Origin of the sequence: Ensifer sp. Root31, from assembly GCF_001424825.1 — a bacterium.
In the GTDB taxonomy this organism is placed as follows: Bacteria; Pseudomonadota; Alphaproteobacteria; order Rhizobiales; family Rhizobiaceae; genus Ensifer; species Ensifer canadensis.
Genome location: NZ_LMCO01000015.1, coordinates 253 through 57,923 on the forward strand (window position 1 = coordinate 253; position 57,671 = coordinate 57,923).

Annotated in this window: 38 protein-coding genes and 2 pseudogenes (1 of these 40 running past the window's edge); 17 read left to right on the forward strand and 23 right to left on the reverse strand. The window is 62.6% G+C overall.

The annotated features are described in order from the left end of the window. Window positions 1–31: 31 nt before the first annotated feature. Together ASD00_RS40085 and ASD00_RS40090 are read left to right on the forward strand one after the other, a co-directional pair. Window positions 32–300 (forward strand): annotated as a pseudogene (locus tag ASD00_RS40085) (electron transfer flavoprotein subunit alpha/FixB family protein); the annotation flags it as partial. Window position 301: 1 nt separating this feature from the next. Continuing rightward, window positions 302–713: pseudogene (locus ASD00_RS40090) on the forward strand (FAD-binding protein); the annotation flags it as partial. Between the two features lie 34 nt (window positions 714–747). Here ASD00_RS40090 and ASD00_RS15890 read toward each other — a convergent pair. From ASD00_RS15890 to ASD00_RS15900, 3 genes are all read right to left on the reverse strand, one after another. After that, window positions 748–2,058, reverse strand: coding sequence for an MFS transporter (locus ASD00_RS15890; protein WP_025428321.1), 1,311 nt, complete (start codon window positions 2,056–2,058; stop codon window positions 748–750). Beyond that, window positions 2,055–2,732, reverse strand: coding sequence for an FCD domain-containing protein (locus tag ASD00_RS15895; protein ID WP_057207526.1), 678 nt, complete (start codon window positions 2,730–2,732; stop codon window positions 2,055–2,057). Before ASD00_RS15895 ends, ASD00_RS15890 begins: the two co-directional genes overlap by 4 nt. A gap of 235 nt (window positions 2,733–2,967) precedes the next feature. Then, a complete protein-coding gene (locus ASD00_RS15900) occupies window positions 2,968–3,591 on the reverse strand; it encodes an XRE family transcriptional regulator (RefSeq protein ID WP_025428323.1) in 624 nt (207 codons plus the stop codon). Window positions 3,592–3,707: 116 nt separating this feature from the next. Between ASD00_RS15900 and ASD00_RS15905 the strand changes: the two genes are divergently transcribed. From ASD00_RS15905 to ASD00_RS15915, 3 genes are all read left to right on the forward strand, one after another. Then, window positions 3,708–4,871, forward strand: a complete 1,164-nt coding sequence (locus ASD00_RS15905) for an FAD-binding oxidoreductase (RefSeq protein WP_234907948.1) — start codon at window positions 3,708–3,710, stop codon at window positions 4,869–4,871. Window positions 4,872–4,961: 90 nt separating this feature from the next. Continuing rightward, window positions 4,962–6,560 carry an ABC transporter substrate-binding protein gene (locus ASD00_RS15910; RefSeq protein ID WP_057207527.1) on the forward strand — a complete coding sequence of 533 codons (1,599 nt, stop codon included), beginning with the start codon at window positions 4,962–4,964 and terminating at the stop codon, window positions 6,558–6,560. Between the two features lie 5 nt (window positions 6,561–6,565). Further along, window positions 6,566–7,699 carry a serine hydrolase domain-containing protein gene (locus ASD00_RS15915; RefSeq protein ID WP_225906401.1) on the forward strand — a complete coding sequence of 378 codons (1,134 nt, stop codon included), beginning with the start codon at window positions 6,566–6,568 and terminating at the stop codon, window positions 7,697–7,699. Between the two features lie 71 nt (window positions 7,700–7,770). On the opposite strand, the gene ade is transcribed toward ASD00_RS15915, so the two are convergent. The 3 genes from ade to ASD00_RS15930 all read right to left on the reverse strand — a co-directional run bounded on the left by ade (window position 7,771) and on the right by ASD00_RS15930 (window position 12,899). Further along, on the reverse strand, window positions 7,771–9,561 hold the full coding sequence (ade, locus tag ASD00_RS15920; RefSeq protein WP_057207528.1) for an adenine deaminase: 1,791 nt from the start codon (window positions 9,559–9,561) through the stop codon (window positions 7,771–7,773). Window positions 9,562–9,633: 72 nt separating this feature from the next. Beyond that, window positions 9,634–11,037: an NCS2 family permease gene (locus tag ASD00_RS15925; RefSeq protein ID WP_082523592.1), complete on the reverse strand. Its 1,404-nt coding sequence runs from the start codon at window positions 11,035–11,037 to the stop codon at window positions 9,634–9,636. A gap of 59 nt (window positions 11,038–11,096) precedes the next feature. Next, window positions 11,097–12,899: an adenine deaminase gene (locus tag ASD00_RS15930; protein ID WP_057207529.1), complete on the reverse strand. Its 1,803-nt coding sequence runs from the start codon at window positions 12,897–12,899 to the stop codon at window positions 11,097–11,099. Window positions 12,900–13,007: 108 nt separating this feature from the next. Between ASD00_RS15930 and ASD00_RS15935 the strand changes: the two genes are divergently transcribed. Next, window positions 13,008–13,970, forward strand: coding sequence for a LysR family transcriptional regulator (locus tag ASD00_RS15935; protein WP_025428330.1), 963 nt, complete (start codon window positions 13,008–13,010; stop codon window positions 13,968–13,970). Window positions 13,971–14,013: 43 nt separating this feature from the next. On the opposite strand, the gene ASD00_RS15940 is transcribed toward ASD00_RS15935, so the two are convergent. From ASD00_RS15940 to ASD00_RS15950, 3 genes are all read right to left on the reverse strand, one after another. After that, complete coding sequence (locus tag ASD00_RS15940) at window positions 14,014–14,340, reverse strand: DUF1801 domain-containing protein (RefSeq protein WP_200951470.1); 327 nt, start codon at window positions 14,338–14,340, stop codon at window positions 14,014–14,016. A gap of 69 nt (window positions 14,341–14,409) precedes the next feature. Next, window positions 14,410–15,765, reverse strand: a complete 1,356-nt coding sequence (locus ASD00_RS15945) for an ATP-binding protein (protein ID WP_057207530.1) — start codon at window positions 15,763–15,765, stop codon at window positions 14,410–14,412. Then, a complete protein-coding gene (locus ASD00_RS15950) occupies window positions 15,765–16,427 on the reverse strand; it encodes a response regulator transcription factor (protein ID WP_057207531.1) in 663 nt (220 codons plus the stop codon). Before ASD00_RS15950 ends, ASD00_RS15945 begins: the two co-directional genes overlap by 1 nt. A 108-nt stretch (window positions 16,428–16,535) precedes the next feature. Between ASD00_RS15950 and ASD00_RS15955 the strand changes: the two genes are divergently transcribed. Then, on the forward strand, window positions 16,536–17,297 hold the full coding sequence (locus ASD00_RS15955; RefSeq protein ID WP_038577748.1) for a L,D-transpeptidase: 762 nt from the start codon (window positions 16,536–16,538) through the stop codon (window positions 17,295–17,297). Window positions 17,298–17,394: 97 nt separating this feature from the next. Here the strand turns inward: ASD00_RS15955 and ASD00_RS15960 are convergent, their stop codons facing one another. After that, a complete protein-coding gene (locus tag ASD00_RS15960; protein WP_057207532.1) occupies window positions 17,395–18,363 on the reverse strand; it encodes a DUF808 domain-containing protein in 969 nt (322 codons plus the stop codon). Window positions 18,364–18,582: 219 nt separating this feature from the next. Here ASD00_RS15960 and ASD00_RS15965 point away from each other — a divergent pair, with 219 nt between their 5' ends. From ASD00_RS15965 to ASD00_RS15980, 4 genes are all read left to right on the forward strand, one after another. Then, complete coding sequence (locus ASD00_RS15965) at window positions 18,583–19,191, forward strand: TetR family transcriptional regulator (RefSeq protein WP_025428336.1); 609 nt, start codon at window positions 18,583–18,585, stop codon at window positions 19,189–19,191. Window positions 19,192–19,300: 109 nt separating this feature from the next. Continuing rightward, complete coding sequence (locus ASD00_RS15970; RefSeq protein ID WP_057207533.1) at window positions 19,301–20,410, forward strand: efflux RND transporter periplasmic adaptor subunit; 1,110 nt, start codon at window positions 19,301–19,303, stop codon at window positions 20,408–20,410. Window positions 20,411–20,436: 26 nt separating this feature from the next. Next, window positions 20,437–23,589, forward strand: a complete 3,153-nt coding sequence (locus tag ASD00_RS15975; protein ID WP_057207574.1) for an efflux RND transporter permease subunit — start codon at window positions 20,437–20,439, stop codon at window positions 23,587–23,589. A gap of 222 nt (window positions 23,590–23,811) precedes the next feature. Beyond that, entirely contained in the window at window positions 23,812–24,363 is a 552-nt protein-coding gene (locus ASD00_RS15980; RefSeq protein ID WP_234908000.1) for a DUF922 domain-containing protein, read from the forward strand. A 227-nt stretch (window positions 24,364–24,590) separates the two neighbouring features. Here the strand turns inward: ASD00_RS15980 and ASD00_RS15985 are convergent, their stop codons facing one another. The 4 genes from ASD00_RS15985 to ASD00_RS16000 form a co-directional block, all read right to left on the reverse strand. Then, window positions 24,591–25,253, reverse strand: a complete 663-nt coding sequence (locus tag ASD00_RS15985) for a response regulator transcription factor (protein ID WP_025428340.1) — start codon at window positions 25,251–25,253, stop codon at window positions 24,591–24,593. A gap of 273 nt (window positions 25,254–25,526) precedes the next feature. Then, the gene (locus ASD00_RS15990) at window positions 25,527–26,153 is read right to left on the reverse strand and encodes a Crp/Fnr family transcriptional regulator (protein ID WP_051509272.1); all 627 of its coding nucleotides are present in this window, start codon (window positions 26,151–26,153) and stop codon (window positions 25,527–25,529) included. 312 nt (window positions 26,154–26,465) lie between these two features. Next, entirely contained in the window at window positions 26,466–27,749 is a 1,284-nt protein-coding gene (locus tag ASD00_RS15995; RefSeq protein ID WP_057207534.1) for a polysaccharide pyruvyl transferase family protein, read from the reverse strand. Further along, window positions 27,746–29,194 (reverse strand): hypothetical protein, encoded by a 1,449-nt coding sequence (locus ASD00_RS16000; RefSeq protein ID WP_244496063.1) that lies wholly within the window; start codon window positions 29,192–29,194, stop codon window positions 27,746–27,748. The genes ASD00_RS15995 and ASD00_RS16000 overlap by 4 nt, the downstream gene beginning before the upstream one ends. A gap of 138 nt (window positions 29,195–29,332) precedes the next feature. Here ASD00_RS16000 and ASD00_RS16005 point away from each other — a divergent pair, with 138 nt between their 5' ends. The 5 genes from ASD00_RS16005 to ASD00_RS16025 all read left to right on the forward strand — a co-directional run bounded on the left by ASD00_RS16005 (window position 29,333) and on the right by ASD00_RS16025 (window position 44,976). Further along, a complete protein-coding gene (locus ASD00_RS16005) occupies window positions 29,333–30,190 on the forward strand; it encodes a glycoside hydrolase family 16 protein (protein ID WP_234907998.1) in 858 nt (285 codons plus the stop codon). A 349-nt stretch (window positions 30,191–30,539) separates the two neighbouring features. Next, entirely contained in the window at window positions 30,540–32,489 is a 1,950-nt protein-coding gene (locus ASD00_RS16010; protein ID WP_057207536.1) for a non-ribosomal peptide synthetase, read from the forward strand. After that, window positions 32,486–40,564 (forward strand): hybrid non-ribosomal peptide synthetase/type I polyketide synthase, encoded by an 8,079-nt coding sequence (locus tag ASD00_RS16015; protein ID WP_057207537.1) that lies wholly within the window; start codon window positions 32,486–32,488, stop codon window positions 40,562–40,564. The genes ASD00_RS16010 and ASD00_RS16015 overlap by 4 nt, the downstream gene beginning before the upstream one ends. Further along, window positions 40,561–43,365, forward strand: a complete 2,805-nt coding sequence (locus ASD00_RS16020; RefSeq protein ID WP_057207538.1) for a condensation domain-containing protein — start codon at window positions 40,561–40,563, stop codon at window positions 43,363–43,365. The genes ASD00_RS16015 and ASD00_RS16020 overlap by 4 nt, the downstream gene beginning before the upstream one ends. Window positions 43,366–43,389: 24 nt before the next feature. After that, window positions 43,390–44,976 (forward strand): hypothetical protein, encoded by a 1,587-nt coding sequence (locus tag ASD00_RS16025; RefSeq protein ID WP_057207539.1) that lies wholly within the window; start codon window positions 43,390–43,392, stop codon window positions 44,974–44,976. Here ASD00_RS16025 and ASD00_RS16030 read toward each other — a convergent pair. Together ASD00_RS16030 and ASD00_RS16035 are read right to left on the reverse strand one after the other, a co-directional pair. Then, on the reverse strand, window positions 44,897–45,697 hold the full coding sequence (locus tag ASD00_RS16030; RefSeq protein WP_025428349.1) for a 4'-phosphopantetheinyl transferase superfamily protein: 801 nt from the start codon (window positions 45,695–45,697) through the stop codon (window positions 44,897–44,899). The genes ASD00_RS16025 and ASD00_RS16030 overlap by 80 nt on opposite strands. After that, the gene (locus ASD00_RS16035) at window positions 45,687–46,868 is read right to left on the reverse strand and encodes an aminotransferase class I/II-fold pyridoxal phosphate-dependent enzyme (RefSeq protein WP_025428350.1); all 1,182 of its coding nucleotides are present in this window, start codon (window positions 46,866–46,868) and stop codon (window positions 45,687–45,689) included. The genes ASD00_RS16030 and ASD00_RS16035 overlap by 11 nt, the downstream gene beginning before the upstream one ends. Before the next feature lie 273 nt (window positions 46,869–47,141). On the opposite strand from ASD00_RS16035, the gene ASD00_RS16040 reads away from it, so the two are divergent. Continuing rightward, a complete protein-coding gene (locus tag ASD00_RS16040) occupies window positions 47,142–48,866 on the forward strand; it encodes a GMC family oxidoreductase (RefSeq protein WP_057207540.1) in 1,725 nt (574 codons plus the stop codon). Window positions 48,867–48,898: 32 nt separating this feature from the next. On the opposite strand, the gene ASD00_RS16045 is transcribed toward ASD00_RS16040, so the two are convergent. From ASD00_RS16045 to ASD00_RS16075, 7 genes are all read right to left on the reverse strand, one after another. Then, a complete protein-coding gene (locus tag ASD00_RS16045) occupies window positions 48,899–49,720 on the reverse strand; it encodes a methyltransferase, TIGR04325 family (protein ID WP_244496064.1) in 822 nt (273 codons plus the stop codon). Window positions 49,721–49,766: 46 nt separating this feature from the next. After that, window positions 49,767–51,287 carry an oligosaccharide flippase family protein gene (locus ASD00_RS16050; RefSeq protein ID WP_057207541.1) on the reverse strand — a complete coding sequence of 507 codons (1,521 nt, stop codon included), beginning with the start codon at window positions 51,285–51,287 and terminating at the stop codon, window positions 49,767–49,769. A gap of 439 nt (window positions 51,288–51,726) precedes the next feature. Further along, window positions 51,727–52,404 carry a sugar transferase gene (locus ASD00_RS16055; RefSeq protein ID WP_057207542.1) on the reverse strand — a complete coding sequence of 226 codons (678 nt, stop codon included), beginning with the start codon at window positions 52,402–52,404 and terminating at the stop codon, window positions 51,727–51,729. A gap of 229 nt (window positions 52,405–52,633) precedes the next feature. Then, entirely contained in the window at window positions 52,634–53,941 is a 1,308-nt protein-coding gene (locus ASD00_RS16060; protein WP_063963277.1) for a glycosyltransferase family 4 protein, read from the reverse strand. Between the two features lie 4 nt (window positions 53,942–53,945). Next, window positions 53,946–54,884 carry a glycosyltransferase family 2 protein gene (locus tag ASD00_RS16065; protein WP_225906406.1) on the reverse strand — a complete coding sequence of 313 codons (939 nt, stop codon included), beginning with the start codon at window positions 54,882–54,884 and terminating at the stop codon, window positions 53,946–53,948. Further along, window positions 54,863–57,133: an exopolysaccharide transport family protein gene (locus ASD00_RS16070; protein ID WP_025428357.1), complete on the reverse strand. Its 2,271-nt coding sequence runs from the start codon at window positions 57,131–57,133 to the stop codon at window positions 54,863–54,865. The genes ASD00_RS16065 and ASD00_RS16070 overlap by 22 nt, the downstream gene beginning before the upstream one ends. A gap of 47 nt (window positions 57,134–57,180) precedes the next feature. Continuing rightward, window positions 57,181–57,671 carry the 3' end of a polysaccharide biosynthesis/export family protein gene (locus tag ASD00_RS16075; protein WP_082523595.1) on the reverse strand. The gene runs 835 nt beyond the window's last position, so 491 of the gene's 1,326 nt are visible here — the last part of the coding sequence; its start codon lies beyond the right edge, outside the window — the gene reads right to left on this strand; the stop codon is at window positions 57,181–57,183.

The window sequence follows — 57,671 nt, forward strand, 5'->3', positions numbered from 1 at the left end:
CGATGTCGCCCAGGTTTCGGAAATCACCGAGGTGGTTTCCGCCGATACCTTCAAGCGTCCGATCTATGCCGGCAACGCCATCCAGACGGTGCAGACGACGGAAGCGAAAAAGGTGATCACCGTGCGCACCGCCTCGTTCGCCTCGGCCGCCGAGGGTGGTTCAGCTTCGGTCGAGACGATCGCGGCTGCGGCCAATCCCGGTCTGTCGAGCTTCGTTGCCGACGCGCTGTCGTCGTCGGATCGTCCGGAGCTGACCTCGGCCAAGATCATCATCTCGGGCGGCCGTGCACTCGGCTCGTCNCCTGTCGAGCTTCGTTGCCGACGCGCTGTCGTCGTCGGATCGTCCGGAGCTGACCTCGGCCAAGATCATCATCTCGGGCGGCCGTGCACTCGGCTCGTCGGAAAAATTCAAGGAAGTGATCCTGCCGGTTGCCGACAAGCTCGGCGCTGCCGTCGGTGCATCGCGCGCGGCAGTCGACGCCGGTTATGCCCCGAACGACTGGCAGGTCGGCCAGACCGGCAAGGTGGTTGCCCCAGATCTCTACATTGCCTGCGGCATCTCCGGTGCGATCCAGCATCTGGCCGGCATGAAGGACTCGAAGGTCATCGTCGCCATCAACAAGGACGAGGAGGCGCCGATCTTCCAGGTTGCCGACTACGGCCTCGTCGCCGACCTGTTCGAAGCCCTGCCGGAGATGGAACGGGCATCCTGATGAGACTTCAGAGACGACGGCTGAACGTTGACGTTCAGCCGTCGATCCTGATCGTGCGTGCGCCGACATGCAGCGCCCGACCGGCGCCAAAACCCATGATCGCCGCGCCGAGGCCGAGCGTCACGAACAGGATCGCGGCTGCGTCGAAGCTGCCGGTCCAGTCGCGGATCAGGCCGACGAGCAACGGGCCGATGGCGGCGAGCACATAGCCGACGCCTTGTGCCATGCCCGAGAGATGGGCGGCGACATGGGAATCGGGCGAGCGCAAGACGATGAGCGTCATCGCCACAGCGATCAGCCCGCCCTGGCCGAAGCCCTGGAGAATGGCCCAGAAGATCACCGTCGACGGCGGCGCGAACAGAATGCCGAGGAGCGCGATCACTGCGGCTGCGATCAGCGCGACATTGATGCCACGCTGGTCCTTGCGCCTGATGGCAAAGGAGGGAACCAGCAGGCAGGTGACGACCTGGGTCATGATCGAGACCGAAACGATGACGCCTGCCGTTGCCGGGTCGAAGCCGCGCTCCCTGAGAATGGGGGCGAGCCAGCCGAAGATGCAGTAGGCCAGAGCCGACTGCAGCCCCATGAACAGCGTTACCTGCCAGGCCAGCCGGTCGCGCCAAAGGCCGACGACACGAAAGCCGGTGTGTCTGACCTGCGCCTTGCTGCCAAGCGCCTGCGGCATCCAGATCAACAGCACGATGAAGGCGGGAAGCGCCCAGATGGCGAGTGCACCGGACCACGAGCCGGTAACACCGTGTTCGAGCGGCAGGGTCAGGCCGGCGGCACCGGCCGCGCCGGCGCAGAGCGCCATTGTATAAAGCCCGGTCATGATCGCCGCCTTGTCGGCAAAGTCGCGCTTGACGAGGCCCGGGAGCAGCACGTTGCCGATGGCGATCGCGGCCCCGGCGGCGAATGTCGACAGGAAGAGCACCGGTACGGGGCCGAAACCGCGCAGCACTGTCCCGAGCGCGAGCAGAGCCAAGGCGCCAAGCAGGGTGCGTTCGGCACCGAAGCGCTGTGCCAGCTTTGGTGCCAGCGGCGCAAACAGGCCGAGGCAGAGCACCGGCAGCGTCGTCAGCAGGCTGGCGCCGGCAGTCGTTAAGCCGGTATCGCGCATCACCTCCGGCAGCAACACCGAGAGGCTGGAAAACAGCGGTCGCAGGTTGAAGGCGATCAGCACGAGGCTGGCGCCGAGGACGAAACGCGCCGCTCCCCGCGGCAACACCGGCGGCTGAGGCTCGGGTACGCTGTCGGCTTCGGCGTCGATGAGCTGGTCTTCGAGACCGTTGATGGCTGCGACCTGATGGGCCGAGGAATTGGGATCACGGAAAGTCTGGTTCATTGCGAAAGAAGCCTGTCGAGTTCGCGAAGCACCGGCGCCATGAAGGCGCGAACGGCGGACGCGGCGCGGTCCGGATCGCCGGTGGCGATCGCCGCGACGATCGCCGCATGGGCCTGTTCGTCGGGTTCCGGCACGTCGCCCTTCTGCGTCGAGTGAATGGTTTCGAGGATCGATGAGGTGAAGAAATCGTAGAGCCCGACGATGGCGCGGTTGCCGGAGGCTTCGACGATGGATTTGTGAAAGGCGATGTCGCGATGGCCGAAGGCCTCGTAGCCGCCATCGGCAACTGTGCCGCGAGCCTTCAGCAGCCGGGTCATGCGTTCGAGGTCGGCGGGTGTATGGCGGATCGCCGCAAGCCTTGCCGCCTCGACATCGAGGGCGGCGCGCGCCTCCCATTGGTCGCGCAGACCGGCGCGTTTGACACGGTCGAGCGCGCCTGCCGGATCGACCGTCGAGCGCACATAGGTGCCGGAGCCCTGGCGGGTGTCGAGCAGACCCTGCGAGACCAGCACACGCACGGCCTCGCGCACCGTGCCCCGGCTGACGGACAACAGCTCGGTCAATAGAGTTTCGTTCGGGATGCGGTCGCCGACGCCCCAGCGGCCGCTGACGATCTCGGCGCGCAGGCTTTCGGCCGCACTGTCGGCCAGATTGGTTCGATTGACGGGCTGCATGATAAACTCATCAAGTCATCAGATGACCTAACGAATACGTCTGAGTTTAGTCGCTGTCAATTGGTTGTGGTGGAATCGGGGCGACATCGGCCGAATGCGCGGCGACGCTGGTCGGTGGAGGGCTGTTGTCGGGCGACCGCGCATCTCCGCGAGGTGGGGCTGTCGCGTTCCATCGGGAGTCGACGGAACAAAGCGATAAAATACTTCCTTCGACTAAATCCTCGACGGAAGCCGATCAATGATCGGTGGTCTGGCCGTCGGTGATGCTGAGCAACGTCTTTTCCATATCCGGCTCGTCGCCGGAGCAGACGCACAGCATTTCCGCGTCGCCTTCGCCGACCGAGAGATAAGCGTGGCCCATCGTCGAGTCGATATAGACGCTTTCGCCGGCTTTCAGTCGCACCGGCGCATATTGATCCGTATGCAGCTCGATCTCGCCCTTGAGCACGATCAGGAATTCTTCGCCGGCATGAGGGGTCAGCGGACCGAACTCTGCAAGCGTGCGCGCGCGGGCATGGGCGAGGATCGGCACCATGCGTTTCCTCACCAGATCGGTTGCAAGGTAGTGGTAGTCGTAATTGCGGGTCAGCTGCCGCAGCGTCGTCGTGGCCGAGGTTACCGAGCGGCGCGTGCGGGCGGCGGGCTGCTTGCTGTCGCCACTGAGCAATTCGGTGACATGCACGCCGAGGCCGGCGCAGATCTGCAGCAGCTTGTCATAGGTCAGCGACATCTGGTCGTTCTCCACCTTGGACAAGGTCGAGACGGCAACGCCGGTCAGGTGGCTGACGTCCTGAAGGGTCCAGCCGTGATGTTTCCTCAGGTTCCGCAGGCAATCGCCGAGGTTTGGCTGTTCCGACATGGTTCTCTCCGGCAAACGAGATCTACCTAGCTAGTTCAACTCTGGCCGCCTCGCAACAAGCGCCAAGAATTTTCCGATACGCTAAATATTGACCGTATCGGAAAATGAATTTACCAATGGCTATGCGCTCAGGATCCTCTTCTCCCAAAGTGATTGTCATTGGCGGCGGTATCGCCGGCCTGTCGGTTGCGGCTGCCGTCCAAGAATGGGCATCGGTCGTCCTCATCGAGCGGGAGGCGCATCTCGGCTATCACGCAAGCGGCCGCTCGGCGGCGCTTTTTGCCGAGACCTACGGCAACACGGTGGTCAGAGCGCTCTCCATTGCCAGCCGGCCGGCCATCGTCGATGGCGGCTTTGCCGAGCATGTGCGCGGCGCCTTGCATTTCGGTGGGTGCGACGACGATGCGATGGTCGATGAACTGGCGCAGAAGTACCAGGCGCTCGTGCCCAGCGTCCGGCGGCTTTCGGCAGACGAAGTCAGCGTGCTTATTCCCGTCATTCGTGCCGATACCACGTGCGGCGGCGTCTACGAGCCCGGCGCTCTCGATATCGACACCGGCAAGATGGTCCATGCCGCGGCCGCCGCTCTGAAGGCGCTTGGCGGGACTGTCATTTCGGGCGAGGAAGTGCTGCAGATCTCCCGTATTTCCGGCCGCTTTCAAGTGGTGACTTCGGCCGGCTCCTACGAAGGCGATATGGTCGTCAACGCGGCGGGCGCCTGGGTCGATGTGATCGCCGAGCGGGCAGGGCTGGCGGGGCTCGGGTTCTCGCCCAAACGGCGCACCGCCTTCATGTTCGACCCGCCCGCGGGGCTCGACGCGCGCACATGGCCGCTCGCCGTCGATCTGCATGAGCGTTTCTATTTCAAGCCGGATGCCGGAAAGCTGATCGGCTCGCTGGCGGATGAAACGGATTCACCGCCCTGCGACGCCTATCCCGAAGATATTGACGTCGCCATCGCGGTCGACCGGATCGAGCAGGCGACCGAACTTCGCATCGGCCGCCCGCAAAGGCCATGGGCCGGATTGCGCACCTTCTCGCCGGACCGCACGCCTGTCGTCGGCTTCGATCCGCGCCTGCCGGGCTTCTTCTGGCTCGGCGGCCAGGGCGGTTATGGTTTCCAGGTGTCGCTGACCCTGGCGCGGATCGCCTCGGCGCTGCTGCGCGATGCCGCGATGCCTGCGGATGTCGCCTCCCTCGGCGTCGAGTTCGGTGCGCTGGCACCCGTCCGATTTATGGCGGCGGCGCACACCCCGTCGCTTTCCCCGGCCGGCCCATGACCGGATAGACCATCAAGATCGAAACGTCGTCGATGCGGTTAGGAGAACCCCGCTACGACGTCAACACAAAGGCAACCAGGAGCGTTTGCTATGAAATCCACACGTCTGATTCTGCGCACCGCGCTCGTCGCATCGACAATCCTCATGGGCGGGCAGGCCTATGCGAAGACGCTGGTCTACTGCTCGGAGGCGAGCCCCGAGACCTTCAACCCGATGATCGGAACGGCGGATTCGACTATGGATGCCGCGGCCAAGCCGATTTTCAACCGGCTGGTGGAATTCAAGCCGGGGACGACGGAAGTCGGGCCGGCGCTCGCCGAGAGCTGGGATGTGTCCGAAGACGGCAAGGTCTACACCTTCCATCTGCGCCATGGCGTCAAGTTCCACACCAACGCGCAGTTTACGCCGACACGCGAATTCAACGCCGACGACGTGCTCTACACCTTTGACCGCCAGCGCAACGCCGACAATCCGTACCACAAGCTCTCGAACGCCTCATACGAATACTTCAGCGCGCTTGGGCTTGGGCCGTTGATCGAGAAGATCGAAAAGCTGGACGATCATACCGTGCGCTTCACACTGACGTCGGCAAACGTCACCTTCCTGCCCAGCATTGCGCTCGACTACCTCTCCATTCTCTCGCTGGAGCAGACCGAGAAGATGGTCGCAGCCGGCACCCCGGAGCTGATCGACCAGGCGCCCGTCGGCACAGGGCCGTTCATCCTTGAGGCCTATGCGCAGGACAGCCAGATTCGCTATGCGGCCAACAAGGACTATTGGAACGGTGCGCCGAAGATCGATACCCTCGTCTTTGCGATCACACCGGAGCCCACCGTGCGGGTCGCCCGGCTGAAGGCGAACGAGTGCCAGGTGGCGGCGCCACCACCGCCCGGAGCCGTCGCCGATCTCAAGAACGACCCCGAGGTGACGGTCTATAACCTCGAAGGCCAGAATATCGGCGTTCTCGGCTTCAACGTCGAACACAAGCCGCTCGGTGATGCGCGTATCCGCCTGGCGCTCGCCAAGGCGGTCAACCGGCAGGCGATCGTGGAAGCCGTGTATCAGGGTGCAGGCAGCGTTGCCGGCAGCGTGGTGCCGCCTGCACAGCTCGGTGCGGCCAAGGACGCGGGCATCGACTACGATCCGGAAGGCGCCAAGGCGCTTTTGAAGGAAGCAGGCCACGAGGGCGACCTGTCGATCGCGCTCTGGGCGATGCCGGTGTCGCGGCCCTACAACCCGAACGCCCGCCGTATGGCAGAGATGATCCAGGCCGACTGGAATGCCATCGGCGTGAAAACCGAGATCGTCAGCTTCGAGTGGGCCGAGTATCTGACCCGCACCGCCAAGGGCGAGCATGACGCCTTCCTGCTCGGCGGCAGCAGCGACAACGGTGATCCGGATAATATGCTGAGCTATCTGCTTAGCTGCGACGGCGTGAAGGGCGGCTCCAACCGGGCGCGCTGGTGCAACGCCGACTTTGAAAAGTTGCTTCAGGATGCGCGCGTCGCCGCCGATCCCAAGGAACGGGCAGCGCTTTACGGCAAGGCGCAGGCCATCCTCAAGGCGGAAGTGCCTGTTGCGCCGATCGCCCATTCCGTCGTGTCGATCCCTGTGCGCAAGAGCGTGAAAAATTACGTTCTCGACGCCTTCGGCCGCCAGAACTTCGCCAACGTCGATATCGCGGAGTAAGCCGGATGGACGAGATGACAATGAGCGGCGGCGTCACGCTTGCCGATCTAAGCCGACTGCTTCAAGGCTACATCAACGATGGTGCCGTCGGCGCCTCCCTGGCCTTTTCACAGGGCGATGGCGAGACCGTCACCTTGACCTCGGGACTTTCCGACCGGGCGCGGGGGATACCGGTTTCGCCAACGCAACTGTTCAAGATCGGCAGCTGCACCAAGACGTTTACCGTTGCCGCCCTGATGAAGCTGGCGGAAAGCGGTGTGGTGGAGCTTGGCGCGCCGATCTCGCACTGGTTCCCGGACCTTCCCGGTGCCGCTGCCATTTCGGTGCGCCAACTCGTCAACCATCGCGGCGGGTTGCCGGAATTCGAGTACGACATACCGATGACCCCGGACCGCATCTGGACGCCGGCCGAACTCGTCGATCTCGCGTTTCGGGTCGGCACTCAGTCGGCGCCCGGCGGTCCGGCCGTCTACAACAACACCGGCTATGTGCTTGCCGGCATGTTGATCGAAGAGGTTACCGGAAAGTCGCTCGGCGATTATGTCCGCCATCAGGTGCTCGAACCGCTCGGGCTCGAAAACACCTGGTCGCCTTCGACCGAGAGCTTCCCGGAAGAGCGCATGGTGCGCGGCTACTACCACCGACCGCCACCGGCTGCGGATGCAGGGGCGGGCATCGCTGCCGGAGCCGAGATGTGGCGCATGGACGGCGTCCTGCCCTATTCCGACGCGCTGCAGGATTCATCGGATTCGTTTCCGTTCACGGCGGCCTATGGCTGCGGCGACATGGTCTCGACGCCCGGCGACATGATCGCCTTCATTCGGGCGCTGTTTGGCGGCAAGTTGCTGGCGGACGGAATGTTCCGGGAGATGAGCGAAAGCCGTGTCGCCGTTAGCTTTCCCGGTACGCGGATGCGCGAGACCGGGGCGGGGCTGTTCCAGAGCAGCTACGCGGATCGGCTCGTCTATGGCCACCAGGGCAGCATCCCCGGCTATGTTACCGTGATGCAGCACGAGCCGAAATCGGGTCTGACAATCGCCATGACCAGCAATGTGGGCTCGGGCTACCGGATGTCCTTTTACGCCAGCGGTCTGCATCAAGTGCTCGATCAGGCAATCGGCATCATCATGGACAGCTAAGCCCGCTGGCGATCACGTCTCGAAATCAGCTCGACCGCCCGTTCGGGCGGTCGAGCGTTTTGACAGCATTGTTATGAAATGAGGACGTCGACCTTTTCGAAGGTCCGGACGTCGATCAGCCCCTTGTCGGAGATGCGCAGTTCGGGAATGACGACGAGCGCCAGCAGCGAATGCTGCATGTAGGCGTTGTTCAGCCGGCAGCCGCAGACGCGCATCGCTTCGACTAGTGCCGCGGCCTTGTCCGCCACGATCTCGGCACGCTGATCCGACATCAGCCCCGCGACCGGCAGTTCAACCAGTGCAAGCTCCTTGCCGTGCTTGATCACCACGATGCCGCCGCCGACCTCGTGCAGCCGGTTCGCGGCTTTCGCCATGTCGTCCTTGTTGGTGCCGACGACGATCATGTGGTGGCTGTCGTGGGCCACGGTGCTTGCAACCGCGCAATCGCTGTCATAGCCGAAGCCGGAGACGAAGGCATTGACGACGTCGCCGGTGCCGCGATGACGCTCCACCAGCGCGATCTGGCAGACGTCCTGGGCGCGATCCATCTCGATGATGCCGCCCGCCGCCGAAAGCTCGGCTTCAAGCGCACGCGTCGGCGCCTGGTTCTCGACGACGCCGATCACCCGGACCCGCGCGCGGGTCGCGGTGCTGTTAAGCCCGATGTCGAAATCTCCGGCCTTGAGCGTCTTGCCGAGGTGCACGGTGTTGCGGGCGCTTTCCGGATAAACGAAGGGCGGGATATCGCGCACCAAGGCGCCGGAATCTGCCAGCAGTTCGCCGCGGGCAAACACCATCTCGATCGGCAGGGCAGCAAGGTCCGACGTGATGATCAGGTCGGCCCGTCGTCCTGGTGCGATCGAGCCGAGTTCCCGCTCGACGCCGAAATGCTGGGCGGTGTTGAGCGTGGCCATCTGGATGGCGGTGATCGGCTTCAGCCCTTGGGCGATGGCGTGGCGAACCACCCGGTTCATGTGGCCGTCGTGGACCAGCGTGCCGGAGTGGCTGTCGTCGGTGCAGAGCAGGAAGTTGCGCGGATCGACGCCGGCTTCAGTGATCGCCTTGACCTGGGCGGCAACGTCGAACCAGGCTGAGCCGAGCCGCAACATCGCACGCATGCCCTGTCTGACGCGGGCAATCGCGTCCTCGACGGTCGTTCCTTCATGATCGTCGGCCGGGCCGCCAGCGGCGTAGGCGTGAAACTCCCGGCCGAGATGCGGCGAAGCATAGTGTCCGCCGACGGTCAGCCGCGCATCCTGGGTTGCCGCGATTTCTGCGACCATCTTGGGATCGTTAAAGGCGACACCAGGAAAGTTCATCATCTCGCCAAGCCCGATGATGTTCGGCCAGCTCAACGCTTCGGCCACGTCCGTGGCCGAGAGTTCAGCACCCGCCGTCTCGAGCCCGGGCGCGCTCGGCACGCAGCTCGGCACCTGCACGTAGACATTGATCGGCAGGCTTTGCGCCTCGTCGTTCATCAGCCGCACGCCGGCCAGGCCGAGCACGTTGGCGATCTCGTGCGGGTCGATGAACATCGTCGTCGTGCCGTGCGGGATGACGGCGCGCGCAAATTCGGTGACGGTGACGAGACCGCTTTCGACATGCATATGCGCGTCGCAGAGCCCCGGCACGAGATAACGCCCGGCAGCGTCGACGACCTTGGTGCCTTCACCGATCGTATGGCTGGCGTCGGCCCCGACATAGGCGAAGCGGCCGGCTTTGACCGCGATGTCGGTGTGCGGAATGATCTCGCCGGAATAGACGTTGACCCATTTGCCGTTGCGGATGACGAGGTCCGCCGGCGCACGGCCCATGGCGACGTCGACGAGCTCGGGTGCGGTCCTCGACCAGGATTGGAGCATGACAGTTTCCTTCAATGGAGACGATGTCGGCGCCCCCTTTGACGTCTGAGTAAAAAGGAGGCGCCGACAGGTTTACTGGGTCTGGGCGATGAGCGCTGCCGCCAAGAGGGCGACGAACCACATGACCGGTTTTACATCGCCCGCCCGCCCGCAGACCAGCTTGATCAGCACATAGGCAATGATTGCGAGCGACAGCCCGAGCGTGATCGAGAATGTCAGCGGGATCAGCACGATGGCAAGGAACGCCGGGATCGCTTCGTCGATGTCGGTCCAGCGGATCTTGCTCATCGGCTCGGACATGAAGAGGCCGGTGAGGATCAGAACGGGCGCGGTTGCCACGGCCGGAACGAGCGACAACAGCGGCGACAGGAACAGGAACGGCACGAACAGCAGGCCGGCGACAAGGGCGACGAGCCCGGTACGGCCGCCCTGCGCAATGCCAGCGCCCGATTCCAGATAGACGGTGGCGGGGCTGGTGCCGAGCGGTGCGGAGATCAGCGCAGCGACGGCGTCGACATGCATGGATTGCTTGATGTTGCGCGGCAATCCCTGCTCGTCCTTGAGGTCAGCCGCTTCGGCAAGGCCGAGGAAGGTCGAGAGTGCCTCGATGAAATTGGTGAACAGGAAGACGAAGATGAACGGCAGGTAGATCAGGCTCAAGGCGCCGACGAGGTCGATCTGGCCGATGAAGCTGAAATCCGGTGCCGCGGAAAAGCCGCTCCAATTGACCAGTGTATGCACATCAGGCGTATCCGGCGAAAACGCGCTGCCGTCGCCCCACCAGCGGCCGATCGGGATGGAGAGGATGGTGGTGAGGATCATGCCGGCCATCATCGCGCCGGGAACTTTGCGGACCACCAGCGCGACCGTCAGGATGAAGCCGGCAATGAAGGTGAGGGTTACGGGGTTGAACGTCGTCAGCCCGACGATCGTATCCGGATTGGCGATGATGAACTTGGCATTCTCGAAGCCGATCAGTGCGATGAACAGACCGATGCCGCAGGCGATGCCATAACGCAGGTCGACCGGGATCGCCTCGATGATCGTCTGGCGCAGGTTGAAGAAGGCCATGACGGTGAAGAGCACGCCGGCCCAGAAGACGCAGCCCAGCGCGATTTCCAGCGGTACCTTGGCGCCGACAACCATCGTATAGGCAAACAGCGCATTGATGCCCATGCCCGGCGCCACCAGGATCGGGCTTCGCGCATAGAGCCCCATGGCGCAGCTGCCGATGAAGCTGACGAGTACGGTCGCCGTTACGCCGGCCGAAAACGGAATGCCGGCGTGGGACAGGATCGAAGGGTTGACGACGATCACGTAGGAGGCGGCGAGAAAGGTGGTCAGCCCGGCGAGGATTTCGGTTCGAATGGTCGAGCCGAATTTGGAAATCTGGAAGTAGCGGTCAAGCAGGCTGGCGAGCCAGGAGGCTTGTGCCTGGCCTGACGCCGGCTCAACGCCCTTGGGTTGGTAGTTCATTTTGTTCCCCTTTTTTTGAAATGAGGAAGGGGCCGGCGATGCCGACCCCTTCCAAGGCTTTACTCTGCTGCTGCGGCGCGCGCTTCCTCGCCGCCGTTCCCGGCGAGCGGCGAGATCACCTTGAGCCGGACGCAATCGACGACCCCGAGATCGGTGATGGCATATTCCGGGATCGCGGTGATTTGAAGCACGAACATGTACATGAACGGCCATGGCAGGGTGCAGCCGAGCCCGCGCGCCGCATCGTCCAGTTCCTCCTCCAGCGCCGCCATTTCCGATGGTTCGATATCGGAGACGATGCCGCCGATCGGCAGATGCAGGAAGGAGACGACCTTGCCGTCCTTGACCACCACCTGGCCGCCATGGTTGGCGATCAGGTGGTTGATGGCGACCCGCATGTCTTCCGGGTCGGCGCCGATGCAGATGATGTTGTTGTCGTCGGGCGCGGTCGAACTGGCGATTGCGCCTTCGCGCAATCCGAAGCCGGAGGTGAAGGCGACGGGTCGGTTTTTCGTCTTGCCGTAGCGCTCGACCACGGTGACATATTGGATGTCCTTTGCCGGGTCGGCGAGCACGCATCCGTACTTGACTGGCAGGGTGACATCGCGGCGGGTGCGCACGAAGATCTTTTCCGGCGTGACGGCGATCGCCATGGCAGCGGCGCTGTCGCCGGGGCCGTCATAACGCAGCTTCAGATCGTCGAGTTCGAGCGGCGCGACCTTCATCGAAGTCAATAGCGCGGCGCTGCGCGGCGGCGGCACCAGTTCGATGGCCATGCGGCCGTCACGCGCGACTTCCTCACCCTTGGCGATGACGGCATCGATCCTGAACTCGCGCAGGTCGTTGACGAGCAGGATGTCGGCGGCGCGACCCGGCGAGATTGAGCCGACCTTGTCGTCGATGCGAAGGGCATCGGCGCCGTTGATCGTTGCCATCTGGATCGCCGCCATCGGCGAGATTCCCATGGCGATCGCCATGCGCACCATATTGTCGAGATGGCCGCGCTTGAGAATGTCGCTGGCAACGACGTCATCGGTGCAGAAGCTGATGCGGCGCAAGGCCTTGACGCCCATTTCGGTGACGATGCGCAGATTGTCGGAGAGGAAGTGGGAGATCGAGGATTCGCGCACGACGACATGCATGCCGGCCCTGAGCTTTTCGAGCATTTCCTCCGGCGAATAGCTTTCGTGGTCGGCGCGCACGCCGGACTGCTGGTAGCCGTTGAGGCGCGCTCCGCGCGTCATCGGGCAGCAGCCGAGCACCGGGAGCCGGCTCTTTTCGGCAAGCTCGAGCGCCGCCAGCACGTCGGGGTCTTCCTCCTGGATGAACTCGCGCACGGTTTCCCAAATGCCGACGCATTCCGGCCAGTGATGGGTGGCCTGGTGATCGGCAGGACTGAAATAGTGCCCGACGGTCGAACGCGGCATGGTGTACGGCGTCTTGCAGGGCGCGCCCCAGAAGACCTTGAGTGGTGTCTGCTTGGCCTCGTCGAGGAATTCACGCGCCGCCGCCGGCCCGCCGACGACGATGATCTGGTCAAGCCCGGTGACGATCGACGTGGTGCCGAGCGGGACGACCGCCTTGGCGAAGCTCGTTAGCGACATCTTCGAGCATTCGACATGCAGATGGCCGTCGATCATGCCGGGCGCCAGGTATTTGCCCGTGGCGTCGACGATCTTCGTTTCCGGCCCGACATAAACGGAGATGTCGCCGACGGCGATGATCCGCTCGCCGTAGATCGCGACATCGGCCTGGTAGATTTCTTCCGATACGACGTTGACGAGCCTGCCGCCGCGGATCGCCAAAGTGGCCTTGTTGCCGGTGCCCGAGGCTGCCCGGATGAATTCTCTGATATTGCTCACTGAAACCTCTCCCTTAGCGTCGCCGAATATTCCCAGTTTGGTTTCGTTTGTACAATGGGCCGAAATGGCGTATTTATCGGACATATCGTACAGGATTTTGGACGAAAAATGGATCTCTCGCTTCTCGACTGCTTCGTGAAAGTTGCCGATTCCCGTTCGATTTCAGCGGCTTCCCGCCTGCATCGGCTGCCGAAATCGACCCTCAGCCACAAGATCCGGCAGCTGGAGGACGAGTTCGGCATCGAACTCTTCGTGCGCGAGGGGCATCAGCTGCATGTGACCGACGCCGGAGCGGAGTTCCTGCGTTATGCCCGGCTCATCCAGTCGAATTGCGAGGATGCGGCAACGGCGATGGCCGAGATGCGGCAGGAGGTAGCGGGCACGCTGCGCGTCGGCTCGACCGGCGAATTCGGCACGACGATCACATCCGAACTGCTCTACGCATTTCGCCAGCAATATCCGCAGGTCAATCTCGACGTCGTTTTTCTGAGCTCGCGGCAACCGTTCTCCGAGGTCACCGAGCAGGCGCTCGACGGCATCTTTCACTGGGGCGAACCATCAGATGTCGACTACATCAGTCGCCGGCTCTCGGTCTCATCTTACGGTCTCGTTGCGAGCCCCGAATACATCGCCCGGCACGGCGCACCGCTTAAGCCCGACGACCTCGCCGGCCATCGCGGGCTCGTCTTTCGCCAGCAGACACGCCTGCAATCCTGGTATCTGACGCGCGACGGCGATGCCGAGATCGATCTGCTGCCGGCGGCAACCTGCACCACCAACGACTATTGGACGATCAAGTATTTCGCGGTTGCCGGCGAGGGCATCGCCTATCTGCCGGAATTCTTCGTGGAGACGGAGCGGCAAGCGGGATTGCTTCAGCCTGTTCTGGCCGAATGGAGTTCGCCGAAAACGGCGATCAACCTGATCTATTCGCGCCGGCGGCACGTGTCGAAGCGCTTCAGGGCCTTTGTCGAATTCTGCATCGACTTTTATCGCGACCGGGAGCGCACAGGCATTCCGCGCTACTACGTGGAGAAAGTCAGCATGCCGTCGAATCGTGCGATCCGCTGACGCGGCGTCCGCAATCGATCAGCCGGCGGCTCTCAAAGCCAAGTCAACATAGGCGGCCACATGCTTTGCCGCGATATCGGACACGCAATGCATCTTGATGTGGCGGCGCGCCTTGCCTTGACCCATCAAGCACGCCATGCGCGTCCGGTAGCGCGGCGCCCTCGCTGAATTCCAGGGTGACATGGGCCGAATACGGAAATATGCCGCAGAACGGTCGCGCGGCGGAAAACAGCAGGCCGCCATATTTGATCTCTTCCGAAATGCCCGCCCCGGACGCCAATGCGATCTCGCGCAGCCGCGAAACAATCGCGAACTGTGTGTCGCCGCGGTCGCGAATATCGGCGAGGAAGGCTTCAATGCGCTTGTCCATAATGGCTCGCTTACGACTCGTTGCAGAATTCTGAACGCACCAATATCACGCGACGTGCGCCGACTATGCTCACGCGATGAGGTGTTTGGGCAGGACGATCCTGGCGGACAATCCACCCCCGACCTTGTTTCGCAAAACCAACGCGGCGCCCGCGTGATCGAGCGCGAGTTCGGCGATGCTCAGGCCGAGGCCGCTGCCGATCGCGGCCTTGAAGCGTCCGCGGAAGAAACGCTCGGTGACGTGGGGCATCTCCTCCGGCGGAATGCCCGGGCCATCGTCATCGATCGCAATCGTGGTCGTTCCGTCGTCGCTTTCAAGCCAGCAGAGGATCGTTCCGCCGGCCGGCGAGTGATGGAGCGCATTTTCCATCAGATTGCGGGCGGCAAGTCGCAGCAGATCCGAATTGGTCCTGACCTGCAGCTTGCAAAGACTGGGGTCGACGACAACCGTCGCGGCACTGCCGGCATGGCCAAGCAGTTCGCTCCTGAGCGAAACCAGCATCTCGCCGGGATTGACCTCGGCCACAGTGCGCGCCGTTTCCGACGCTTCGACCGACGCGATGTCGAGCAACTGCCGGACGAGCCGTCCGGTGCGGTCAACACCAGCAACAATCTGGCCGAGAGCCTTTTCGCGGATTTCGGCATCGTTGCTCGCCAGCGCCACCTGGGCCTGGGTTTTCAGCCCGGCAAGCGGCGTTCTAAGTTCATGGGCGGCAAAGGCGATAAAATTCTGCTCGCGCTGACGTGCGCCGGCGACGCGGCCGAAGAGACCGTTCAATGCGCGAAGCACGGGACTGATCTCGCTCGGTGTTGCGGTCTCCTTGATCGGGTGCAGGTCCGAGGCGTCGCGGGCGGCAAGATCGCCCGCCAGTTTTCTGAGCGGTGCCAGACCACGCCCGACGCTCAGCCAGATCAGGGTCGCCAGCAGCGGTATGATCAGGAGGGCCGGAAAGAGCAGGCCTTTGACGACGTCGTTGACCAGCCTGTCGCGGATGCGCAGGTTGTCGCCGACGAGCACGCGCACGCCAAGCTCGGCATTCTCGACCGCGTAGACCCGCCAGGTTTCGCCATTGATCACCGTCTCGGAAAGGCCGGTCGCATGCGCCGACAGCGTCGTCTCCGGCGCGCTTTCCGACTTGCCGATCAGGGTGCCGTCCAGCGACCAGATCTGGCAAGAAAGCTGCCGGTCGTAATGCGGGTGCTCGAGCACCGGGATCTTTGCCTTCGTCTGCGCCGGCTTATCCGGGTCGATCTCCTGGTTGACCACAAGCGAGCTGACCATCTTCGCCGCCTCCATCAGTCGGGCGTCGAGCACCTGCTCGACCTCGGCGCGGGTGCTGAAGAAGATCCACAGGGTGGCCGAAAGCCACATGAGCCCGGTGGTGACGAGCAATATGAAGAAGAGGCGTGCGCGGATCGATCGCATCAGATGTTGCTGCCGAGCCGGTAGCCGATGCCCCTGACGGTTTCGATCAGGCCAGGGCCGAGCTTGTTGCGCAGGTGATGGATATGCACCTCGACCGCGTTGCTTTCGACCTCTTCCTGCCAGCCGTAAAGCTTGTCCTCCAGCGTCGCCTTCGAAAAGATCGCGCCCGGCTGCGACATCAGCGCATGCAGGATGGAATATTCCCGACGCGAGAGCCGGACCGGCGCGCCTGCCTTTTCCACCGATTGCCGGGCTGGATCGAGCCGGATCGTCGACCATTCGATGAAGGCGGTCGATCGACCGGCGGATCGGCGCGCGAGCGCGCGCAACCGTGCTGCCACCTCATCGAGGTCAAAGGGTTTACCGAGATAGTCGTCGGCGCCCATGTCCAGCCCGCTGACGCGATCGGCGACCGTGTCGCGGGCGGTCAAGAGCAGGACCGGCGTGTCGTTGCGTGCGTCGCGCAGTTTTTTCAGCACGTCCGCACCGGAGCCGTCCGGCAGCATTAGATCGAGGACGACGGCGTCGAACTTGCCTGCGGCCAGCGCCGCGTCGGCGCTCTCCCGGGTGGCGACGGCATCGGTGGTAAAACCGGCGAGCGCCAAGCCGACCTTCAGCCCGTCGCGCAAAATGTCATCGTCTTCGACAATCAGTACCCGCACTTAGGTCTCCACGAATTAACCGACGGCGGTTGTTTAGCACCTCCCTTAAGGCAGCCTTAAGGTAGCGCATTCCTTTGGGCGTCATCGTAACAAGCCCCGAGTCGATGAATGTCCGATATAGATGAACTGAACCCGTTACCATCAGCCAGAACCTATTTGCGATCCGGCGGCTCGCTGACGCGCCGCAGCCTTTTCGTTGGCGCGACGGCCATCCTGCTTTCAGGTTGTGCAGCAACCGCGCGCCCGACACCGAAGCCGACGGTGGTCGAGATGACGCCGCCGCCCAAGGGCACCGTTCCGCCGATGTACTACGCGATGCCGGATGAGCAATTTCCCATTCCCGCGGTCGATGTCTCCCAGGTCGATCCGAAGTTCTGGCGCCAGGAAGTCGACTATCCGACACAGGAGCGGCCGGGCACGATCATCGTCGATACGCCGGCGAAACACCTCTACCACGTGTTGCCCGGCCAGCGCGCCATGCGCTATGGCATCGGTGTCGGCCGCGAGGGTTTTGCCTGGTCCGGGCGGGCGGTGGTCGCCTATAAACGGAAATGGCCGCGCTGGACGCCGCCCGACGAAATGGTGGCGCGGCAGCCGAGGCTCGAGCCCTACAGCATCAAGAACGGCGGCATGGGGCCGGGCCTGAAGAACCCTTTGGGCGCGCGGGCGCTCTATATCCATAAGGACGGCAAGGACACGCTCTACCGCATCCATGGCAGTCCCGAGGCACGGTCGATCGGCAAGGCCGTCTCGTCCGGGTGCATCCGCATGCTCAACCAGGATGTGGTCTATCTGCACGCTCAGGTCCGAGACGGTAGCCCGATCGTCGTCATTCCCGATCCGTCGAAGGCGCATCTCGCCACGAGCTGATCGCGGCTTGTCCGGTCGGTCAATATCGACCGATTAGGGAACATGCATGTCTCTGGCCCGGGCAGGGCCAGAGCGTGGCGGCGCCAATGATGCGAGGTCAGTGGCTCGCAGGTCTCAGTCGTCCCCAGATCGGCGCGACGATGTTGCCCATGACGGCGATGGTTGCAGCGCCGACGACGATCGCCAGCAGGGCCTGCTGCGCCGACGTGGCAATCCAGCCGATCAGACCCGGGGCAACTGGGAGCGCGTGGACCACGGCTTCGGAGATGTCGTGGATGATGTGTTCCGGGCCGGCATATCCCATCTGGGCAAGGCCGTGGACGAGAATGCTGCCGCCGACCCAGAGCATCGCCGCAGTGCCGATGGCGGCGAGAACCTTCAGAAAGATCGGCATGCCGACGACCAGGCCGCGGCCGATGGCGCGTAGCGCCGATACGGAGGTCTTGGCCAGCGCGACGCCCGCATCGTCGGCTTTGACGATCAGGCCGACGACGCCATAGACGGCAAGCGTAATGGCGATGCCGACCGCGGCAAGCACCACGCCCTGCATATAGATGCTGGCATCGGCGACGGTTGAGAGCGTGAGCGCCATGATCTCGGCCGACAGGATGAAATCGGTGCGCACGGCGCCGGCGATCTTCTCGTTTTCAAGCGCGACGGGATCGGTCTTTTCTCCGAGCACGGCGGTTTCGTGCTCATGGGCCGCGTGCGGAAAGAAGACGCCATAAAGTTTCTCGGCGCCCTCGTAGCAGAGGTAGATGCCGCCCAGCATCAACAGCGGGGTGATCGCCCAGGGGGCGAAGTAGCCGAGCAGCAGTGCACCGGGCAACAGGAACAGGATCTTGTTCTTGAGCGAGCCGAGCGCAATGCGGCCGATGATCGGCAGTTCGCGTTCCGGTGTCAGCCCGACGACGTAGCGCGGCGTCACGGCTGCGTCGTCGATGACCACGCCTGCTGCTTTTGCGCCGGCCTTTGCGGTCTGTGCGGCGACGTCGTCAAGCGAGGCGGCCGCCATTTTGGCGATGGCGGCAACGTCGTCGAGCAGGGCGATGAGACCAGTAGCCATTGAACGCGAACCCTTTGCGCTGAAATTCCATGGGGCGGGTGCTCCAGGATTCGGCAGTAACCACCGCCGCGTGCCGAGTCAACGACATGCAAATTCTCTGGCGAGCGGACACCATAACGTGAGGCGAAAAGTGGCTCGTTTCGGTTGACGTAGGTCCGCTTTCGATTTACGACTGACGAAATATGAAAATCGTCAGTCGTAAATCGAAAGCGGACTTACATGGATGACAGCATCGACAGCCAGCTGGACGCGACGCGTCAGGAAAACGTCTCGCGGATCCTGGATGCGGCCGAGCGGCTGTTTCGGCATTTCGGCTATTCGAAGACCAATGTGGCCGACATCGCCCGCGATCTCGGCATGTCGCCCGCCAATATCTACCGTTTCTTCGCTTCGAAGGCGGAGATCCATCAGGCGATCTGCGGCCGCATGCTGGCTGCCAGCTATCAGCAGGCTCTGGACATCTGCCGGCAGCCGCTGAGCGCGACCGAGCGCTTGCGGCAATATATCCGCGCACAGCATCAAATGACGGTGGAGGTCATGCTCGACGACCAGAAGGTGCATGAGATGGTCGTCATCGCGATGGAACGCGACTGGCACGTGATCGACAAGCACATCGATCGTCTGCATGCCCTTGTCGCCGATGTGATCCGCGAAGGTATTCTTGCGGGCGAATTCCCCGAGCAGGACGCCGACGCGGCCTCCAGATGTTTCGGCGCCGCGACCGTGATCCTCTGCCACCCGCAGATGGTGGCTCAATGTCTCTCGAAGGAAAATCGGGCGACGCCGGATGAACTGATCGAATTTGCGATCAAGGCACTGAAAAACTGACCAGGCCGGGTAGCGGCCCCCGATGTGTACCGTGTGGCTGATGCCGCCGAGGAGTGCGGAAATGTCTATGCCCGTTCAAACCCGTAGCCGTTTCGCGTTGAGCGCAAGGATGGCTCTTCTTGCCGCGATGTCCCTGGTGCTGGCAGCCTGCTCGCAGGAGCAGGAGGAAGCCAAGCCGGTCTTGCGGCCGGTCAAGGTGGTCGAGATCAGCGATGCCGGACAAGCGCGGCAGATGAACTATTCCGGTGTCGTGCGTGCCCGAACGGAAATGAACCTCGGCTTTCGCATCAACGGCAAGATCACCGAGCGCCTGGTGAATGTCGGCGACCGGGTGAAGTCCGGCGATCCGCTCGCCCGCATCGATGCGACGGACTATGATCTTTCAGTCAAGAGTGCGGCCGCGAACCTTGAGGCCGCCGAGCGCCAGGTCGAGACGACCGCATTGGTTCGCGCACGCGCCGAACAACTCTTTGCCCGGAAAGTCGCCTCCCAGGCGCAGCTCGACCAGGCAACACTCAGCCATAACCAGGCCGTGGCAACGCGCGATGCCGCAAGCTCGGCGCTGTCCCAGGCGAAGAACCAGGTGACCTATACCGAACTGGTTGCTGACCGTAGCGGCATCGTCGCTGCAATTGCTGCCGATGTCGGACAGGTGGTCGGCTCCGGCACGCCTGTCGCCACCGTCGCCGTCGACGGCGAGAAGGAAGTGCTCATCGCCGTCCCGGAAGTCGATGTCGCCAATTTCAAACCGGGCATGGCGGTAAAGGCCGGCTTCTGGTCCGATCAGGGCCTGATCCTCGACGGCAAGGTGCGCGAGGTCGCGGGCAGTGCCGAACAGCCGTCGCGAACTTTTGCCGTGCGCGTCAGTCTGCCCAACGATCCGCGCATTCTGCTCGGCATGACCGCAACCATCCTGGCTTCGGCTGATGACGCCGAGCGCCACATGTCCGTGCCCTTGAGCGCTTTGGCTCAGAAGGACGGTGAAACAACGGTGTGGGTCGTCGACCGTGACAGCGAGACCGTGAAGAGCAGGACGATCACCGTTGCCGACTTTACCGGCGAGGGCGTGCGCGTGGTCGACGGGCTGAAGCGCGGCGATCTGATCGTTGCCGCCGGCACGCAGTTCATGACCGAAGACCTGAAGGTTGCGATATCGGGCGATATCGCCCGCCAGTCCGCCGCGACCGACAAGACCGCAGCCGCCGAAATCGTGCGCTGAACCAACCCAACCGCGGAATGATGCCGATGTCCCTACCGTCAGAAGAAAAACGGCCTTTCAATCTTTCGCGCTGGGCGATCGCCCATCCCAGTATCGCGCGGTTCCTGTTCGGCCTGATCATCATCACCGGCGCGCTCGGTTTGATGCGGATGGGGCAGAAGGAAGATCCGGACTTCACCTTCCGCGTCATGGTCGTGCAGGCTTTCTGGCCGGGCGCCTCGATCCAGGAGATGGAGGATCAGGTCGTCAACAAGATCGAGCGCAAGCTGCAGGAAACCCCGCATCTCGATTTCGTGCGCTCCTATACCCGCGCCGGAAGCGCGATCATCACCCTGCAGGTCGAGGGTGACACGAATGCCCAGCAGGTGGCCGACGCGTTCTATCAGGTCCGCAAGAAAGTCGGTGATATCGCCAGTGAGCTGCCGGAAGGGCTGCACGGGCCCTATTTCAACGACGAGTTCGGCGACACCTTCATCACCCTGCATTCATTGAGCGGCGACGGTTACAGCTATCCCGAACTGAAGAAGTTCGCGATCCAGGCGCGCGACATGCTGCTGACGACACCCGGCGTCGAGAAGGCGGTGATCCTCGGCGATCAACCCGAAAAGATCTATATCGACGTTTCTTCCAAGGTGTTGGCTGCGCGCGGGCTGACGCTCAACGACCTCAGGAATACCATCGCCGGTCAGAACAATGTCGATCCCGCAGGTTCGGTCGATACCGGTTCGCGCTCCGTGCGCATTTCCGTCGAGGGCGGCCTCGACAAGGTCGAGGATCTGCGCAACCTCAGCGTGACGGCCGGTGGGCAGGTCACCCGCCTCGGCGATATCGCCACCGTCTCCTCGGGGCTGGAGGATCCCTATTCTCGCAAGTTCCGCTTCAACGGTCAGGACAGCGTGCAGATCGGCGTGGTGATGGCCAAGGGCTTCAAGGTGACCGATGTCGGTACGGCCGTCGAAGAGACCTATCAGCGTTTCGAGGCGGCCTTGCCCTACGGCATGGTCGTCGATCAGATCTCCAACCAGCCGGAAGTGGTCAAGGAGGCCGTTGGGGAATTCATGAAGGCACTCGGCGAGGCGCTGGTGATCGTGCTTGTTGTCTCGTTCCTGTCGATCGGCTGGCGCTCCGGCCTGGTGATCGCCATCACCATTCCGCTGGTGCTGGCGGCGACCTTTGCCATCATGTACGAGCTTGGCATTGACCTGCAGCGCATCTCGCTCGGGGCGCTGATCATCGCTCTCGGGCTCCTGGTCGATGACGCGATGATTGTTGTCGAGATGATGGAGCGCAAGCTGGAGGAGGGGCTGATCAAGGTCGAGGCAGCAAGCTTCGCCTATTCTTCGACGGCCTTCCCGATGCTAACGGGCACGCTGATTACCACCGCCGGCTTCATCCCGGTCGGTTTTGCCGCCTCGACGGCGGGCGAATATGTCCGCTCGCTGTTCTACGTCGTCGGCATCGCGCTGGTGGTCTCGTGGTTCGTCGCCGTCTACTTCACGCCCTGGCTCGGCAACATGATCCTGAAGCAGCGCTCCCATGCCGGCGGCCATCACGATGTCTTCGACACTCGCTTCTATCGGCGGCTGCGCTCGACGGTCTCCTGGGCGGTTCACCATCGCATCATCGTGCTGTCGATGACGCTTGTCGCCTTCTTCGTCAGCCTGTGGGCGTTCCAGTTCATACCCAAGAACTTCTTCCCGCAATCCTCCCGTCCGGAAATCCTCGTCGATCTCTGGCTGCCGGAAGGCACCAGCATCAAGCAAGTCGAAAGTGAGGCCAAGGCGCTCGAAGCGCGGATGATCGACGATGCGGACAAACGCTTCATCGCGACCTATATCGGCGAGGGCGCGCCGCGCTTCTTCCTGCCGCTCGACCAGCAATTGCGCAATCCGAACTTCGCCCAGCTCCTCGTCATGGCCAATGACGAGCCGGCGCGCGAACGGCTGATCGTCAAGCTGCGCAAGATCCTTGCCGAGGATTTCCCGTCGATCCGCTCCAAGGTCGATCGCCTTTTCCTCGGCCCGCCGACCGGCTGGCCGGTACAGATGCGCGTCATGGGGCCGGATCGCCAGGAGGTGCGCCGCATCGCCGATCAGGTGAAGGCGAAGTTCGCCGAAAACCCGCAGCTCGGTGCCGTGCACGACGATTGGCTGGAGCCGGTGACGGCAATGAAGCTGGTCATCGACCAGGATCGCGCCCGTGCGCTCGGCGTCACCTCGCAGCGCGTCCGGCAGATGCTGCAGGCCACCATGTCCGGCGTGCCGCTCGACAACTTCCGTGATGGCGAGGAGACGGTCTCGATCGTCGCCCGTGAGCCGGATGCGACCCGTGCGCTGCTCTCGTCGGTGGAATCCGTCTACATCCCGACCGATTTCGGCAGCTTCGTTCCGTTGTCTCAGGTGGCCAAGGTCGTGCCCGTGCTCGAGCAAGGCATCGAATGGCGCAGGGACCGGCTGCCGACGATTACCGTTCGCGGCACCTTGCCCGACGGCGTGCAGCCGAACGATGTGGCGTTGAAGATGTATGGCGACATGCAGACGCTGCGCGATGGTCTTTCGCCCGGATACAGCATCAGCATCCAGGGCGGCGCCGAAGACGCGGCCGAAAGCCAGGGTTCGATCGCCGCCAAGGCGCCGATCATGCTGGCGGTCATCGTCGTGCTCTTGATGGTCCAGCTGCAGCATTTCGGCAAGGCGATGCTGGTTCTGGCAACCGGTCCGCTCGGCATAATCGGGGCGGCGGCGGCGCTGCTGATCAGCGGCGCCCCCTTCGGCTTCGTCGCCATCCTCGGGGTTATCGCGTTGCTCGGCATCATCATGCGCAACTCGATCATCCTGGTGGACCAGATCGATCAGGACATTGCCGCGGGCATGGATCGCTCCGAAGCTATCATCGGCTCGGCCGTGCGCAGGTTCCGTCCGATCACGCTGACGGCACTGACCGCGGTTCTGGCGCTGATCCCGATCTCGCGCGGCGTCTTCTGGGGGCCCTTGGCCTATGCGATGATGGGCGGCATCCTTGTCGCCACCGTTCTGACAATTCTGGTGCTGCCGGCCGGTTACGCGCTCTTCTTCGGCCGGGAGCCGAAGAAGCAGACATCAGAACCGGAATCCGTTGAAGCGGGCAAGGCCGAGCCTGCGGCGCCGATGATCTATCCGCCTGCGGTTGCTGCCGAGTAGCGCTGACGGCGCCGCCATAGCAGCTACCAGCTCGGCGCCCCCGGAGCGCTCTATCGATTGAAGGCGGTCGCGCGATTGTGCGGCCGCCTTTCTCGATAAATCGATGCCGATCAAGAAATTATGCAGTAGGGTCGCCCGCGTTCAGGTGCCTTCCAGGGGATTCGGGTGAAGCGAAGCGTTTTCTTCTGCAGTACGATGGTTTGCGCATTTTCGTTGCCGTGCATGGCGCATGCGGAATGGCAGGCGGTGGAAAAGGTCCGCACCTATGCGATCTCGGGGCAGACCGGCGCCGAGCTTTATGCGTCGATCGGCGAGCGGGGGCCAAAGGTCGGCGGGCTGGTTCGGGCCATCGCTCACACGGACTTCAAGCTGACCTGGACCCGGAAATACGAGCCGCAAGGCAACGCCTGCACGCTCGTTTCGGCCAAGCCGAAGCTCATCATCACCTATACGCTGCCGAAGCCGTCGAAGCCGCTGCAGGGGGCCATGGTAGAGAACTGGGAAACCTTTTTCGCAGGCGTTCGCAAGCACGAGCTTGTTCACGGTGACTACATCAAGGATCTGGTGAAGGCGATCGAGACCACATCAGTCGGGCTCTCGGTAGACGCAGACCCCAACTGCCGCAAGATCAGGACTGAGCTGACGAGGCGGCTCGGCGAGCTGTCTGTTGCTCAACGCCAGAGAAGCCGGGACTTCGACCGCGTCGAACTCAGTGATGGCGGCAATATCCACCAACTCATTCTCAATCTCGTCAATGGTGCCGGAAGCCGTTGACCGAGGCTCACGGGCATGCGCCATTTCGTGCGCCGCAACGGCATCCCCGACAATCTCTTGCCGGGGCGCATCTCGAAACTACACATGCCGGCCCATATCGGCCAGATGCCGGATATAGGAGACGAGTCAGCCGATCGCGAACCACGGTCAGCAGGCCGTGATCAAAAACACGCCTGCCGGAGCCTTCGTTATTCGCAACGTCTGCCGGTTCGTTTGCTATCGGCGGCTTACTTCATGAATTCTCTGATCTTGTAGGCGACCTCGGTGCGGTTGGTCGCGTTCAGCTTTTTCATGATGTTTCTAATGTGAACCTTCACGGTGCTTTCACACAGATCCATCTCATAGGCGATGATCTTGTTTGCCTTTCCACGGCGCAAGGCTTCGGCGACTTCGATTTCCCGAGGCGTGAACAGGCTGTCGGAGCAACGGGCGCCATTCACGACCGAATTTATTGCCTCTCTCATCGTCAGGATGCTGCTTGCCGGAACGAAGACGCCACCGGCGCGCGCCAGCGCAATCGCTTCGGCGGCGACATTGATGCCGACATTGCTTGGAATGTAGCCACGGGCACCGCATTCCAATGCCTTGAGAATTTGGCCGAGTTCATCCGTTTCGGCAACCACGATCACTGGGCTATATTTGAACTTCTCAACCAGAGTTTCGATCTTTTCGCAGACGGCAAGGTCACCCACTTTGCCGCCGCCGACGATGAGAAGAACGGCGGAAGGGTCTGTCTGCAATTTGCGGCCGCGCCACTCGTCAAAGGATCCGACTGTGACGATCGTCAGCCCGGGGTCATAGCCCGTCAGGCTTTTCGACAGGCACTCCCGGTCGAGAGCACGAGGGTCGATGAGCAGGATGTAGTCGAGATCTTCCTCCTGATCGGTCATATCCGAACCCGCCAGACTTTGGGGAAGACGCTGTTCCAGTACGCTTGGGAGGGATGTCGGTCGCGTCGTGGAGGTTCTTGCAATTGTTGCTGTACGAATATCCATTGAATTTTCTCCTTTTTATTCTTATTTTGTTAGGTGTAAATATTCTAGATACAAGTATTGGTGTTGATATTCCCTCAGGGTCCTCTCGTATTTTCTTCTTATATTTTGGTAATCAGATCACATATATTGTCGGTGCGCATTAACACAGGTTAAAGCCCTCGCAATGAATCAACCGGAATTCGTGCTGAGATAGCCCGGATCGAAGTCCACCAATTCGGCCAGGCGTCTGCGATCGAGAAATTCGACGATGCCATTCCTGAACGACAACAATCCCTTCAACCTCATCTCCTTCAGAACGCGATTGATGTGCACGGTCGACAGGCCGACGGCGTCGCCGATGTCGGACTGCGTCAGCGGGCAATCGAAACCGTCAAATCCCAGCCTGTCGGGTCTACCTGCGCGGACTGCGAGCTCGAGCAAGAGATGCCCGGTACGCTCCAGTGCGTCGCGGCGTGCAATGTTTGCCAGCCGCTCGGTCATCCTGACCTGGCGCTTGAGCATCTCGTGCACGAAGTTCTGCTGGATTCTCTGCGACAGATTGGGGCCGCCGGTGCCGGGAGGCACCGCGAACTCGTAGACGGCAACGTCGGACAGCGCCTGGATTGTCTCCTGCGTCATTTCCGACGACAGGGTCCAGAGCATATCTCCGCGCAGCATGAAATCGATGACGATGCGGGTGCCATTTGCCAGAATCTTCCGGCTGACGCACCAGCCGGAGATGAAGAACAGGACGCACGATCGACCTTCGGGCTCGAACAGTATCGAGCCCGCCGGGAATACCCGTTTTCGCGCCACGGAGAGTTCGGACCTCTGCTGATCCGTGTCGAAACTCGACAATTCTCTAAACCGTGACGATCCTATAAATGCCCCAAGTTGCCCCACCATAAAGGCGCACTCTCTCTTCGGTCCATTCGATTGTACTTAAGTATATAGCAAACAACCGGTGGTTAGGAATATTACCCAAGAGGATTAGTAATGGCGGGAAATCACATCGATATGAGCTTAATCCGGCCGGGTGGGTACCGGTCCTAATTAGCTGAAGCATTTGGGTTTTGGACCACTAAGGTGCCGATAACCGCGCGATCAACACTGTGTGACCCGTTACGGTTAGAGACCGTGCGACAACGCATAGCCGGATAAGGCTCTGCCGCTTGGCACAGCCACCGGCTGAATCGTCGGGCTTGCGCTGCGGTTTTGGTGAGCCTCCAGGCACTCTCGCAGCTGCGAGATGCCGTTGCGGGCTTGATTGAGTATCGAGGCATGGGCCGCGGGATCGATGCCCTTGCGGGCTGCCTCTTCAAGCAAGGAGGCCACATCGCGAGCGGAGATGTCGGGTCCGTTGGCAAAATACTCCGGTCGGCCAACGAACTGGAAGAAGCCTTCGACTTTCGCATCCCAGCCGAGACCGACCTGCGGCACGCCGAGGGAATAGGCGGCGATGCAGGCGTGAAGGCGATGTGCCAGTATCACCTGCGTCGATGCGATGATGTGGATCAGTTCCTCGGGCGTTTTGGGACGAGGGGCGAGGTAGAGATCACCGCTGTCGATGTGATCGGCGAGACCGTCACCGCCGAGAATGCGCCGCGCAAAGGCCTGGTCTTCCTGGGCTCCATTGGTGAAGAGGCAGATCCGATATCCGGCGTCGAGCATCAGGCTTAGCAGTTGGTGATAGTCGTCGGCATGCCGAAAAGGAGTTCCAGTCGAGCCATGGCTGGAATGTCGGCGCAGAATGAGCGGGTCGGTGACGCAGATGCCGATTGCCCGGTCATCTGCCTTCAGTGGCGCAAGCGCGTGGCACGCGACGATTTCCCGGACGAGCAGCCCGGGATCGGGCAGTATCCGGGCGCGCGGGCCGGATGGAAAATGGCCGAGCCAGTTGCGGCCGGCGATAGTATCACGGACCGAAATGTGGACGACTTGGCTCTCATCGATCATGCCGAAAAGTTGCCTTGCCTGCGACGACCAGTCCCGGCTGGTGCCGACGGCATAGACCGCCAGCGGCTTGCCGCTGCGGTTGATACAATCGAGTGCTGCACCGACTTTCAGCGGGAAGTTCAGGTCGTCGTCCTGAAACAGGTTTCCCCCGCCGATGACGACCGCATCCGCGGCGTCAATCTCCTTTTGCCATTCGACCTGCAATCGACGGAGTGTCGGGCCAAGCGCCTGTCTTACGACCAGCCGACGCGCGAATGACGGCAGCGCTTGCAGTACCTTCAGCAACAGTCGGCGGCGCCCGCCACCGCCGGTGCCGAATGCCGTCCTGCCGGCGAGATCGATCGTCTTGACCTCCAGCCCCTTGGCCCCGCGCGCCAGCGCAATCTCCAGGCACTGCGCCAGAATGCCGTCACCAAGGTTTTCGCTGTATTTGACGTTAAAGATGACGATTTTCATCGGGAGCCTCCCATACGGCGCGGGCTTGTCGCACCAACCAGTCGCGGTCGTGGCGCTTCTGCCTCGGCGATTTGCCGGCATGTCAGCGCCGACGCGCTGCCGGCGAGAATGTAGAACATCAGGCCCAGATCATAGACGGTGCCCGATACGAGAGCGGTGCTCAGGGCCGCGATAAAGCCGGCCTTTGCCGCCCGAAGCGCGGCAAGGCTTTCCGTCCGCCGCCCGGCGTCTGGTGCCGCGCGAGCGCACAGAATGGCCGCGACGAAGACCCAGAAGATGGCGAGCCCAAGGACCCCGACATTCGAGAGCAGAACCAGTAGATAGCTGGAGGCGCGGGCGCTCCCCAGGCCGGCCCCCATGCCGGAGGTGTTGACGAACGCCTCATAGGCGGCGGCGTTCCACATCGCGCGCTCGCGGCCGGACTGGCTGTCGGCCTTTGACAGCAGCATCTCATCGAGAAAATCGTAAACAGTCGACACCACCTCCGGGAACAAGTTGACGACCGTGAGGATGACGAGCGGTACGACCAGGAAGAGGGCGGCGAGAAACACCGGACGTCCGGGCTTTCTCCGTTCGAAGACCGTCACAATCGAACGTATCCAGAGAAACGGGAAGACCACGGCCAACCCGAGCAGTGCTGTGGCAGAAGTCGAAAACACCAGGCCGGCAAGCGAGGCGATCGCCAGGAGGGCTGTCGCCCGTGAGCGCACCCGGTCGAGCCAGAGGCTCGCGGTCGCGGCAAACAGGATCAAGGTGTAGTCGGCAAAGGCCGACGCCTCGGGGAACGATCCGGAAATCCGTTTCAACCCACCTTTTTCCGCGGCGGTCAGGAGGGCGTAGTTGGCCGTCCGTACCACGCTCAGCAGATACTCGGTGCCGGAGAAATAAGTGAGGATGTCGGCCGCGGCGAAGGCGAGGTTGACGGTGGCGGCAATGAGGATGGCGTGGACGAGGTGCGACGGCGCGGCCGTCCGGCGCAGATAGGCATGGCAGAATCCGAAGCAGGCAAGTCCGCCGAGTGCATAGACGGCCTGCGTTATGTTGTTGGACGAAAACCGCAGCGGTGACAGCGATATGAAGCTTCTCGCACCAACAGATCGCTCGACCGTCATCACGTCGACGGCGCCCTGGAACAGGCGAGGCGACAGGATCGCCGTCAGCACGCCGAAAAGGGTGAGCACCATCAGCCAGAAGCCGGCACCGGCAGGCACGAAGGCCGCCAGCACCGGACCTTCGCCATAGGCCATCAGGACCCTGAGGCCGAAGAACAGCAGGAAAACATTTGGAACGAGGATGGATGCGCCGCCAAGTGCCGGAAGGCCGATGGCAGCGGCAGAGCCGAGAGCGGTTGAGACGACCATGAACGTCAACGCCCAGTGGATGGGCGCCATCAGCACGCCCAACCCCACAAGCACGGTAACGAAGCCGATCAGTTCAAAGCTCATGCCACCAGTTCCAGTTGCTGAAACGATCCTATCAAAGGGGGCATGTTGCGTATTTACGCCTCCGGCTAAGCCTTTCGCATAAAGCCGCGGCCTGAATCGGTAATGGACCCGCGGTAGCGCCCCGCGTTAGTTTGCACCATGACCCCATCTGTTCGCGAAGTTCGCCCGTATTGGGCACGCCGCCTGCCAGTTCGGCTTTTCGTCCGGCCTGTCGTCGGCTGCCTGTGGCTGATGATGCTTGTGTCGGCGACCCATGCCGATGGGTACACGGCCGGCGACACGGGCGACGAGCTTCCTGTCGACGACATGCCGCTGACCTTTGACGAGACCTTCGATGATCTGAGCGTGTCCGCCTGGGGGCCCGGCACCCGCTGGATCGCGCATACGCCGTGGTCGGGGGATTTTGGTGGCGCCCGCTTTGCCAACCCCGGTGAGCGCTCGCCGTTTAAGACTGAAAACGGCATTCTGAGGATCGAGGCCAAGCGCGACCCGGAAGGTGACTGGCAGTCAGGCCTGCTCGCCTCGGTGGACGCCAAGGGCAATGGCTTTGCCCAGCAATACGGCTATTTCGAAATGCGTGCGCGTTTGCCGGTCGGTCCGGGCGTATGGCCCGCATTCTGGCTGATCGGCAAGGACCGCTCGAAGTCGACGGCCGAGATAGACGTGATGGAATTCTACGGTGACAAGCCGGAAGGATACTCCTCTGTCATCCATGTCTGGCATCGCGATGACAAGGACGATTCCCAATTCAGTCGGATCGAGGTATTTCGCGACGCCGACCCCCAGGATTTTCATACCTATGGGGTGAAGATCGATTCCGAATTCATCCGGATGTACTTTGACCGGAAACTCGTGTGGAAGGCCGAAACGCGGCCTGAGCACCGGCAGCCGATGTACGTGCTGCTCAACCTCGCGCTCGTCGAAAAAACCGCCGATCAGGCGCCGGATCCATCCCACATGTTCATCGATTATGTCAGGGCATACGACCTTCAATAGGCGCCCCTCGCCAGGTCGTTTTCACCGCGTTTGATCCGCCAGGGTCGGCGCGGCAGGCGACCTCGAAAAATCCTGCGAAAACAAAAAGATGGAACACGATTCCGGCCGCCTATCGGGCGCCTCGTCCGTGCATAGCCGTGGCTTCCATCCCCTTAAGGACTAAGCGGGCCTAACCCTTTTGATGGCGATGCGTCGGTGCGGCTATCCCAATGATCAGCTGTTCATTTTTCGCCACCATGGAATTCTGGCTGACGACGGCATTGCAGCAAAATTCGCGAGCTGCCCATTGCCGGGAGGGCGTTTGAGCCGTCCCGCCGGGCAGTGAGGCGAGAGGGACAGGAGGCGAACGATGGCTGAGTTCCGATTTTTCGGCGCAGAAAATTCGGCGGTGAAGTCCGGGCGCGTGACGGGCCGCTCGCAGGAAACCGTGCACTACGACCCGGAGCACTCGGTTCATGCCGTCGTTCACCGGCACGCCCAGGCGGCTCCGCAGGCGACGGCAATCGTCTTCGACGACCACTCGATCAGCTATGGCGAGCTTGAGCTGATGTCCGATGCGCTTGCCACCTATCTGATCGATGCGGGCGTCACGAAGGGCGATATCGTCTGCCTCTTCGTCCCACGCTCCCTCGAAACGATCGTCGCCATGCTGGCCACCCTCAAGGTCGGCGCCGCCTATCTGCCGCTCGATACGACTTTTCCCGTCGATCATCTCGACTATGTCATCGGCGACTGCGAGCCCAAGGTGGTCTTCGTCGATACCTGCTCGCTTGCCACGATGCGCCTTGTGCCGAGCGTCAAGGGCACGATCGCCGATCTTCACGCGATCGTCGCCGATCTCGCGCAGCAAGCCGAGAGGAAGCCGTTCGAGCCAGTACCCTGCGAAGGCGGCGACATGGCATACGTCATGTACACGTCGGGTTCGACCGGTCGACCCAAGGGCGTCTCCATTCCGCATCGTGGCATTACCCGGCTCGCGCTCGATCAGAATTACGTGCAGATCGGCAGTGCCGACGTGATGCTGCACGCGGCAACAATCGCTTTCGATGCCTCCACGTTCGAGATTTGGACGACATTGACGAACGGTGGGACCATCGCCGGGTTGCCGGACGGAAATTTCTCGGTCGGCCGGCTTAGGGATGTCATCCGTGACAACGGCGTTACCTCCTCCTTGCTGACCACCGGCCTGTTCAACCTGCTCGCCGATTTCTCCTGCGGCGAACTGCCGACGTTGCGGCATATGATGTTCGGCGGCGAAGTCGCCTCTGCCGAGCACATCAAACGCTTTCAGAAGGCGCATCCGGACTGCCGACTGACAAACCTCTATGGGCCAACGGAAATCACTGTTCTGGCCACCGCCTTCGACATCCCCGCGGGGTTCGACGGCAAGGACGTGCCGATCGGCGGCGCCGTCAGCCACACCGGTATACTGATCGTCGACGAGGACCGTCGCCCGGTCGGGCGCGGCATAGAGGGAGAGCTTGTCCTCACCGGCGAGGGCGTCGCCATCGGCTATTTCCGACGCCCCGAGCTGACGGCAGAACGGTTCATCACCATCCGCACCGAACAGGGAGACGTGCGCGGCTATCTGACAGGCGATCTCGCGGTGCTCAGCGACGACGGCATCCTGCTTTTCCGGGGCAGGCGTGACCGGCAGATCAAGCTGAATGGCAAGCGCATCGAGCTTGACGAGATCGAGGCCGCCTTGCGTCGCGATCCGCGGCTCGCCGACGGTGTCGTCATCTGCCAGAATCTGGATCAGTCGCACAAGCGCATCGTTGGTTACCTGTGCCCACGTGAGGGCACCCGCGCAGACGACGCCGAGCTGATCCGCGACGTGATGGAGAGACTGCGCAACAGCCTGCCCGCCTACATGATCCCGAGCGCGGTGATCGTGCTTGACGAATTGCCATTGCATCAATCGGGCAAGGTCGACCGCGCCAGGCTTCCGCTGCCGGTGGATGCGTTGCCGGCCGAGAACGCGCCAGTCGCCAGTCGGACCGAGGCACTCTTGCAAGACCTCTGGCGCAACGTGCTCAGCCAGCAGGCCGTAGAGCTTGATCGCAATTTCTTCGATCTCGGCGGCACGTCGCTGCAGCTGATGCGGGTGCATGCGGCGCTGGAGGTCAACCTCAGCCGGTCGATCGATGTCGTTGCCCTGTTCAAGCACCCGACCATTCACGAGTTGGCGGACTTCCTCGATGGAAAGTCGTCGGCCAGTGCCCGAGCGATGACGGCGGCCGAACGTGCGGCGCTGCAAAAGAAGAACATCTCCCACTTCCGCAGGAGCGCTTCATGACCGTTTTCAACGATGCAGACGACGCCCGCGGCTCGGATCGCAATGACCAGGACGTGACCGGCATTGCGATCATCGGCATGTCCGGTCGGTTCCCGGGCGCTCCGTCGGTGGAGGCGCTTTGGGATCTCGTCTGTGAGGGGCGGGATGCCTTTTTGAAACTGAGGCCGGACGAGATCGAAGACGCATTCACTGACGAGGAACGTGCTGCCGCAAACTACGTTCCAGCCCGGCCGCAGCTCCCGGATGTCGACATGTTCGACGCCGAGTTCTTCGGCATGTTCCCGCGGGAAGCGGCGGTCACCGATCCGCAGCACCGCGTCTTTCTCGAGGTCTGCTGGGAAGCGCTCGAGCGGGCCGGGTACGATCCTCACCGCTATCCCGGCCTGGTCGGCGTCTTCGCAGGCGCCTCGATGCCCACCTATCTCATCAACAATGTCCTGGGTGAGCGGGCGAAGGTCGAGGAGTTCACCTCCAACTACCAGATCGGTTGCTTCCAGCAGATCGTCGGTTCAGTGACGGACGTTCTAGCGACCCGCATCGCCTATAAGTTCAACCTGCGCGGACCGGCGATCGCCATCCAGTCGGCCTGCTCAACGTCGCTGCTGGCCGTGTCGCAGGCCTGCCAGAACCTGCTGACCTACAGCTGCGACATGGCCCTTGCCGGTGGTGTATCGATCACGATCCCGCAACGGCGTGGCTATATCTACCAGGAGGGCGGCATGGTTTCGCCCGATGGCGTCTGCCGGCCGTTCGACGAACAGGCGGCTGGAACGGTTTTCGGCAGCGGCGCGGGCATCGTGCTGTTGAAGCGGTTGGAAGACGCGCTGAGGGATGGCGACAGGATCTTCGCGGTCATTCGCGGCTACGGCATCAACAACGACGGTTCGGACAAGATCGGGTTTACCGCGCCAAGCGTCGAGGGGCAGGCGGACGCGATTTCGTCTGCTCTGGCAAACGCGGGGGTCGATCCTTCGACAATCGGTTATGTCGAATGCCACGGCACCGCGACCCCGCTTGGTGACCCGATCGAGTTCGGCGGATTGCGCAGCGCCTTTGCCGAGGCAGGCGACAAGCGGCAGCTTTGTGCCCTGGGCTCGGTCAAGGGCAATGTCGGTCACCTCGATGCCGCTGCCGGCGTCAGCGGGCTGATCAAGACTGCGCTGGCGCTCTATCACGCCAAGATACCGGGAATGGCGAATTATCAGCGGCCGAACCCGCGCATCAATCTCGACGACAGTCCCTTCTATATTCCCGCCAGCACCACCGACTGGCCGGCCACCGAAGGTCCGCGCCGCGCCGGCGTCAGCTCGTTCGGCGTCGGCGGCACCAATGTGCATCTCGTGCTGGAGCAGGCGCCCGCGTCGCAGGGCAATGTCGACGACGTGGCGCGGGGGCCTCACATTCTGCCGCTGTCTGCCCGCAACGAGGCAGCACTTGCGGCCATGCGGGCGAACCTGCGCGATCACCTGCAGGCGAACCCTGCTTTGCCACTGTCGCAGGTCGCGCACACGCTGCAGACCGGTCGGCGCGCTTTCAGCCATCGCACCGCCATAGCTGCCAACGATATCGAGCAGGCGATTGAGCGCCTCGGCAGCGAGCGCGTAGCAAGTGGCGTTGCCACCGAAAGGCCGCCGATCGCCTTCATGTTCCCCGGCCAGGGCTCGCAATATGTCGGCATGGGCGCGGCACTCTACAGCCGCGAACCGGAATTCACCCGCTGGATTGACAGGGGCACGGAGCTGCTCCGGGCACCTTTAAAAACCGACTTGCGCGATTTCATCTGCCACAGCGGCACGGTGAGCCAGGCCATGGCCGACGAACAGCGCGAGACGCGCATCGCGCAGCCGTGCCTCTATCTCGTCGAATATGCGCTCGCGCGGTTATGGATGAGCCGCGGCTTGAAACCCGATGTCATGATCGGTCACAGCGTTGGCGAATTCGTCGCCGCGACGCTTGCCAACGTCATTTCCTTCGAGGACGGATTGCGGCTCGTGACCGCGCGCGGCCGCTTGATGCAGTCGCAGCCCCAGGGCGCGATGGTTTCCGTGCGGGCGGATGTGGAGACAGTCTCAGCCTATCTTGGCGACGAGGTCGAAATCGCTGCGGTCAACGCCCCGAAACTCTGCGTGATCTCCGGAACCTTCGCTGCCGTCGATGCTGCGTGCGCTGCGATGGAGCGCGCCGGCATCGCCTTCAGCCGGCTTCACACCTCGCATGCGTTTCATTCCGCCATGATGGACGGCGTTACCGAAGCCCTGCGCGAAGAGACGGCAAAGGTCACCTACGGCACTGCCATAACGCCGTATATCTCGTGCGTCACCGGCCAATGGCAGACGATCGAACAGGGCATGTCGCCTGACTACTGGGCGAAGCATTGCCGCGCCGCCGTCCGGTTTTCCGACGGGTTGGCGACCCTTTGCGACGGGCGCAAGCCCGTCCTGCTGGAGGTCGGCCCCGGTCGCACCCTGTCGGTCTTTGCGGCCCAGACGCTCAGCCGCGATGCGGTCACTGCCGTCGTCCAGTCGCTGCCGGAACATGATCGCGCGCATGCCGCCGGTGAAACCCTCGCCGAGGCCCACGGCAAGCTCTGGATGTCGGGCTGCGACCTCAACTGGCCGACGTCGTCCGCGAGCAAAACCCCGCTCATTCTGCCGACCTATCCGTTCCAGCGGCAGCGCCACTGGATTGACGCTCCTGCCTCCGCACGGCGCGGCGAAGGCCGGCCGGCATCGTCGGCCGAGCAGCTCCCTGCCGCCGAGCCATCTTCCACCGACACTCAAGCGCAACCGTTTGACGGGATCAAAATCATGAATGTTGCCACACCAGTTGCTGCTGCCAGCCGTATCCCTGCCTTGCAAACCTCCCTCATCACCCTGCTCAGCGACATGTCGGGGGAGGCGCTCGGACCGGGCGAGGCGGGTGCGACATTCTTGGAGCTCGGCTTTGACTCGCTCTTCATCGGCCAGTTCGCGCAAAGGATCGAGAAAGACTACAAGATCAAGCTCTCGTTCCGGGAGCTGCTGAGCAACATTCCCAGCATCCAGGATCTGGCCGCGCATCTCGACCGGCAGCTGCCGCCCGAGCCGCAGCAGGCGCCGGCATCCGCACCGGTGGCCCTGCCGTCGCTCGCAGTCGCCGCGGCGCCCGCCGTCGCAGCGCAGGCGGCCCTGCCGCTTACCGTTGCCCCCGTCACCACAGCCGCGACTGTTGCCGGCATCGAGTCCGTCCTCCAGTCGCAATTGCAGATGCTGCAGACGATCGTTACGCAGCAGTTGCAGGTGCTCCAGGCGACAGGTTCCGTCGCAGCCCCTTCCGCACAGTCGACCATTGTTGCGGCGGCGATCGCCCCTCCGATCGCGACGATTGAGCCGCAGCTGGTATCGAAGATTGAGGTCGATCGCACCGCCGATGGCGAAATCGGAGCGGAGCGCATCAAGCTCTACCGTCCCGGCGCCAAGAGCCTTTCGACCGAGATGACCCCACAGAAGCAGGCGTTCGTCGCCGACTTGATCGCCGCCTACGAGGCACGGAACGGGAAATCGAAGAGCTTCACCGGCCAGAACCGGAAGTGGCTCGCCGATCCGCGCACCGCTGCCGGTTTCCGCCAGGACTGGAAGGAGATGGTCTTCCCCGTCGTTTCCGATCGTTCGAAGGGATCGCGCATCTGGGACGTCGACGGCAATGAATATATCGATCTGGTCAACGGCATGGGTCAGACGGCCTTCGGCCATGCGCCGGATTTCGTCGTCGAGGCGGTGAAGGCGCAGGCCGACGCCGGATTTGCCATCGGCCCGCAGACGCCGCTTGCCGGCGAAGTCGCGGAACTGATCGCAGAGATGACCGGGCACGAACGCGTGACCTTCTGCAACACCGGCTCGGAGGCCGTCATGGCGGCCATGCGGGTGGCGCGCACGGTGACCGGCCGGGATCGGATCGTGATTTTCGGCAACGACTATCACGGGCAGTTCGACGAGGTGCTGGTCAAGGGCCGGAACCGGGCTGGTGCGCCGGTCGCGATACCGGTCGCCGCCGGCATCCCTGCCGCCTCCGTCGCCAACATGACGGTTCTTCGCTACGGCGATCCGGAAAGTCTTGACTGGATCAAGGCCAATGCCGGCGATATCGCCGCGGTGATCATCGAGCCGGTCCAGAGCCGTCATCCGGAATTACGGCCGGTCGAGTTTGTGCGCGAGCTGCGTGCTATTGCCACGAAATCCGAATTCGCGCTGGTTTTCGACGAGGTCGTCACCGGCTTCCGCGTCGATCCCGGTGGCATGCAGGCCGTCTGGGGCATCAAGGGCGACATGGCGACCTATGGCAAGGTCATCGGCGGCGGCATGCCGATCGGCGTGCTGGTGGGCGACAGCCGCTTCATGGATGCACTCGACGGCGGATGCTGGAATTATGGCGACGATAGCGTTCCGATGACCGCGCCGACCTTCTTTGCCGGGACCTTCGTGCGCCATCCGCTCGTGCTTGCGGCGGCGCGGGCCGTTCTTCAGCACATCAGGGGCGAGGGCGCCGCACTCTATGGCGCCGTCGCCGATCGCACGCAGGCTCTGGTCGCCGAGATCAATGCGGATCTCGCCCGGCGCGGTATCGCCAAGACCATCAACAGCTACAAGAGCTGGTTCTTTGCCGACTTCGGCAGCGACGATCCGCTGGGCTCGCTCCTCTATGCCAAGATGCGCATGCAGGGTATTCATATCCAGGACGGCTATCCCTGCTTCCTGACGACCGCCCACAGCGAGGCGGATTTCCAGGCGATCGCTGCCGCCTTCCGCACCAGTCTTGATGCGTTCCAATCGGTCGGCATCCTCGGCACGCAACGCCAGGCAGAGGATATCGCGCCGGAGCCTGCTGATGTGGCAACTGCCCGACCGTCAACGGCGCCGCTGACGGAAGCGCAAAAGGAAATCTGGTTGGCCGCCCAGGTCGGCGATGAAGCCTCCTGCTCCTTCAACGAGTCCTTCACGATGGTTCTGGACGGGCCGCTGGATCGCGAACGCTTGGGCCGGGCGCTTGATGCCGTAGTCGCACGCCATGATGCGCTGCAGATCCGGTTCGGCCGGGCGGGGGATCATTTCGAGTTCATTCCCGATTTCGTGCTCGATGTCGCCGATATCGACCTTGCCGGCGAGAACGATGCCGAGGCGCTGTTGCAGCAATTGATCGACGAAGATGCGCGCACTCCCTTCGATCTTGCCGATGGGCCACTCGTTCGGGCTTCCATCGTCAGGATGACTCCCGACAGTCACCGCCTGGTCTTCACCGCACACCACATCATCTGCGATGGCTGGTCGATCAATGTGCTGATCGAAGAGCTTGCCGCGACCTATTCCGCCTTGATGCGCAACGCCGAGGCCGGGCTCACGACGCCGCTCTCCTTTGCCACCTACGCGACCGATCTTGCTCCCAATGCGGATATATCGAACGCGACCGAACAATTCTGGCTCGACCAATACAAGGACGTCCCCGATCTGCCGGAAATGCCGCTGGACCGGCCGCGGTCGGATCGCCGCAGCTTTGCCGGCGGCACCGTCACCGGAAGCATCGAGGCGGAAACCTACAAAGCCCTGAAGAAGGCAGGTGCAAAGTCCGGCGCGACCTTGTTTTCGACGTTGCTGGCGGCGCTGCAAATCATGATCTCCCGCCTCTCCGGACAGGACGACATCGTCGTCGCCGTGCCTTCGGCCGGGCAGAGCCTGCTCGACGGCCAGACGCTCGTCGGCCATTGCGTCAACCTCCTGCCGCTTCGCCAGACGGTCTCGTCGGACAAGCGCTTCGACGAGCATCTCAAGGCGACGCAGCAGCTTGTGCTCGGTGCGTTCGAGCACCAGGATTACACCTACGGCACGCTCGTCCGTAAGCTCGGCGTCAAGCGTGATACGCATCGCTTGCCGCTGACCGAGATCCAGTTCAACCTCGAGCGGGTTCCTGACAATCTGGAGTTCGGCGGGCTGCAGACGAAGATCGCGTCGAACGCCAAGGCCTTCTCCAACTTCGATATGTTCTTCAACCTGACCGAAAGCCCCAACGGCGTTCGCATCGATGTCGACTACAATGCCGAGGTCTTCGAGCGCAGCACGATCGAGCGCTGGATCGGCCATTTCGCGACACTGGTTGCGGCGCTGGCAGCCGACATCACCCGGCCGATCCACGATCTGCCGCTCCTGTCTGCGGCCGAACAGGCCTGGCTTGCCGAGGGCCTCAACGACATGGCCGCCGACTACGATCGCGACGCATTCGTCTTCTCGCTGTTTGCCCAAAAGGCGGCCGAGCAGCCTTCCGCGATTGCCGTCGAACTCGACGGCAAGACGATGACCTATGGCGAGCTTGAAGGGCGATCCAACCAGTTGGCTTGCCAAATCCAGAAGACCGTCCCGGAGCCGGGCCAGCGCATCGCCCTTCTCGCCGAACGGTCGCTTGAAATGGTGATCGCCCTGCTGGCGATCATGAAATCGGGACATGCCTATGTGCCGCTCGACCCTGCCCATCCTGAGACCCGCCTGTCGCAAACCCTTGAGGTTGCGCGCGTTGCCGGCATGATCTGCGATAGCGACCGGGCAGAGGGACTGGCCGGCAAGGACGTCGCGATCATCCGCATCGATAGCGACGTCGACACGACCGGCGCGGCAACTGCACTGCCGAAGGTCCCCACGGACGCGGCGACGCCGGCCTACATCATCTTCACGTCGGGATCGACCGGCGCACCGAAGGGGGTCGAAGTCTCCCATCGCGCCCTGGTCAACTTCCTCACGTCGATGGCGCGGGAGCCGGGGCTTGACGATCGCGATACGATCGTCGCGGTGACGACGATCTCCTTCGACATAGCCGGCCTTGAACTCTACCTGCCGCTGATCACAGGTGCGAAGGTGGTGCTTGCCGGCCGGCACACGGTGCGCGACGGTTTTGCTCTGGTGCGGCTCGTCGAAAGCTGCGGTGCGACCGTGCTCCAGGCGACGCCGACACTCTGGCAGATGCTGGTCGAAGCCGGCCTCAGCCGCTCGAACCTCAAGATGCTGTGCGGCGGCGAGCCGCTTCCCAAGGCGCTCGCTTCTTCATTGCTCGGCCTCGGAAGCGAGCTGTGGAACATGTACGGCCCGACCGAGACGACGATCTGGTCGTCGGTGCAACGGATCGAGGATGGCGAAAAGCCGATCACCATCGGCCATCCCATCGCCAACACGCAGCTCCTCATCCTCGACAAGGCCAACCGCGTTGCCGCCATCGGCGTCACGGGTGAACTGCATATCGGCGGCGAGGGCCTTGCCAACGGCTACTTCGCCCGCCCTGATCTGACCGAGAAGGCCTTCGCCGATATCGACATCGGCACGGGAACGGTTCAGCGTCTTTACAAGACCGGCGACGTCGGTCGGCGGCTCGCGGATGGTTCGCTACAATTGCTCGGCCGGCGCGACCAGCAGATCAAGCTGCGCGGTTTCCGCATCGAGCTTGGCGATATCGAGGCTGCCATCTCCAGCGCCGCCGGCGTTCGCCAATGCGCCGTCGTCGCCGCCCCGAACAGCAATGGCGACAAGCAGCTGGTGTGCTATGTCATCCCGGAAGACCTGAGCAGCAAACCCTCGGCATCCGCGCTTGCCGCCCATGCGGAGGCCAACCTGCCGGCGCATATGGTCCCCGGTTTCTGGGTGCTTGAGGAGGCTCTCCCCCAGACGGCCAACGGCAAGCTCGACCGCAAGACGCTTGAACAGCGTGGTTTGCCGCAACGCGAGACCACGGCCATCAGGGTGCCGCCGCGCACCGCCATGGAAACGCAGCTTTGCGAGATCTGGCGCGAGGTTCTGAACGCGCAGGAGATCGGCGTCGAGGACAACCTCTACGCGCTCGGCGCGGATTCGCTGATCATCTTCCGCATCGCCGCCCGCATGCTCGACAGCGGTCTGCGCCTGGAGGCCAAACATCTGATGATGCATCCCTCCATCGCAGAACTCGCCACCTTTGCCGAGACACGCGACGACATCGATCCGAACGGCACCCAGCCGCAGGTCCCTTCGCTGAGAGATTTCCGCAATGGCGCGCGGCGCCGGTTTGAGCAGGTATCAAGAGTATGAAAGAGACAAGCAACACTGCACCTGTCGCCGAACCCACCGTGATTGCGGAGTTCCCCTGTTCCCAGACCCAGTTGCGCTGCTGGATCCTCGACCAGCTGAAGCCAGGCAATCCGGCGCTCAACGTCGCAGTCCGATGGGAGATCCGAGGCGCATTCCGATCCTCGACGTTGGAGGCCGCCTTTCGTACAGTCATCCAGCGTCATGAGGCCCTTCGCACCCGGTTCGTCGAAGTCGGCGGTAGGCCCTGCCAGCAGGTGGTCGACCAAGTCGACTTCAGGATGTCGGTCATCGACCTGCGAAACGTACCTGCCGATCAGCGCGATCAGCGTATCCTCTCGATCGGTGAGGAGACCGCGCGCGCGCCGTTCGACCTCAGCAGTCCCTACCTCTTCCGCGTTTCGCTGCTGATGGTAGAGAACGAGCGGGGCTTTCTACTGATCACCGCCCACCAGAGCTGCTTTGATGGCTGGTCGATCCGCGTGCTTGGCCGCGAGGTCGGCGAGATCGCGGCGGCGCTTGATGCCGGCCGGCAGCCGGCTGTTCCGGACCTGCCGTTGCAATACGGCGATTTCTCGCTGTGGCAGCAGGAGTATCTGAACAGCTACGGTTTCGAGACCGAGAAGTCATTCTGGCGCGAACAGCTGACCGGAGCGCCCTATTTCGAAGTTATTCCCGACACGCCGCGCGGACCGGTCAAGACCAGCCGCGGCAATATCCTGTCCGTCAACAACCCGAGCGAGTTCAGCGAGCGGATCGACGCCGCCGCCCGCGCGCATAGGGTCTCGCTCTACAGTTTCGGGGCTGCCGTCGTCAGCGCGTTGCTGCACCGCTATACCGGACATGACACCGTCATGTTCGGCTCACAGGTCGCCGGGCGCGACGAGACGGATCTGGAGAACCTTATCGGGGTCTTCATCAACAATGTTGTTCTGCGGTTCGACATGGCCGGTGACATTTCCTTTGCCGAGCATGTGCGTTTAGCAACCGCAACGGTGACGGCTGCCCTCAACCATCACAGAATGCCGTTCAACAAACTGGTCGAACTGGTCAATCCGGTGCGCGATCCCTCGCGCAACCCGCTGATCTCGGTCAACTTCAACCTGCAGAAGGCGTTCCTGGAAGACCATCAGTATGGAGGTTTCGAGCTGCTCAGCGCGCCGTCGCAATCGCCGGGTGTCATCTACGATCTGAGCTTCATCATGATCGGCAGGCCGAGCGGATGGCGCATGTCGATCGAATACAATGCCGACCTGTTTGAAAAGAGCACGATCGAATCTCTTCTGCGGCTTTGGCAGGAGGCCTATGAAGCGGCGCTGGAACGGCCCTCGGCGCCCCTTTCCTCACTGGTCATCCCTCCGAGGGAGATCAAGGCGCTGCGAGTGGAGACGGGGCCGGCAACGGCGATCGAACTGATGCTTGCGGCCCATCCATCCGTCGGTTCGGCCGTGGTGCTGGTCGAAGGCGATGGCAAGCGCGTGCATGCTTTCGTCACGCCGGCGCCGACGATCACCGAACCGCTCGATCGCCTGCCTGATGGCCTGATGGAGTATCTGAGCCGGCAGCTTTCGCAATCCGCGATGCCGGGTGGTGTCAGCGTGCTTCTCAATTTTCCGCGCGATGCCAGCGGCACCATCGATCGAACCGCGTTGCGGATACCGGCGCCGCCGACCATCCTCGCCAAGGCTGTGGCCGATCGCGTTGAGCCAACAGATGTCTCGGCACCAGTACCGGCGGCGCGAACCGACCAGACCAAGGCTCTTGCTGCGATATGGGCAGAGGTGCTCGGCGTTCCGACGGTCGCGCCCGGCGACAACTTCTTCGCGCTCGGCGGTCACTCGCTGCTGGCTTTGCGCATGCTCTCCGGCGCCAGATCGAAGCTTGGGGCAAAGGCCGACCTGGAGCTGCTCTTCAAGCAGCCGACATTCGGGGGCTTTTCCACTGCGCTGTTTGGCGAAGCGCAGCCGACCGGTACCGATCTGGAACCCGCAAGCGCCAATCCCTGGAGCGTGGGGGCCTGCGGGCGCACCGATGCGCCCTATACGCTCTACACGCTCAATCATCCGTTCCTCTACTACCGGCTTGCGACCGATCTTGGCGATACCGTCTCGGTCTATAACGCCAACATGTTCCATGCGGACCTCACCGGCGATCTCGCCTCCATGTCGCTTGAAGAGATCGCCGGGCATGCCGTCGACAGTATGGGCGCAGATATTCTGAAAGGCCCGGTCGGCGTGATGGGGCTCTGCGTCAATGGCGTGCTGGCGGTCGAAATTGCCCGCCAGCTGCGCGAGCGCGGCGCCGATCTTCGCTTCACGGCCGTCATCGATGCCTGGGCACCGGGCTATGTCAAGTCGCAGCCCCGGCTTCGGCGCCTTCGCTGGAACAGCGAGCGCCGGGTGAAGCGCGTCGGCTACTTCACGCGCAAGCTCTTTTCCGGCCGCATCAGCTTCGTCGACTATCTCAGGGAGTTCAACTTCACGCTTGCCCTGCTCAAACATCTGGGCCTGCGGGCGGGGACCTATTCCCAGGAAGAAGCAGTCAATGCCGACGTTACCGACCTGCTGGTCAATGCGGCCCGTCGCTATCGTCCGCCACCGACGAATGAAAAGTCGGTGCTTTTGTTCCGCAGTGAAGCCACCCATCGCCGTGCGCGCAAGCTGCTCTTCGGCTGGGGTGGTGCAATCACCCCGGACAGCGAGGTTTTCGACCTCGAGGGTTGGCACGAGGATAGCCTCAACAGCAACAGCATTCAGGCCCTGGCGACCATCGTCATCAACAGGTTCCGCTCCGACGAGCGCTGAACACGACGTGCGAAGGCAACATCCATGCGTGTCACAAGCCTACCATTGCGCATCGCCGTCCTGGTCGAACAGAACGAGCACTTCGAGAATTGGCAACTGATGGTCTTCGATCGGATCGTGGCCGATCCGCGATACGCGCTGACCGCCTTGCTCGTTCATCCGGCACCCTATGGGGTCGGCAGGAGCTCCATCTTCTTCAAGCTCGCCCATCGGCTCGAGCAGGCGGCGTTCGGCCGCCAGGCGGTATATAACCCCTGCAACTTCGATGCGCGCAAGCAGCGTATCGTGCCTTTGGCATCGGCGCAGCCTGGGGCCGTCCAGGCGCAGGTGGCAGAGCTCGGTCTCGATCTGGTGGTCCGCATGACGCCGAACGGTCTGCCCGACGACGCCGTGCGCGAGCTGCCCTATGGCGAATGGGCGCTCTCCTTTTCCGACCAGAAGTCGGGAGCGGGCGAATGGTTCAGCTATCTCGAAGTGGCCAGCGGTGCGCCGGCCGTGGACCTTTCGCTCTACGTTCGGCTCGGGGCTTCAGCCTCGTCCGTTGCCATCGCCTTGTCCTCCTTCAACATCAAGTTCAGCGCGGTCAGGAACATCAACTTCGTCAAGGAGCGCGCCGCCACCCTGCTGCTGCGCGAACTCTCGCGACTGGCCGATACCGGGGAGCTTATCACCACGCCTCTGCCGGCGCGCCGGCAAGCCGCGCCGCCGTCGATTGACGAGTTGGGCCGGTATCTCGGCATCCTCAGCGGCCAGCTCGTCGCGCGCGCGAAGAAGGCTTTGCAGCACAAGGCCGGCACGGGGTCGGCCGTCTGGACGCTCTTTACCGGCAGCGGCCGCATCGACGATTTCGAGCCCGGCGTTTCCGTCGAAATCCCGCCGACGTCAACGGACATCAAGGCGGATCCGTTTCTGCTTCAGCATGAAGGCGAGTGCTACCTGTTCTACGAGGCCTATGCCGATGGCGACCGCAAGGCGCATATCGCAGTCGGCCGCTTTGACGGCGATCGACTTGAGCCGGTGGGTGTCGCGCTGAACTGCGACTACCACCTGTCCTACCCGTTCGTCTTCCGCGACGGCGACGACATCTTCATGATGCCCGAGACGCATCAGTCCAGGCGCATCGAGATTTGGCGCTGCGTCGAGTTTCCGCTGAAGTGGGAGCTGCATGCGACCGCGCTCAATGGCATGTCTGCCGCAGACAGCGTGCTGACGCGCCATGACGGGCGGTGGTGGCTGTTTACGAACCTCTCCGAGTTTCACGCCTATGAGGATCACTGCAGCGAGCTTCATATCTTTGAAGTCGATGGGCCGGGGCTTGCGCGCATCACGCCGCACAAACGCAATCCGGTGGTGCTCGGCAGCACGTTTGCCCGCAATGCCGGCCGGATCTTTGCGCGCGAGGGCCGTGTCTTCCGCCCATCGCAGCACAATGCGCACGGCATCTACGGCTACGGGCTGAATATCATGGAAATCGAGCAATTGGACCTGGAGAACTACCGGGAGCGGTGCATCAGAACGATCAAGCCCGATTTCAAACCGGGATTGCTCGGCTGCCACCATTTTGACGCTGCCGGGGATCGGTATGTGCTGGATGCGCGACTGACGCTTTGAGCGCCAGGACATCGTGATCGCTATAGCGAAGATGGACGGCATTGCCGAGGGTGAGCGCTGCCAGGGTGCCAGCGAAACCAGGCGGGCTCGCGAGGTCGAAGAGGCTCCAGTTCAGCGGCGCATCTCTGTCACCATCAAGGGATTCGAGCCTTGGACGGGAGGCTGCGTCGACGGTGACGTCGAATGAGTCCAGCGGCAGCGATAGCCCGGCGCCATGAGCCTTCACGAAAGCCTCCTTGCGCGTCCAGCAGCGATAGAACGCGTTAAGATAGTCGTCGCCGGCAAAGGCCGCGAGAGCCGCGCACTCGCGCTTCGAAAAGAAATGTCCGGCAATATCCTCTTTCAGCGGCTTGATTGCTTCGACGTCGATGCCAACGGGGTAATGGTCGGAGACCGCCAGCATCGCCACATCGGCGCTGTGGCTGAGATTGAAATGCAGCAACTCCGATGCGCCGGCGATGCGCGGCTTGCCGAAGACGTTGTAGGTCAGCCCGATGCGGTGCGGCGGCAGGTGGAGGTAGTGGCCGAGCACGAGGCGCAAGCCGGCACGGCCGGCTATGAAGTGTTGGCGATGTTCCGGATAGACGAAACGGGAGGCTCGCGCCTTCTCCTCACCGCTCAGCATTGGGAACAAGCGGTCAATTTCACACGGGGCCGGATCAAGGCTCCAGCGCCAGATGTCGATGAAGTTGGGACCGATCCGATCCAAGCTAGGTCGCATAGACGAGGCTCCCCTTCGAAGCGGGTCGCTGGCGCACCATGCGTCGGGCGAAATAGGTCATGAGCGGCAAGGGATAGTTCTCGCCGAGCCCGATACGGCAGGTCCTCTTCAGGATATCGAGCGACCGCGGGCACATATCCGGCGAGTACTCGATCTTGCGGGACGCCCAGGCATAGGGGTTCATCTTCGGATTTGCCGTGCGTTGGTCCAGCACCGGCAACCAGTTGCTGTAGACGTGCCGGCTGGAATCGTAGGGCCGATACACGCCGCGCTTGTTTTCGGCAGCAAAGGCCCGCGCCTCCTCGGCGGTATCGAAGATCACGTGCAGGCCGGCAGCATGGTCCCGGTCGTTGTGCGGGCCGATGCGCATCGCATTGCTGGCCGACAGGATCTCGGCAATCGCATCGTAGCGGCGGCGCATGCGGCGGATCATCGGATCCAGCTTCTTCAACTGGACGTTCAGCATGGCACCCTGGATCTGGCTGGCCTTGAGATTGATGCCGAGCATGGGCGGCTCGTTGGCATTGTCGAGGTGGCCGCGAAACAGCGCGCCGATATCGTGATACATGCGCGCCCTGGCGAAGAGCCGGTCGTCGTCGGTGACGACGGCCCCGCCTTCGCCGATGTTCATGTTCTTGAACTGGTTGAAGCTGAAGGCCCCGGCATCACCGATCGTGCCCACCCGCACACCCTTGTAGGTCAGCCCGACCGCCTGGCAGGCATCCTCGATGACAACGAGCCCGTGCTGGCGGGCAATCTGCATGATGCTGTCCATGTCGCACACCATGTTGGCCATGTGCACGGGGACGATGGCGCGCGTGTGGGGCGTGATCTTTCGCAGGATATCTGCCGGGTCCATTGTCAATGTCTCGTCGATCTCGACGATAATGGGGACGGCGCCGACGGCCAGTGCGGCGCCGGCCGTGGCAATCCAGGTATAGGCGGGCACCAGCACCTCGTCGCCCGGGCCGATGCCGGCAGCAGCCAGAGCGGCGATCAACGCGCCCGTGCCGCTGCTGACGGTCAGCACATGGCCTGTGCCGAACTTGGCCGAGAAATCCGCCTCGAAGCGCGTGAGCGGCCCGTTGCCGTCGCCGCCGAAGCGGGCAAGCTCCCCTGACGCAAAGACCGGAGCGAGAGCCAGCCATTCCCTGATACCCACACGCGCCATACCGCACCCTCCGATCCTCGCCGGCTCCGTGTGCGCCGACCATCGGCGTCCAGGGATGAAGACAAATCGCCTGCGGGGTACCGGCCCCAATGATCAAGCCTAGTCGTGTCGCGATATCGTTTCAAAATGGACTTCCGGCCAGAGCCTGAGCAAAGTGTGCAGGCTCCAACTAGCCGAAATCAGTAGTTACCCTACTCCCCTATGCATATTGGGAGATTTCGGCGCGATAGCGCTGGTGCTACGACCTGTATGTAGCACGTGGGAGTTCTTTTCATGCCGATCCGCGATCTCCGATCAGCGCCCTCAGGCACCGAGTTTCGTCCGGATGTGGCAATCATCGGCGGTGGTCCCGTCGGGCTGACGATCGCCCGGGAATTCGCCAACAGCCGCTGCCGGGTACTGATCATCGAAAGCGGTGGCGCCGACTTCGAGGCCGCCCAGCAGACGTTGAATGCCGTCGTCAATGTCGGCGAACCCGTCGTCCGAGACGGCGTCGAAAGTCCCGGCCGCGGCTATAACGGCAGCCTCGAATGGCTGAATGACATCCCCCCTTTCGAGCTGCGCAACCGGGTGCTCGGCGGCAGCACGCATACCTGGATCGGCAAATGCGCGAGCTTCGACGAAATCGACCTGGAGCGCCGGCCCTGGCTGCCGGTCTCCGGTTGGCCGATGACGCGCGAAAGCCTGGCGCCGGGGCTTGATCGCGCGGCGCGCCTGCTCAATCTCGGACCCAATCTCTATGACGAGAGGCTCTTTGGCCGGCTGCACTCGCCGCCGGACGAACTCGGTTTCGACCGCGATCTCCTTCGCCCGTTCTTCTGGCAGTTCAGCCATGAGCGTGATCGGCACGGCGAGCCCATGCGATTTGCCAATGTGGCTGCCGAGCTGGTGGCGGCGAACATCGAGATCCTGACGCATGCCACGGTCACGGCGATCCATCTTGACGAGAGTGGCCGTCGCGTCGCATCGCTCGATCTGCGGAGCCTTGACGGAGCTTCCGCAAGTGTACGGCCCGAGACCGTCGTTCTGTGTGCCGGCGGCATCGAGAACGCCCGCCTGCTTTTGGCTTCGACATCGGTGATGTCGAGCGGTGTCGGCAATGGCAGAGGTGTCGTCGGGCGCTACCTCGCCGACCACCCCCGCTCGACGCTTCTGCAGTTCGAACGGCGGGATATCAACGCCGTGGCCCGGCACTTCAATTTCTACGGCCTGTCCGATAAGGGGGCGACCCGGTTCTATCTCCACGGTCTGCGCCTCAGTCCCGCTGTGCAGAGACGCGAAGAGCTCGTCAACTGTGCGGCCTATCCCGTGCAGATTCATTCGGCTCGTGATCCCTGGGCGGCGCTGAAGCGACTGATGCGGGGCGACCGCACGCGACTTGCGAGTGATCTTGCTGTTGTCGCGCGGTCGCCTGCCTTCCTGGCAGCAGGTACCTTCCGCCGGAAGGTGCAGAAGCGGGGAATGATGCACCGGTCCGACGCGCTGCGCTTCGATGTCATGGTCGAGCAGAAACTCGACGCGGAGAGCCGCGTCACCCTGTCTGATCAACGGGACGAGTTCGGCGTGCCGGTACCGCGCGTCGACTGGAAAATCGGCCCAACAGAGGTTGAGAGCGTCAAGCGGCTCGCGCGGTCACTGGCCTCCGAATTCGTGCGCAATGGCCTTCCACAGCCGCGTCTGGTCGACTGGATAGCCGAGGACGACGATGGGAAGGCGGCGTTCACCGACATGGCGCATCCGTCCTGCACGACGCGCATGGGGAGCGATCCGACCACCAGTGTCGTCGATGCGAATTCCATGGTGCATGGAGTGGACGGGCTCTTTGTCGCCGGCAGCTCGATCTTTCCGACGCCCGGCCACGCCAATCCGACCTTGATGACGCTTGGCCTGGCGATGCGTCTTGCCGATCATCTGAAGATGCGGCTGGAAAGACGCCCGGCAGCGACGGTGACGTCTCGTGCGGTTGCGGAGGAAACGGTCGCCGTACCGGGAATTTGATGCCTATCCCTTCGCCTACAGGCCCTTGGTCGTCATTGCAGGCGGAAATAGAAACCGGCGCTTTCGCTCGGCCCCAGCTCGGGATGTGTTTCGATCACATGTGAGAGCGACGGGATGGACCAGCGGTCGACGAGGCGGTAGCCGAGTCTCTCGATGTCGCTGCGGAACACCTCTTCGTTCCGCATCTGGTAAGGCACGATGGCCGTGCCGATGCGCTCCAGCGTTACAACGGCGCCGCCTTTTCTCAGGGCCACCTTGTTGAGCAGGAGGTGGCGGGGCAGGGCGGGCATCCGCCCTAGCAGATCAGACAACTGGATATCGAGATATTGCAGCAGGCCTGAGCCGAGGAACAACGGCACAGGGCCGGCATCGACGATGCGATCGACGAAATGCAGATTGTCGAGCTCGTCCTGTTCGGCCCTGCGTCGGCCGACCTGCACGATTGCCGGCAGGTCGTAGACCACCCATCGGAAGGATCTGTCGAGCGAGAGAAGGTCGCGGAACGCCCGGTATTTGGTGCCCATGTGGCCGCCGGCATCGACGAGACCATCGATCTCGTCCATGACCTGCCGCATCCAGAAAAGCACCGGATAGTCCCAGGGGGCGACCTTGCACATCTTCTCGAAGGCGACCTGGGCGATCTCCTCATGATCATAGCCGGCAAGCCCGTTGGAGCGGGCGGCGGCGATGGCGTCTTCAAACGACGCGTAGGCGCCGGTGAAACGCTGCGGAAAAGGCGAGAGATATCGCAGGCGTCCACCGGCCACCTTCAGCGGTGTCAGGGAGCGATTGAGGCTACGCATCGCGCTGCGCAGAAGCGGGTAAGCTGTGTTCCTGATATCGCTGGTCAGCACGATGCGTCTCCCCTGGTTGTCGCGCCTGCGTCGTTCCGTCGGTTTCTCATCCGTGGCGGCCGAAGGCGAAGATCGGCCGCAGGGCGTCGCTCCATCGCTGCAGCACGGCGAGTGCTGCGACATAGATCGCCGCGCCGGCAACCACCTGCAGCGCGATCGTCGACATCTGCTTCAGCGACGACGCTTCGGCTATCCGGCCGAACAGAAAGACGGCGGCCGCCATGGCGCAGACGGCGATCGCCACCAGGCCGCAGTCGCGAAGGACGCGGTTCCAGGCAAGTTCGCCCTCGCGTGATTGAAGCCGCATGGATATGTTGAACGAGAACACCGCGGCAACGCATTGTCCCAGCGCCGTCGCAACCGCGCCGAACGGGGTTAGGAGAATGATCAAGCCGACGGAGATCGCCCCATTCAACATGACGGCCCTCGGCATCCGATGAATTTTGCCGCTCAGTGAAAGCAGCGGTTCGGTCACATAGCCGGGGATCAGAAGCGTCTGTTTCGCGGCGAGGATTGCGACGAGGATCGCCGCCGGCGCCCATTTCTCACCCAAGACGACGTCGATCAATTCTGCCGAGATCAGTGCGAGACCGAGATAGATCGGCGTCGAGATGGCCATCAGTACGGTCATGAAGGTGGTGGCTGTCGCCCCGATCGCGGCCCGGTCGACATTGCCCTTGTCCTTGCCCGCCACGCGGCCGAAGAGGATCCAGGCAAGCATCCGGGCGGGCTCGCCCATGAGCTCGGAGAAGGCGGCGACGATCCTTTCCGCCGCGCGGTAGTAGCCCGCTTCGGCCAGGCCGAGGAAGCTGCCCACCACCAGCGTGCCGGCGTAGGAGCGAAAGAACACCACGAGCCGGTTGGCGACGATATGGCGTGAGAATTCCAACACCTGCACGGCGTATGAGCGACGCAGGCGCAGACGCGGCAGCCATCGCACCAGGATCATCGACGCGGCCAGGATCGTCAGTTGTTGCGCCAACCGTCCGCAGATGAGCGCAACGATGTTCCACTGCAAGGAAAGCCCGCCGATCGCCACGAGTAGCCCGATGATCTCGGCAGCGATCCTGATGATGGATTGGCCGCGCAATCGACCTTGAGAGATGAGAATGCCGTCGTAAACTGTCGACAGCGATGCCGGCAGATACCAGGAGCTGAAAAGGGCGACCAGCAGTGCATTCCAGCCGTGACCCAGCATGAACATGGTTGCAGCGGTACACAGGCCCAGGATCGTGGCGATAAGCCCGGACAGCATCGACAGGGTCGCAAGCTGATCGATATCCGTCTTATCGGCGCCGCCTTTCATGATGAACTCGCCCCATCCACCCTCGGCGACGACGAGAACGAAGATGGCGAAGGAGGATGCGAACGCAAAGAAGCCGAACTCGGCCGCCGCCAGAACATGTGCCGCAACGATGAAAATCGACAGCTGGGCAGCCTGCGAGATGACTTTGGCGCAAAGGGCGGCAAAGCCGTCGCCGATCAGGTCGGGCAGGCGCAAGGCGCGCGGGGAGCCTGGCAACAGGCGTCGTAGTGGGAGGATTGCCGTCTCGATCCAGCGGGGCATCATTGCACCACGACTGGGAAGAAATGGCGCTGGCGGAAGGGTGGTAACGGGTCGGGCTCAACCGCTTGTGGCGCGCGTTGCGTATCGACTTTTGCGAAATTTCCCCGTTTTGCTGAAAATTCGCAACTCCTAAGGTATGGTGTGCGGTGTCGCTCTGATTCGGGTATAGCCCGTTTTGAACGACAGAGTGGGCGATGGCGTGAACGGTGGCGCCCGCAGTTCGCCTGAATTCCGTGGCCTATTGCGGCTAGGGAGAGAGCGGCGACGCAAGCGGGAGAGGGGAGCTCGCAGCAGATGTTGAGACGGATGTCGTTGGACAAAGAGGGCGCCATGACCAATCGGCCTGCATGGAACACGAAGCTGGCCATTCGCTGGTCCGTGGTCGTGCTGTGCCTTGTCTTTTGGGCCGCCGTGTTCTTTTTCATCTGGTGAACGCCCCTCAGGTCTCGTTTGTTGCAAAGAGGACGACACCTACCGTCTTTACGATAATCACGATGTCGAGGTAGATCGATCGGGACTGATAGTACTCGATGTCGAATTGGACCCGCTCGTCGTAGGTTGTATCCGGCCGTCTTTTCACCTGCCACATGCCGGTGATACCGGGCTTCAGTCCCGTGTAGTAATGCAGGTTCTGCCCGTATTTCTCGGTTTCCTCAGGTGAAATCGGGCGAGGGCCGACAAGGCTCATATCCCCACGCAGCACGTTATAGAACTGCGGCAGTTCGTCGAGGCAGGTCATCCGCAAGACCTTGCCGAGCCAATGGACACGCGGGTCGCCGACGAGTTTGCGCTTCTCCATCCACTCCCTGTTTCGCTCGGGGTCGGAGGCCAGCAGTTCCGCAAGCCGTTCCGCGGCATCGAGGCGCATGGATCTGAACTTGAGACATTCGAACATCTCTCCCTGCGCGCCGACACGGGCCTGCCGGAAAAGGATGGGGCGTCCGTCGACGATCATGAGCGCAATTGCAATCAGCGCCAGGGCCGGCGCAAGGAAGATCAGCGCCAGGATGGAGACGGTCACGTCGATCAGACGCTTGGATCTGCTAGCGCGCCGTGTTGCGATGGTCCCGCGCGCGGTATGCCTCTGTCGTGCAACGCCATCAGAAACGGACAGCATATCTCTCACCCCTCCAAACACCGTTCGCCCTTAACAGGCTGCCAGCGGGCGCCTTAATTTACAATCGACCCTGATGGGCAGGACCTAGTCCAATGGAGGTACACGCCGGGCAGGAATACAGAAACGTTGCGTAAACCTCCTAATCGGGAGGTGGCAGAACGGCTCGGGGCTTCGCCAAGCGGTCGCAGCCTTTGCCGCAAGAGTACTCCGCCCACTGACCGAAACCGTTTCATAAGGCATCTCCACTGCGCAAATCATCGAGCGTCACTGTCTTTGTCAGTCGATGCTGCCGGAGATCGATCGTGGTCCGGTAGGCACGATGCAGCACGCGACCGTAGAGATCGACCAATGCGTCCGCCCAGGTTTCGGGCGTATGGGCGAGCGTGGCTGCCTGCCTGAAACAGTTCTCGCTCATTTGCCGGATCAGTGCGTCGTCGGTTGCAAGGGAGCGCATCGCAGCGGCAAGATCCTCGATGTCGGCGATGCGGAATTTGACGCCGCAGCCGAGGGCTGCGATCTCGTCGGCGAGCAACGCCGCATCGGTCAGGATGACCGGTATGCCGCTGGCGATGGCTTCGAGGGCCGCCAGCCCGAACGGTTCCGGCACACGCGACGAAACGACGACAGCACGAGCGCTGCGGATGATATCGCGCATTTCGTCCCTGGTTTTCCAACCGTGAACGGTCGCCTCTGGATAGGTTTTCTCGATGAGTGCGCGACCGGCACCATCACCGATGAAATGCAGCGGCACCTTGGCAAGGCTCGCCGCCCTGGCGGCGTCCTCGAAACCCTTTTCGGGTTCGAGCCGACCGACGAATACGAAGTTGCGGTTGGTCCATGGCTGAAGCCCGGGACCGACGAAGGGAAGGACGGGATTGCGGACCGTTTCCACTTGCGTGCCGTTCATGCCGGCACGGTCGAAATAGGCTCGCATCCTCTCATGCACGACGATGATGTTTGCGGCCACTCGTTTGGTCGGGAAGAAGTGCTCGCGCAGCATATGTCGCGCCGAGCGCCAGGCCTTCTCATGCAGGCCGCGCTTGTCGCACTGCGTCGTCAGGCAGCGGCCGGACATCGGCTTCAGCTCACAGACACGATTGGTCCGGAAGTTGACGAAACCGCCATTGGGGCAGGCGAGGAAATAATCGTGAGCGTGAAGGACCACACGGTCGCGTACCGGCGCGAGCGCACGAAAGATCGCCGGCGACAGGATCTTCGACCAGCCATGAACGTGGTAGATCGTCGACGGGGTGTCGCGGCTGGCAATCAACCCGTTGAGGGCCTCGTAGACGATCGGATCGTAAAGACCGAGCCGCAGTGCATCGCTCCTTTGTCGCTCCAGCAAGGGAACTGCGTCCAGATTGATCGTATCGGCGGCCGGTCGGTCGACGGGCGCGCTGTCCCCGGCAAAGAAGGTCACCGGTATGTCGCGCCGTTGCAGCAACTCGGCCGAGAGTATGGCGAGGTTCGTGGCGCCGCCAACCCTGATGGAACGATCGTTGATGACGACGACGCGGTCGGGTGAGAGGGCCGTCATGGTCTTATTCGAGCCTTTCGACGTTTCGCGGCGCCAGCCGGCCGGTCAGCAGGTCCAGGAATGCGCGGGCATTGCCGCGCAGGCGACCTTTTCGATCGACCCAGGGCTCCGGGTTCCAGACCTTGACCAAATTCGCCACCAGATTGCGCAGGATCTGCACGCCGGCATGCCGAATGCTCATCGTGTCCTTGCGAATCAGGTAGATCGGATTGGCGATCTGCGAATAGCCGAACTTGATGCCTGGCGTGCGCGCCTTTTTGGTTCCGAGGTGAACGCCGACGAGATTGCCGGATTGCACCACGCGGCCAAGGTCGGCGGCCATCCGGCTGAAGTCGACGTCCTCAAGCCAACCGTAAAGCGGCAGGTTCTCGTCGAAGGCGAGGTCAGCTTCGCGAACAGGGCCGGTTCGAACCGCCATGTTGCAGCCATAGGCGTTGTAGATCGGCCTGAAGGCTTGCGTCGACTTTGGCAGACGTTCGTCCGCCTCGATCAACTCCAAGCCACCGTCGACCGAAATGCCCGGCCCGATGATGCCATCGGCAACCAGCGTGCCGGTGGCGACGACAATGTCGTCGTTCTCGGAAAACAGGCGCTCGACTTCCTCGACGTAGGATGGCGCCATCAGGAAATCGTCGTCCAGAAAGAGGATAACATCCGACTTGGCGGCGGCGAGGATGCGATTTCGCTGTCGACAGCTGCCGCGCTCGGAGATGATGACGATGACGCGGACCGCAAGCCCTTCGGTGCAGCAAGGGTCCATATCCTCGGGCGAGGTGAGGCAAACGTAAATCTCGTCCGGTTGGCGGGTCTGCCGGGCGATCAGGGGCAGGACGGCGGAGAGAATGTCCCTGCGCCCGCAGCTCGGTATGCCGATGGCAACCGTGACCGGACGATCTTCGGCGTAATCCTTTGTCGCCTGCATCATTTTCTGAACTTGCGCCATTGTTTTCGGTCCCAGCGGATGTTGGTACGGCGAGGGCCGTCGCTTCTGTTTGAAATGACGCCGAGCAACGCGACGCGTGATTTGCCGAATGTTGCCAAGGCCTCGCCCAACCGTTCGACGGTCATCTTGTCGGATTGTCCGAGAACCACGACGATGCCGTCGAGATAGGTACAGATCACGCGCGTATCGGCCGAATCCTCGAAGCCGGACATGTCGACGATGATCACCTTGTAGCGCTGTCTCAAAAGCTCGAGCTCGGATTTCAGCGCCGGCAGGTGGCCGTAGCGCTGATGCGCGACGGCTGCCTTGCGTGTCTGGTCGACGGTCAGAACCGGCACGCAGCGAACGGCCTTGCCGTCGAATTCCTCGACGTGCTGCGGCGCCTCCGATCTGCGCCTGGAGTATTGGCCGGCGATGCCCAGGATCCGCAGGCTCTCCATGCCGAAGCCCGCACCGTCCTCGGTGGTGACGCGGCTGAGCCGCGAGCCGACGAAATCCGCATCGACGAGCAGGACCGAGGTCCCTTCGTTCATGTAGAGCTGGGCGAGGTTGGCGGCGATCGTGGTCTTGCCCTCGCCGGGTCCGACCGAGGTCACGCCGATCACCGCCGTCGCATTGGCAGGAAAGGCGGAATCGACCGAGTTCTTGACGCCGCGCAGTGCCTCGGAGAAGCGCGAATAGGGCATGTCCAGGACCGATCTAAGCGGCAGCATGGTGGAGGCAATCGGGGGCTGATGGGGACGTGGGCTGCTTCTGAACATCGGCACGTGGCCGAGCGACGTTATCCCGAGTTCGGCGCGAAGGCGCTCGCTGGAGCTGACGCGCCGGTCGAGGCCGTCACGCAGCACCGACAGCATCAACCCGGTTGCCAATCCGAACATCAGCGAAAACGGCATGATCGTCGAAGGTTTCGGCCAGGTCTTGCCCAGCGGCGCCGTTGCCGCCGTGACGATGCGTGCCTTGCCGAGGGGGAAGGATTGCTTTTGCAAAGCGCCGATGAGCTGCTGTAGAATGCCCTCGTACATGCTGCGGTAGGTGGTCGCGCGGCTTTCCATCTCGGAGAGTTCGACGCGGGCGACGTTTTTGCCGGCACCCGCCGCGGTAAGGCTGGCAAGCTCGCTTTCCAGCAGCTTTTCCCGGGTCTTGGCGATGTCCACATTCGACTTGTAGAACTGTTCGATGCGCAGGAATTCGTTGCGAAGAGAGGCATCCAGCCGCGCAATATCTGCCTCGGCGGCGACAATAGCGGGATTTCCGCTGTCGTATCGGGTCTTGAGATTGTCGAGCTTGGCGGATGCCAGGCGCATTTCTTCGTTGAGCTTCTGGATCTGCGGGTTGTCGAGACTGTCGTTGACGGTCGCGACCAGCGTATCTTTCGACATGAGCTGTTGCAGCGTCATCAGCTTGGCCGATTCCGCTGCGGTCGCGGCGCGCGCTGCCAGCATCTGGCTGCTGAGTTCGGAAAGCTGTTGCTGATCGAGCGTCGATGCGGTGCCGACCGTTGTGATGTCGTTCTTGGCGCGAAACTCTTCCACCGTCATGGCGGCTGCGCGCGCCTGCGCACCGACTTCGATCAGGCGACTTTCCAGCCACTTGGCGCCGCTTCTCGCGGCGTCCGATCTCTCGTTCATGCCCGTGCGGATATAGGCTCCAGCAATGGCGTTGGCGGTCTTGGCCGCCTTTCGCGGGTCCGTGGAAGAGTAGCCGATCTCAAGCACGTAGGATTGGCCGACGCGCCGCACGGTTACGCGCGAGAGAAAGGCGGCCATCGTGCGCCGCATCAGATACTCGTCATCGACCTTATCATCGTCGGAATTCTTGGCCCCCGACGAGAACAGCGAGCCGATCATACCGCGGATCGAGACGCCGCCGCCGACAATTTCCGGATCAGTGGTCAAGTCGAGTTGTTCGATCACGGCGCGGGCAATCGCCTCGGATTTGACGATTTCGACTTCGCTGGCGATTTCGGCTGCTTCGATGATGATCGTTCCGGTCGAGGCATCCTGTGAGGCGATGCGACCCTGCTCGGGATCGATCACCAGGCGGACGGTCGCGGTAAAGGTCGGTGCCGTGTTGAGTATGTAGAAGGCGCCGAGCGCCAGCCCGATCACACCACAGATCCCGATGCGAATGAGGTGCCGCCGCAGGAAGTCGGAAACATCGCGGAAGGATATGCTCTCCTGCCCGGCCGAACGCTTGGCCTCGAAGTTCTCATCCAGCACGATTTTTGAGATGTCATGCACGACCATTGGTGTTCCCCATGAAAATACGCTGCGCCACAGTCGATCTGTCGTTGCTATTGGGACTGCTCGATGCCCACCGATGTCAGAAGCTTGTTATCCAGCGCTGCCGTCAGCGCCGAGCGCACGTCGAGCACGTCGCCCGGAACCAGCAATGTTGCTTCCGTAACCCTCACGGCCGGGTCGGTGCCGCCGCCGTGTGTTATCCAGTACTCCAGCGGCTCCAGGTCCATTGCCTTCCTGTCGGCGAAACGGGAAAGCGAAGCGCCGTTGATCTGCAGCAGTTGCAGCGTCGTGCTGCGCTTGAGCTTCAGATCTTCGATCGCGGCTTCCGTCGTCTGCAGGTCGCGGCCGGCTTCGGTTCGGCGTTGACCCTGCAAGGTCACGGCATCGCGTTCGGTTTCGCTGAGTTTCTGCTTGGCGCGCATGGCGGCCACCTGGAGGTCGAGCTTGTCGCTTTGCAGCTCTGCGACGATCCGCTCGAGCGACGTCTGCCGCGACTTCGTCACCGTCTGGTCGTTCACCAGCTTCGATATGCCTTTGAGCT

What these genes read in the sequence shown, in the direction of transcription:
- ade (WP_057207528.1), bottom strand. Translation starts at nt 9,561, where the DNA reads ATGCTCCAATCCTGGTCGAGGACCGCACCCGAGCTCGTCGACGTCGCC.
- ASD00_RS16030 (WP_025428349.1), bottom strand. Translation starts at nt 45,697, where the DNA reads ATGCGACCTAGCTTGGATCGGATCGGTCCCAACTTCATCGACATCTGG.
- ASD00_RS16065 (WP_225906406.1), bottom strand. Translation starts at nt 54,884, where the DNA reads ATGGCGCAAGTTCAGAAAATGATGCAGGCGACAAAGGATTACGCCGAA.
- ASD00_RS15890 (WP_025428321.1), bottom strand. Translation starts at nt 2,058, where the DNA reads ATGAACCAGACTTTCCGTGATCCCAATTCCTCGGCCCATCAGGTCGCA.
- ASD00_RS15925 (WP_082523592.1), bottom strand. Translation starts at nt 11,037, where the DNA reads ATGAACTACCAACCCAAGGGCGTTGAGCCGGCGTCAGGCCAGGCACAA.
- ASD00_RS16025 (WP_057207539.1), top strand. Translation starts at nt 43,390, where the DNA reads ATGCGTGTCACAAGCCTACCATTGCGCATCGCCGTCCTGGTCGAACAG.
- ASD00_RS15900 (WP_025428323.1), bottom strand. Translation starts at nt 3,591, where the DNA reads ATGTCGGAACAGCCAAACCTCGGCGATTGCCTGCGGAACCTGAGGAAA.
- ASD00_RS15970 (WP_057207533.1), top strand. Translation starts at nt 19,301, where the DNA reads ATGGCTCTTCTTGCCGCGATGTCCCTGGTGCTGGCAGCCTGCTCGCAG.
- ASD00_RS15905 (WP_234907948.1), top strand. Translation starts at nt 3,708, where the DNA reads ATGGCTATGCGCTCAGGATCCTCTTCTCCCAAAGTGATTGTCATTGGC.
- ASD00_RS16060 (WP_063963277.1), bottom strand. Translation starts at nt 53,941, where the DNA reads ATGACGGCCCTCTCACCCGACCGCGTCGTCGTCATCAACGATCGTTCC.
- ASD00_RS16000 (WP_244496063.1), bottom strand. Translation starts at nt 29,194, where the DNA reads ATGAGCTTTGAACTGATCGGCTTCGTTACCGTGCTTGTGGGGTTGGGC.
- ASD00_RS15910 (WP_057207527.1), top strand. Translation starts at nt 4,962, where the DNA reads ATGAAATCCACACGTCTGATTCTGCGCACCGCGCTCGTCGCATCGACA.
- ASD00_RS15985 (WP_025428340.1), bottom strand. Translation starts at nt 25,253, where the DNA reads ATGACCGATCAGGAGGAAGATCTCGACTACATCCTGCTCATCGACCCT.
- ASD00_RS16050 (WP_057207541.1), bottom strand. Translation starts at nt 51,287, where the DNA reads ATGCCCCGCTGGATCGAGACGGCAATCCTCCCACTACGACGCCTGTTG.
- ASD00_RS16015 (WP_057207537.1), top strand. Translation starts at nt 32,486, where the DNA reads ATGACCGTTTTCAACGATGCAGACGACGCCCGCGGCTCGGATCGCAAT.
- ASD00_RS15965 (WP_025428336.1), top strand. Translation starts at nt 18,583, where the DNA reads ATGGATGACAGCATCGACAGCCAGCTGGACGCGACGCGTCAGGAAAAC.
- ASD00_RS15955 (WP_038577748.1), top strand. Translation starts at nt 16,536, where the DNA reads ATGTCCGATATAGATGAACTGAACCCGTTACCATCAGCCAGAACCTAT.
- ASD00_RS16010 (WP_057207536.1), top strand. Translation starts at nt 30,540, where the DNA reads ATGGCTGAGTTCCGATTTTTCGGCGCAGAAAATTCGGCGGTGAAGTCC.
- ASD00_RS15915 (WP_225906401.1), top strand. Translation starts at nt 6,566, where the DNA reads ATGGACGAGATGACAATGAGCGGCGGCGTCACGCTTGCCGATCTAAGC.
- ASD00_RS16055 (WP_057207542.1), bottom strand. Translation starts at nt 52,404, where the DNA reads ATGCTGTCCGTTTCTGATGGCGTTGCACGACAGAGGCATACCGCGCGC.
- ASD00_RS15945 (WP_057207530.1), bottom strand. Translation starts at nt 15,765, where the DNA reads ATGCGATCGATCCGCGCACGCCTCTTCTTCATATTGCTCGTCACCACC.
- ASD00_RS15895 (WP_057207526.1), bottom strand. Translation starts at nt 2,732, where the DNA reads ATGCAGCCCGTCAATCGAACCAATCTGGCCGACAGTGCGGCCGAAAGC.
- ASD00_RS15975 (WP_057207574.1), top strand. Translation starts at nt 20,437, where the DNA reads ATGTCCCTACCGTCAGAAGAAAAACGGCCTTTCAATCTTTCGCGCTGG.
- ASD00_RS15940 (WP_200951470.1), bottom strand. Translation starts at nt 14,340, where the DNA reads ATGGACAAGCGCATTGAAGCCTTCCTCGCCGATATTCGCGACCGCGGC.
- ASD00_RS16040 (WP_057207540.1), top strand. Translation starts at nt 47,142, where the DNA reads ATGCCGATCCGCGATCTCCGATCAGCGCCCTCAGGCACCGAGTTTCGT.
- ASD00_RS15980 (WP_234908000.1), top strand. Translation starts at nt 23,812, where the DNA reads ATGGCGCATGCGGAATGGCAGGCGGTGGAAAAGGTCCGCACCTATGCG.
- ASD00_RS16070 (WP_025428357.1), bottom strand. Translation starts at nt 57,133, where the DNA reads ATGGTCGTGCATGACATCTCAAAAATCGTGCTGGATGAGAACTTCGAG.
- ASD00_RS16035 (WP_025428350.1), bottom strand. Translation starts at nt 46,868, where the DNA reads ATGGCGCGTGTGGGTATCAGGGAATGGCTGGCTCTCGCTCCGGTCTTT.
- ASD00_RS15935 (WP_025428330.1), top strand. Translation starts at nt 13,008, where the DNA reads ATGGATCTCTCGCTTCTCGACTGCTTCGTGAAAGTTGCCGATTCCCGT.
- ASD00_RS16005 (WP_234907998.1), top strand. Translation starts at nt 29,333, where the DNA reads ATGACCCCATCTGTTCGCGAAGTTCGCCCGTATTGGGCACGCCGCCTG.
- ASD00_RS16020 (WP_057207538.1), top strand. Translation starts at nt 40,561, where the DNA reads ATGAAAGAGACAAGCAACACTGCACCTGTCGCCGAACCCACCGTGATT.
- ASD00_RS15995 (WP_057207534.1), bottom strand. Translation starts at nt 27,749, where the DNA reads ATGAAAATCGTCATCTTTAACGTCAAATACAGCGAAAACCTTGGTGAC.
- ASD00_RS15960 (WP_057207532.1), bottom strand. Translation starts at nt 18,363, where the DNA reads ATGGCTACTGGTCTCATCGCCCTGCTCGACGACGTTGCCGCCATCGCC.